Source organism: Mesorhizobium sp. WSM4849, assembly GCF_055811385.1.
In genome coordinates this window covers 1-54,684 of the sequence record NZ_JBVVPW010000017.1, presented here as the reverse complement: position 1 = coordinate 54,684, position 54,684 = coordinate 1, and the positions used below count along the sequence as shown (strand labels likewise).

General features: G+C 62.6%; 57 protein-coding genes, 1 tRNA gene and 5 pseudogenes (1 of these 63 only partly in view). 36 read left to right on the top strand and 27 right to left on the bottom strand.

Annotated elements, in window-relative coordinates; translation table 11 throughout:
* The 5 genes from dapE to dapD all read right to left on the bottom strand — a co-directional run.
* Positions 1-258, bottom strand: the 5' portion of a protein-coding gene (dapE, locus tag AC0L3L_RS20175) for a succinyl-diaminopimelate desuccinylase (RefSeq protein ID WP_473488424.1). It extends 942 nt beyond the left edge of the window; only the first 258 of its 1,200 coding nucleotides appear in the window; the start codon lies at positions 256-258; its stop codon lies beyond the left edge, outside the window.
* A gap of 232 nt (positions 259-490) precedes the next feature.
* On the bottom strand, positions 491-1,660 hold the full coding sequence (locus AC0L3L_RS20170) for a diguanylate cyclase domain-containing protein (RefSeq protein ID WP_473638867.1): 1,170 nt from the start codon (positions 1,658-1,660) through the stop codon (positions 491-493).
* 84 nt (positions 1,661-1,744) lie between these two features.
* Entirely contained in the window at positions 1,745-2,467 is a 723-nt protein-coding gene (locus tag AC0L3L_RS20165; protein ID WP_473527048.1) for a hypothetical protein, read from the bottom strand.
* Positions 2,468-2,488: 21 nt separating this feature from the next.
* Complete coding sequence (locus AC0L3L_RS20160) at positions 2,489-2,860, bottom strand: DUF805 domain-containing protein (protein WP_473488426.1); 372 nt, start codon at positions 2,858-2,860, stop codon at positions 2,489-2,491.
* Between the two features lie 27 nt (positions 2,861-2,887).
* Positions 2,888-3,742 (bottom strand): 2,3,4,5-tetrahydropyridine-2,6-dicarboxylate N-succinyltransferase, encoded by an 855-nt coding sequence (dapD, locus tag AC0L3L_RS20155; RefSeq protein WP_473638866.1) that lies wholly within the window; start codon positions 3,740-3,742, stop codon positions 2,888-2,890.
* Between the two features lie 159 nt (positions 3,743-3,901).
* Between dapD and AC0L3L_RS20150 the strand changes: the two genes are divergently transcribed.
* Complete coding sequence (locus tag AC0L3L_RS20150; protein WP_082982714.1) at positions 3,902-4,741, top strand: LOG family protein; 840 nt, start codon at positions 3,902-3,904, stop codon at positions 4,739-4,741.
* A 39-nt stretch (positions 4,742-4,780) separates the two neighbouring features.
* Here the strand turns inward: AC0L3L_RS20150 and AC0L3L_RS20145 are convergent, their stop codons facing one another.
* Positions 4,781-5,488, bottom strand: a complete 708-nt coding sequence (locus AC0L3L_RS20145) for a pyrimidine 5'-nucleotidase (RefSeq protein ID WP_473488428.1) — start codon at positions 5,486-5,488, stop codon at positions 4,781-4,783.
* Between the two features lie 161 nt (positions 5,489-5,649).
* Between AC0L3L_RS20145 and AC0L3L_RS20140 the strand changes: the two genes are divergently transcribed.
* A complete protein-coding gene (locus AC0L3L_RS20140; protein ID WP_473488429.1) occupies positions 5,650-6,411 on the top strand; it encodes a GGDEF domain-containing protein in 762 nt (253 codons plus the stop codon).
* Positions 6,412-6,658: 247 nt separating this feature from the next.
* Here the strand turns inward: AC0L3L_RS20140 and phhA are convergent, their stop codons facing one another.
* Positions 6,659-7,495, bottom strand: a complete 837-nt coding sequence (phhA, locus tag AC0L3L_RS20135; RefSeq protein WP_192364451.1) for a phenylalanine 4-monooxygenase — start codon at positions 7,493-7,495, stop codon at positions 6,659-6,661.
* Between the two features lie 135 nt (positions 7,496-7,630).
* Here phhA and AC0L3L_RS20130 point away from each other — a divergent pair, with 135 nt between their 5' ends.
* Together AC0L3L_RS20130 and bchE are read left to right on the top strand one after the other, a co-directional pair.
* Complete coding sequence (locus AC0L3L_RS20130) at positions 7,631-8,107, top strand: Lrp/AsnC family transcriptional regulator (RefSeq protein ID WP_029347288.1); 477 nt, start codon at positions 7,631-7,633, stop codon at positions 8,105-8,107.
* A 119-nt stretch (positions 8,108-8,226) separates the two neighbouring features.
* Positions 8,227-9,773: pseudogene (gene bchE, locus AC0L3L_RS20125) on the top strand (magnesium-protoporphyrin IX monomethyl ester anaerobic oxidative cyclase).
* Between the two features lie 34 nt (positions 9,774-9,807).
* On the opposite strand, the gene argB reads toward bchE, so the two are convergent.
* Complete coding sequence (argB, locus tag AC0L3L_RS20120; protein ID WP_095494100.1) at positions 9,808-10,701, bottom strand: acetylglutamate kinase; 894 nt, start codon at positions 10,699-10,701, stop codon at positions 9,808-9,810.
* Positions 10,702-10,801: 100 nt separating this feature from the next.
* A complete protein-coding gene (locus AC0L3L_RS20115; protein WP_473638865.1) occupies positions 10,802-12,298 on the bottom strand; it encodes an amidase in 1,497 nt (498 codons plus the stop codon).
* A gap of 183 nt (positions 12,299-12,481) precedes the next feature.
* On the opposite strand from AC0L3L_RS20115, the gene AC0L3L_RS20110 reads away from it, so the two are divergent.
* The 4 genes from AC0L3L_RS20110 (at position 12,482) to msrB (ending at position 15,209) form a co-directional block, all read left to right on the top strand.
* On the top strand, positions 12,482-13,021 hold the full coding sequence (locus tag AC0L3L_RS20110) for a sigma-70 family RNA polymerase sigma factor (RefSeq protein WP_473488433.1): 540 nt from the start codon (positions 12,482-12,484) through the stop codon (positions 13,019-13,021).
* Complete coding sequence (locus tag AC0L3L_RS20105) at positions 13,018-13,716, top strand: anti-sigma factor (RefSeq protein WP_473638927.1); 699 nt, start codon at positions 13,018-13,020, stop codon at positions 13,714-13,716. The genes AC0L3L_RS20110 and AC0L3L_RS20105 overlap by 4 nt, the downstream gene beginning before the upstream one ends.
* A gap of 219 nt (positions 13,717-13,935) precedes the next feature.
* Entirely contained in the window at positions 13,936-14,493 is a 558-nt protein-coding gene (locus tag AC0L3L_RS20100) for a fasciclin domain-containing protein (RefSeq protein WP_473638864.1), read from the top strand.
* A gap of 215 nt (positions 14,494-14,708) precedes the next feature.
* Entirely contained in the window at positions 14,709-15,209 is a 501-nt protein-coding gene (gene msrB, locus AC0L3L_RS20095) for a peptide-methionine (R)-S-oxide reductase MsrB (RefSeq protein WP_095494149.1), read from the top strand.
* Positions 15,210-15,353: 144 nt separating this feature from the next.
* On the opposite strand, the gene AC0L3L_RS20090 is transcribed toward msrB, so the two are convergent.
* Both AC0L3L_RS20090 and AC0L3L_RS20085 read right to left on the bottom strand, forming a co-directional pair.
* Positions 15,354-16,946, bottom strand: a complete 1,593-nt coding sequence (locus tag AC0L3L_RS20090) for a DHA2 family efflux MFS transporter permease subunit (protein WP_473638863.1) — start codon at positions 16,944-16,946, stop codon at positions 15,354-15,356.
* Positions 16,947-16,968: 22 nt separating this feature from the next.
* A complete protein-coding gene (locus AC0L3L_RS20085) occupies positions 16,969-18,150 on the bottom strand; it encodes an HlyD family secretion protein (protein ID WP_473638862.1) in 1,182 nt (393 codons plus the stop codon).
* Between the two features lie 144 nt (positions 18,151-18,294).
* Here AC0L3L_RS20085 and AC0L3L_RS20080 point away from each other — a divergent pair, with 144 nt between their 5' ends.
* Complete coding sequence (locus tag AC0L3L_RS20080; protein ID WP_292395926.1) at positions 18,295-19,026, top strand: TetR/AcrR family transcriptional regulator; 732 nt, start codon at positions 18,295-18,297, stop codon at positions 19,024-19,026.
* On the opposite strand, the gene yihA is transcribed toward AC0L3L_RS20080, so the two are convergent.
* The 5 genes from yihA to rpmH all read right to left on the bottom strand — a co-directional run bounded on the left by yihA (position 19,023) and on the right by rpmH (position 22,852).
* The gene (gene yihA, locus AC0L3L_RS20075) at positions 19,023-19,682 is read right to left on the bottom strand and encodes a ribosome biogenesis GTP-binding protein YihA/YsxC (RefSeq protein WP_473638861.1); all 660 of its coding nucleotides are present in this window, start codon (positions 19,680-19,682) and stop codon (positions 19,023-19,025) included. The two genes, AC0L3L_RS20080 and yihA, sit on opposite strands and share 4 nt — an antisense overlap.
* Positions 19,679-20,317, bottom strand: coding sequence for a CatB-related O-acetyltransferase (locus AC0L3L_RS20070; RefSeq protein ID WP_473638860.1), 639 nt, complete (start codon positions 20,315-20,317; stop codon positions 19,679-19,681). The genes yihA and AC0L3L_RS20070 overlap by 4 nt, the downstream gene beginning before the upstream one ends.
* 202 nt (positions 20,318-20,519) lie before the next feature.
* Positions 20,520-22,334 (bottom strand): membrane protein insertase YidC, encoded by a 1,815-nt coding sequence (gene yidC, locus AC0L3L_RS20065; protein WP_473638859.1) that lies wholly within the window; start codon positions 22,332-22,334, stop codon positions 20,520-20,522.
* Positions 22,335-22,347: 13 nt separating this feature from the next.
* Positions 22,348-22,701: a ribonuclease P protein component gene (gene rnpA / locus AC0L3L_RS20060; protein ID WP_473488441.1), complete on the bottom strand. Its 354-nt coding sequence runs from the start codon at positions 22,699-22,701 to the stop codon at positions 22,348-22,350.
* A gap of 16 nt (positions 22,702-22,717) precedes the next feature.
* The gene (gene rpmH, locus AC0L3L_RS20055; RefSeq protein ID WP_008833937.1) at positions 22,718-22,852 is read right to left on the bottom strand and encodes a 50S ribosomal protein L34; all 135 of its coding nucleotides are present in this window, start codon (positions 22,850-22,852) and stop codon (positions 22,718-22,720) included.
* Between the two features lie 112 nt (positions 22,853-22,964).
* Between rpmH and AC0L3L_RS20050 the strand changes: the two genes are divergently transcribed.
* From AC0L3L_RS20050 to AC0L3L_RS20025, 6 genes are all read left to right on the top strand, one after another.
* Entirely contained in the window at positions 22,965-23,162 is a 198-nt protein-coding gene (locus tag AC0L3L_RS20050) for a hypothetical protein (RefSeq protein ID WP_473638858.1), read from the top strand.
* On the top strand, positions 23,159-24,643 hold the full coding sequence (locus AC0L3L_RS20045) for an ATP-binding protein (RefSeq protein ID WP_473638857.1): 1,485 nt from the start codon (positions 23,159-23,161) through the stop codon (positions 24,641-24,643). Before AC0L3L_RS20050 ends, AC0L3L_RS20045 begins: the two co-directional genes overlap by 4 nt.
* Before the next feature lie 151 nt (positions 24,644-24,794).
* Positions 24,795-24,871: transfer RNA gene (locus tag AC0L3L_RS20040), tRNA-Arg, on the top strand.
* A gap of 424 nt (positions 24,872-25,295) precedes the next feature.
* A complete protein-coding gene (locus AC0L3L_RS20035) occupies positions 25,296-26,114 on the top strand; it encodes an oxidoreductase (RefSeq protein ID WP_473527053.1) in 819 nt (272 codons plus the stop codon).
* A gap of 240 nt (positions 26,115-26,354) precedes the next feature.
* Positions 26,355-26,945, top strand: a complete 591-nt coding sequence (locus AC0L3L_RS20030; RefSeq protein ID WP_473488484.1) for a TetR/AcrR family transcriptional regulator — start codon at positions 26,355-26,357, stop codon at positions 26,943-26,945.
* 66 nt (positions 26,946-27,011) lie between these two features.
* Positions 27,012-27,920: an alpha/beta hydrolase gene (locus tag AC0L3L_RS20025; RefSeq protein ID WP_473638856.1), complete on the top strand. Its 909-nt coding sequence runs from the start codon at positions 27,012-27,014 to the stop codon at positions 27,918-27,920.
* A 272-nt stretch (positions 27,921-28,192) separates the two neighbouring features.
* On the opposite strand, the pseudogene AC0L3L_RS20020 reads toward AC0L3L_RS20025, so the two are convergent.
* Positions 28,193-28,402 (bottom strand): annotated as a pseudogene (locus tag AC0L3L_RS20020) (redoxin domain-containing protein); the annotation flags it as partial.
* Positions 28,403-28,426: 24 nt separating this feature from the next.
* On the opposite strand from AC0L3L_RS20020, the gene AC0L3L_RS20015 reads away from it, so the two are divergent.
* Positions 28,427-28,810, top strand: a complete 384-nt coding sequence (locus AC0L3L_RS20015; protein ID WP_473613716.1) for a DUF1223 domain-containing protein — start codon at positions 28,427-28,429, stop codon at positions 28,808-28,810.
* 247 nt (positions 28,811-29,057) lie between these two features.
* Here the strand turns inward: AC0L3L_RS20015 and AC0L3L_RS20010 are convergent, their stop codons facing one another.
* Together AC0L3L_RS20010 and AC0L3L_RS20005 are read right to left on the bottom strand one after the other, a co-directional pair.
* The gene (locus AC0L3L_RS20010) at positions 29,058-29,933 is read right to left on the bottom strand and encodes a patatin-like phospholipase family protein (RefSeq protein ID WP_473488486.1); all 876 of its coding nucleotides are present in this window, start codon (positions 29,931-29,933) and stop codon (positions 29,058-29,060) included.
* Positions 29,934-29,946: 13 nt separating this feature from the next.
* A complete protein-coding gene (locus tag AC0L3L_RS20005) occupies positions 29,947-30,324 on the bottom strand; it encodes a GTP cyclohydrolase I (RefSeq protein ID WP_473638855.1) in 378 nt (125 codons plus the stop codon).
* 40 nt (positions 30,325-30,364) lie between these two features.
* Here AC0L3L_RS20005 and AC0L3L_RS20000 point away from each other — a divergent pair, with 40 nt between their 5' ends.
* The 11 genes and pseudogenes from AC0L3L_RS20000 (at position 30,365) to AC0L3L_RS19950 (ending at position 41,076) form a co-directional block, all read left to right on the top strand.
* Entirely contained in the window at positions 30,365-30,553 is a 189-nt protein-coding gene (locus AC0L3L_RS20000; RefSeq protein ID WP_473488488.1) for a hypothetical protein, read from the top strand.
* A gap of 70 nt (positions 30,554-30,623) precedes the next feature.
* Positions 30,624-31,823, top strand: a complete 1,200-nt coding sequence (locus tag AC0L3L_RS19995; RefSeq protein WP_473527057.1) for an MFS transporter — start codon at positions 30,624-30,626, stop codon at positions 31,821-31,823.
* Positions 31,739-32,484 (top strand): annotated as a pseudogene (locus AC0L3L_RS19990) (SDR family NAD(P)-dependent oxidoreductase); the annotation flags it as partial. The gene AC0L3L_RS19995 and the pseudogene AC0L3L_RS19990, both read left to right, overlap by 85 nt.
* A 73-nt stretch (positions 32,485-32,557) precedes the next feature.
* A pseudogene (locus AC0L3L_RS19985) lies at positions 32,558-32,812 on the top strand (SDR family oxidoreductase); the annotation flags it as partial.
* Positions 32,813-32,986: 174 nt separating this feature from the next.
* A pseudogene (locus AC0L3L_RS19980) lies at positions 32,987-34,088 on the top strand (patatin-like phospholipase family protein).
* Between the two features lie 106 nt (positions 34,089-34,194).
* Positions 34,195-35,529 carry an NAD(P)/FAD-dependent oxidoreductase gene (locus AC0L3L_RS19975; protein ID WP_473638926.1) on the top strand — a complete coding sequence of 445 codons (1,335 nt, stop codon included), beginning with the start codon at positions 34,195-34,197 and terminating at the stop codon, positions 35,527-35,529.
* Positions 35,530-35,546: 17 nt separating this feature from the next.
* Positions 35,547-36,920, top strand: coding sequence for a cytochrome ubiquinol oxidase subunit I (locus AC0L3L_RS19970; RefSeq protein WP_473488490.1), 1,374 nt, complete (start codon positions 35,547-35,549; stop codon positions 36,918-36,920).
* Positions 36,921-36,934: 14 nt separating this feature from the next.
* Positions 36,935-37,933: a cytochrome d ubiquinol oxidase subunit II gene (gene cydB / locus AC0L3L_RS19965; RefSeq protein WP_473638854.1), complete on the top strand. Its 999-nt coding sequence runs from the start codon at positions 36,935-36,937 to the stop codon at positions 37,931-37,933.
* Positions 37,934-37,947: 14 nt separating this feature from the next.
* The gene (locus tag AC0L3L_RS19960; protein WP_473638853.1) at positions 37,948-39,273 is read left to right on the top strand and encodes a dihydrolipoyl dehydrogenase family protein; all 1,326 of its coding nucleotides are present in this window, start codon (positions 37,948-37,950) and stop codon (positions 39,271-39,273) included.
* 138 nt (positions 39,274-39,411) lie between these two features.
* Positions 39,412-40,119: a peroxiredoxin-like family protein gene (locus AC0L3L_RS19955; protein ID WP_473638852.1), complete on the top strand. Its 708-nt coding sequence runs from the start codon at positions 39,412-39,414 to the stop codon at positions 40,117-40,119.
* A 75-nt stretch (positions 40,120-40,194) separates the two neighbouring features.
* Positions 40,195-41,076 carry a peroxiredoxin-like family protein gene (locus tag AC0L3L_RS19950; protein ID WP_473638851.1) on the top strand — a complete coding sequence of 294 codons (882 nt, stop codon included), beginning with the start codon at positions 40,195-40,197 and terminating at the stop codon, positions 41,074-41,076.
* Here the strand turns inward: AC0L3L_RS19950 and AC0L3L_RS19945 are convergent.
* Positions 41,018-41,926: a LysR family transcriptional regulator gene (locus AC0L3L_RS19945; protein WP_473488496.1), complete on the bottom strand. Its 909-nt coding sequence runs from the start codon at positions 41,924-41,926 to the stop codon at positions 41,018-41,020. The genes AC0L3L_RS19950 and AC0L3L_RS19945 overlap by 59 nt on opposite strands.
* 228 nt (positions 41,927-42,154) lie before the next feature.
* Here AC0L3L_RS19945 and AC0L3L_RS19940 point away from each other — a divergent pair, with 228 nt between their 5' ends.
* Together AC0L3L_RS19940 and AC0L3L_RS19935 are read left to right on the top strand one after the other, a co-directional pair.
* Positions 42,155-42,337 carry a hypothetical protein gene (locus tag AC0L3L_RS19940; protein WP_473638850.1) on the top strand — a complete coding sequence of 61 codons (183 nt, stop codon included), beginning with the start codon at positions 42,155-42,157 and terminating at the stop codon, positions 42,335-42,337.
* Between the two features lie 122 nt (positions 42,338-42,459).
* Positions 42,460-42,693 (top strand): hypothetical protein, encoded by a 234-nt coding sequence (locus AC0L3L_RS19935; protein WP_473527064.1) that lies wholly within the window; start codon positions 42,460-42,462, stop codon positions 42,691-42,693.
* Here the strand turns inward: AC0L3L_RS19935 and AC0L3L_RS19930 are convergent.
* Entirely contained in the window at positions 42,672-42,941 is a 270-nt protein-coding gene (locus tag AC0L3L_RS19930; RefSeq protein WP_473638849.1) for a hypothetical protein, read from the bottom strand. The two genes, AC0L3L_RS19935 and AC0L3L_RS19930, sit on opposite strands and share 22 nt — an antisense overlap.
* A gap of 128 nt (positions 42,942-43,069) precedes the next feature.
* Between AC0L3L_RS19930 and AC0L3L_RS19925 the strand changes: the two genes are divergently transcribed.
* The 3 genes from AC0L3L_RS19925 to AC0L3L_RS19915 all read left to right on the top strand — a co-directional run bounded on the left by AC0L3L_RS19925 (position 43,070) and on the right by AC0L3L_RS19915 (position 46,649).
* Entirely contained in the window at positions 43,070-44,941 is a 1,872-nt protein-coding gene (locus AC0L3L_RS19925; RefSeq protein ID WP_473638848.1) for a tetratricopeptide repeat protein, read from the top strand.
* A 114-nt stretch (positions 44,942-45,055) separates the two neighbouring features.
* Positions 45,056-45,958, top strand: coding sequence for a LysR family transcriptional regulator (locus AC0L3L_RS19920; protein WP_473638847.1), 903 nt, complete (start codon positions 45,056-45,058; stop codon positions 45,956-45,958).
* Positions 45,959-46,118: 160 nt separating this feature from the next.
* A complete protein-coding gene (locus AC0L3L_RS19915) occupies positions 46,119-46,649 on the top strand; it encodes a dihydrofolate reductase family protein (protein ID WP_473638846.1) in 531 nt (176 codons plus the stop codon).
* 500 nt (positions 46,650-47,149) lie between these two features.
* Here the strand turns inward: AC0L3L_RS19915 and AC0L3L_RS19910 are convergent, their stop codons facing one another.
* Positions 47,150-47,395: a DUF1127 domain-containing protein gene (locus tag AC0L3L_RS19910; RefSeq protein ID WP_473638845.1), complete on the bottom strand. Its 246-nt coding sequence runs from the start codon at positions 47,393-47,395 to the stop codon at positions 47,150-47,152.
* A 135-nt stretch (positions 47,396-47,530) separates the two neighbouring features.
* Here AC0L3L_RS19910 and AC0L3L_RS19905 point away from each other — a divergent pair, with 135 nt between their 5' ends.
* Positions 47,531-49,039 carry a winged helix-turn-helix domain-containing tetratricopeptide repeat protein gene (locus AC0L3L_RS19905; protein WP_473638844.1) on the top strand — a complete coding sequence of 503 codons (1,509 nt, stop codon included), beginning with the start codon at positions 47,531-47,533 and terminating at the stop codon, positions 49,037-49,039.
* A gap of 44 nt (positions 49,040-49,083) precedes the next feature.
* Here AC0L3L_RS19905 and AC0L3L_RS19900 read toward each other — a convergent pair whose 3' ends face one another.
* Positions 49,084-49,476: a GFA family protein gene (locus AC0L3L_RS19900; RefSeq protein ID WP_473638843.1), complete on the bottom strand. Its 393-nt coding sequence runs from the start codon at positions 49,474-49,476 to the stop codon at positions 49,084-49,086.
* Positions 49,477-49,713: 237 nt separating this feature from the next.
* Between AC0L3L_RS19900 and AC0L3L_RS19895 the strand changes: the two genes are divergently transcribed.
* Entirely contained in the window at positions 49,714-50,322 is a 609-nt protein-coding gene (locus tag AC0L3L_RS19895; RefSeq protein WP_473638842.1) for an ArsR/SmtB family transcription factor, read from the top strand.
* Positions 50,313-51,110: an SRPBCC family protein gene (locus AC0L3L_RS19890; protein WP_473638841.1), complete on the top strand. Its 798-nt coding sequence runs from the start codon at positions 50,313-50,315 to the stop codon at positions 51,108-51,110. The genes AC0L3L_RS19895 and AC0L3L_RS19890 overlap by 10 nt, the downstream gene beginning before the upstream one ends.
* Before the next feature lie 167 nt (positions 51,111-51,277).
* Here the strand turns inward: AC0L3L_RS19890 and AC0L3L_RS19885 are convergent, their stop codons facing one another.
* Complete coding sequence (locus AC0L3L_RS19885; protein ID WP_473638840.1) at positions 51,278-51,748, bottom strand: YbhB/YbcL family Raf kinase inhibitor-like protein; 471 nt, start codon at positions 51,746-51,748, stop codon at positions 51,278-51,280.
* 191 nt (positions 51,749-51,939) lie between these two features.
* Between AC0L3L_RS19885 and AC0L3L_RS19880 the strand changes: the two genes are divergently transcribed.
* Entirely contained in the window at positions 51,940-52,617 is a 678-nt protein-coding gene (locus AC0L3L_RS19880; protein ID WP_473638839.1) for a hypothetical protein, read from the top strand.
* Positions 52,618-52,793: 176 nt separating this feature from the next.
* Here the strand turns inward: AC0L3L_RS19880 and AC0L3L_RS19875 are convergent, their stop codons facing one another.
* From AC0L3L_RS19875 to AC0L3L_RS19865, 3 genes are read right to left on the bottom strand one after another with little or no spacing between them, the layout of a single operon-like run.
* Positions 52,794-53,636: a nucleoside phosphorylase gene (locus AC0L3L_RS19875; protein ID WP_473638838.1), complete on the bottom strand. Its 843-nt coding sequence runs from the start codon at positions 53,634-53,636 to the stop codon at positions 52,794-52,796.
* 22 nt (positions 53,637-53,658) lie between these two features.
* Positions 53,659-54,327 carry an ArsR/SmtB family transcription factor gene (locus AC0L3L_RS19870; RefSeq protein ID WP_473638837.1) on the bottom strand — a complete coding sequence of 223 codons (669 nt, stop codon included), beginning with the start codon at positions 54,325-54,327 and terminating at the stop codon, positions 53,659-53,661.
* A gap of 43 nt (positions 54,328-54,370) precedes the next feature.
* Positions 54,371-54,574 (bottom strand): hypothetical protein, encoded by a 204-nt coding sequence (locus AC0L3L_RS19865; RefSeq protein ID WP_473638836.1) that lies wholly within the window; start codon positions 54,572-54,574, stop codon positions 54,371-54,373.
* Positions 54,575-54,684 lie beyond the last annotated feature (110 nt).

Here is a 54,684-nt window from a genome sequence, read left to right as displayed (position 1 = left end):
CCATGAGGCCTCGTCGCCGACCGGCACCACGTCGGTATGCCCGGCGAACATCAGGTGCGGACCGTTGCCGGACCGCCGCGCATAGAGATTTTCGATATCGGGTGTGCCGTCCTCGGAAAATACCGGCCGCTCGACGGAAAAGCCGAGTGGTTTCAACATTGTTTCCAGTGTGCTCAGTGCCCCGCCCTCAATGGGCGTCACCGAGGGGCAGCGGATGAGGGCGGCGAGATTTCCAGCAGGATCGGTCGGCAACGTCATGGGCAAAAGCGATAGTCGAAAGCGCAAGGCCTGTCACGGCCAGACATAAGGGCCAGCCATCCCGCCGACATTATGGTTCTCATGGCGTATAGTCGAAGGCCTAACGCATGTCGCCCAAAAGCATGCGATCGGGCTTAAAGCGCGTCGCACGAATCGCTTCAGACCCAACGCGCTTTTAGGCTGGATATTGGATGGACGGAGGCGACAAAAGGCCCAATGCTCACTAGGATCGTCAGTTCGCGGCCCGCACATGCGCCCAGTAACGGCCCTTGCCGGTGCGCTTGGCTTCGTAGAGCGCGTGATCGGAACAGGTGAGGAGGAGTTCCGGCTCGCCGCCGTCGGCAGGCGCAAAGGCGCTTCCAATGCTCAACCCGATGGGTATTGCGGTGCCCACGCCAAGGTCGAAAGGCACCGAAATCTTCTCAATGGCCCGCTTTGCCAGGTAGGTGGCTTCAATCTCGGATGTGTCGGGCAGCAGGATGACGAATTCGTCACCGCCGATGCGAAAGACCACATCCCCCGCTCGGAAAGCGCGTTTCAATCGTTCGGCCACCTTGCGCAGCAGCATGTCGCCGACCGCGTGGCCGAAGCGGTCATTGACGTGTTTGAAGCCGTCGAGATCCATGCTGAGCACGGCAAACGGCCTGCCGCCGTTTGCGGCCGGCGCCGCAAGCTCGCTGCACATGCCGCGCAGTTTCTCCTGGAGGAAGATGCGGTTCGGCAGGCCGGTCAGGGCGTCCTTGATCGCCAGATCGCGATTGTCCAGTTCGGCGCGGATCATGCGGGCGTTAATCGCATGATTTTGAAGCAACACGATGATGACGCCGGCCACATAGAACGGCACTTGAAATCCGACGATAGACATTCCGGGCGCTGGAGAAAACAGCGCGCCAACCAGGAAAGGCAGGCCTACGGCCAGCATAACGAATATGGCGTAGCGCGGAGTCGCTGCGTTGCGCGACGACACCACGCCGACGACGCCTGCGACATTCAGGGCAGCCAAAACGGCGAGCGCCATATGCCCGCTGACGACGCAGCCATAGCAGCCGAGGCCGAAAATCACCGACCACGGGCCCCCGGCGGCCATGAGGCCTGCCAGCGGCCCCGTTCCCCCACGCTTGCGGGCCCGCTCACATTCCCGCATCAGCAGGAAGCGGACGGCGAACAGGATGAGGTCGGCCGCGATCCAGGCGTAAGGCCACCGGTCGCCGGTGACGACCGCGGCGATGACTGCCAGCACCAGGACGCTGATGGTGCCGAACAGGACAGCGAATTTGCGGTCGAAGGCGGTATCGAGAAGCCGCGCACGGACAGCTTCCGGTTCCGCTCTCATCGGCGAAGAAAACCAGGCGAACAGCCGCGCGCCGGCACTTCGCTTTCCGCGCGTTTTCGGGTTGGCCAAGGGTTCGTCGTGTGCCAGTCGAGCGCTCCGTGCCGGGCGACACAGTCTCCACGGGCATGCTGGACCAAGGTGATTAAGATTAGCTTAGGTACCTGGACGAGCCGACCGCAACGAACCGTCGATCAGGGTGATCTTTTGCCAGATCTTCCGCGACAGGTTGGAGCTCAGGGTTTCGATGTCGTTGACACCATCGACGACCACATTGTCGTTGACCGACTGGGCGAACAGCGCGGCGATCTTGCCGGTGATCGACAGCATTTCGGAGCAATAGTCGAGGTAGCGGGCGAGATCGGCACGGTCGGTTATGCGTGCCGGTGAATGCGATGTCGGCTTGAAATCGGTTGAAAGCGCTGCCGGATCTTTGGTCAGCTGATGCATGTCGATGACATGGATCAGCGATCGCAAGCCGTGAAGCTTGCGAAACACCTGCTTGCGCTTGATGCGCTCCTCGGTTCGGATCAGGGCCAGGAAGCCGAGCACCGCGAGGATGATCATGTTGATCAGGGATTCGATGCCTTGCACCGACTGGACGGCATCGTTGGTTCCCGAGATACGGCCGAGCGGCAGGATGGTGCCGACGAACAGGAACATCAGCGCGCCGGCGGCAATGGCGGCGATGACGACGCCGCGCAGCCACCAGATCGGCGCTTCCAGCGCCTTCGCCGCCTTGGCCAGATCACGCGACAGCGACACGAGTTCGATGGCGACGCCACGCAAGCCTGCATCGGGAAAACGCTCGGAGACGCGTTTTTCCAGTCGCTCGGCAGTTTCGATGATCAGTTTCGAATCAAGCGTGCGGTAGCGCATGGCTAGATACCCGACCGGCGCTCAGGATTCGGCCGGCGCATTGGTGCGTTTGCCGTAGCGATTGGGTCCGGGATCGCTTTTGAAGAAGGCCAAAATAATAAGGAGAATGGCGCCGACGATGAGAGAGATCAATGCGTAGTAGGTAGGCTTGCCGAAATCATGGAACCGCTTCGCCGTTAGCGCAAAGGTCGACCATGTCGAGACAACCACGGCGATCCACCAGGCGAGCGCCCAGTACTGACTTGCGGCAGTGCCTAGCGGCGTTCGCGAGAACTGGTAGAGCAGGAAAAGCTGAACCAGGAGCGGCAAAAGACCCGCCAAAACGTAGGCACTGGGGTTCACTCGCCCGGAAAGGCTGAAGAAAAGCCATAGAAATCGAGGTTTGTCGAGCAAGCGGGTGCGTCCGTTTTTTGCGAACGATCAATCGCGAAGCAGTTCGTTGATCGAGGTTTTGGAGCGGGTCCTGGCATCGACGCGCTTGACGATGACGGCGCAGTAGAGGCTCGGACCGGGCTCGCCATTGGGCAACGGCTTGCCGGGCATCGAGCCGGCGACGACGACGGAATTGGCCGGCACTTCGCCGTAGAAGACCTCACCGGTGGCGCGGTCGACGATCTTGGTCGACTGACCGATGAAGACGCCCATGCCGAGCACCGAGCCCTCGCGCACGATGCAGCCTTCGACCACCTCGGAGCGTGCGCCGATGAAGCAATTATCCTCGATGATGGTGGGGCCGGCCTGCATCGGCTCCAGCACGCCGCCGATGCCGACGCCGCCCGACAGATGCACATTCTTGCCGATCTGGGCGCAGGAGCCGACCGAGGCCCATGTGTCGACCATGGTGCCGCTGTCGACGTAGGCGCCGACATTGACGAAGGACGGCATCAGCACGGCACCTGGCGCGACATAGGCGGAGCGCCGCACGATCGACGACGGCACGGCGCGGAAACCTGCCTTCTCGAAATCGATGGCGCTCCAGCCGTCGAATTTCGACGGCACCTTGTCCCACCACACAGCCTGGCCGGGACCACCCTTGATGATCTCCATCGGGTTGAGCCGGAACGACAGCAGCACCGCTTTCTTCAGCCACTGGTTGACATGCCATTTGCCGTCGGCCTGCCGCTCGGCAACGCGGGCGATACCCCGATCGAGCAGGTCGAGCGCCGACTGGATGGCGTCGCGCGTCGCGCCGCGGGTTGCCGTCGAAATCGTCTCGCGTCCCTCGAAGGCTTCTTCGACTGTGTTTTCGAGACTCGCCAGTTCGGGCTTCGACATGAATTCGCTCCATTACCAAGCTGTTAAGGGGCCGCACCTTAACCTGTTTTGAAAGTCGCCGGACCCTATGTGAAGGCTTGGTGAGGGTCAATCGCGGCTGCGTCACGGGACGGCGCCAGTGAATAATTGGGCAAGTGAATAATTGGACGGGTAGGTAATATGACTCCTATGGAAAAGGCGGGGTGGACGCCGCTGCCGCATTCGGACGAGGATCTGGAGCGGTCGAAAAGCGTGCCGGACACGCCGCAGACGCGTGCCGAGACCTACCGGCTGGCCTGGAACGATCCCGACTTCATGACGCGGCGCGAATTGCGCGCGGTCAGACTGCAGCTCGAACTGTTGAAGCCGGAGATGATCCTGGCCGAACGCGGCATCCGCTCGACCGTCATCCTGTTCGGCGGGGCGCGCATCCCCGAGCCGGACGGTGAAGCCTGGGCAGCCAAAAACGAGACGCAGAAGAAGAACCTCGAGAAAAACAGTAAATATTACGAGGAAGCGCGAAAATTCGCCCGCCTCTGCTCGCAGCAGTCGGCCACCTCTTATTATCGCGAATTCGTCGTGGTGACAGGCGGCGGACCCGGGGTCATGGAAGCCGGCAATCGCGGCGCCGACGATGTCGGCGCACCGTCGATCGGCCTCAACATCGTGTTGCCGCACGAGCAGGCGCCGAATGCCTATGTGACGCCGGAGCTATGTTTCAACTTCCACTATTTCGCTGTCCGCAAGATGCACTTTGTCATGCGCGCCAAGGCTGTCGCGGTGTTTCCGGGCGGCTTCGGCACGATGGACGAATTCTTCGAGACGCTGACCCTGATCCAGACCGGCCGCATGGAGCGCGTGCCGGTGATCCTGTTCGGCAAGGCGTTCTGGAAACGGGCGATCGACCTCGATTTCCTCGCCGAGCAAGGCACGATCACCCCCGGCGACCAGGACATCATCGATTTCGTCGACACCGCCGACGAGGCCTGGGGGATCATCAGCCGCTTCTACAAGCTTTAGCCGTGGGCTGTATCGATCCGGCTGCACGAAGCAACTGCCTCAAGCGGTGACGTCGACGATCGCGGTGAGGAATTCGGCAAGGTCGTCGGTGACGAAATCCACATCGTCCTCGTTGGCCGGGTCACGTTCCCAGATCTCCGAGAAGGTCGGCTCGAAGTTGCGCGGCACGACCAGCACCGTGGTCATGCCCAGCGATTTCGGCACGGACAGGTTGCGGGCCAGATCCTCGAACATCACCGCATTGTGGCCGGTGACGGCGTGGAGTTCCGCAAACTTCTCGTAGGTGCGGCGCGCCGGCTTGGGGTTCAGCCCGGCAGCGACGATATCGAAGATGTCGTCGAAATGGTCAAGGATGCCGAGTTGGCGCGCGGTGCGTTCGGCATGCCTGCGGTCGCCATTGGTGAAGATGAACTTGCGGCCGGGAAGCTGGCGGATGGCGGTGCCGAGAACGGGATCGGGAACCAGCCAGGAATAGTCGATATCATGGACCTTCTCGAGAAAATCGTCGGGATCGATGCCGTGGCGCGCCATCAGACCGTTCAGCGTCGTGCCGTATTCCCGGTAGAGTTCCTTCTGCAGCTTGCGGGCATCGTCGCGTGGCAGCGTCAGCAGTTCTCCGACATAGGCGGTCATCTTCACGTCGATCTGCGAGAACAGGTTCGAATGGTGCGGATAGAGTGTGTTGTCGAGGTCGAACACCCAGTCGGAGACATGGGCAAAACGGGCGGGATCCGGGAGCGTGGTCATGCAATCCTTATGGCACGAAACAGTGCTTTTGGCAGAGGCTTTATCCACAACTTATGCGCGTTGCGAGTGGCGAAAATGGCGCCATGATTCAAATTTTAAGCATCGCCGAAAGGTGGCATTCAGGGCTTGCTGGCACAGAGTCGGTTCAGGGGGAACCAGCGATGAGCCGCATATTTCTGAAGTCTGCCGCCGTCGCTTTCGCCTCCGTCGCGGCCTCGCTTTTGTTGACGCTGATCATCGTCCCGGCAATCGGCTTCCCGTTCAACCGCACGATCTGGCTAACATCAACGGTCTGCCCGCTCGCGCTTGCCTGGATCGCTAGCGCCTACACCTTCTGGCAGGGTGAGAGGTTGAAAAGCGCCCATCGCGACCTCGCCCGCGCTCATGCACAGCTCGCCGCAGCGCATCGGCGCCTGTCGGAAAAGGCGAGCCGCGACGACATGACCGGCATGCTCAACCGCGAGAGCTTCTTTGCGGCGCTCGAGGCCTCCCGGCGTAAATCCGATCGCGGTGCGTTGCTGATCATCGATGCCGACCACTTCAAGATCATCAATGACAGCTACGGCCATCTGACCGGCGACGAGGCGCTGCTTCTGATTGCAAGCGCGATCGAGCGCGGCGTGCGCAGCGGCGACGTGATCGGCCGCATCGGCGGCGAGGAATTCGGTGCGTTTCTGGTCGGCGCCACCGAACAGGAAGCCAAACGCGTCGCCGAACGCATTCGCGGTGAAGTCGAGCTGATCCGCTTCCGTCCCGTCGATGAGCGGGTCATACCCCTCACCGTCAGCATCGGCGGTGTCACCTGCGGCGAGGATGCCGGCGTATCGGATCTGATGCGTGCCGCCGACCACCGCCTTTACCAGGCCAAGCATCGCGGCCGCAATCTGGCCATCTTGGACAGGGACATTTCCGAAGCGGCCTGAGCGGTCCCGCTCATTGAGAAATCCTAACGCTGTTTGGGCGCAGCCGGGCCGCTTACACGGCTTAAGCAAAGTGTGCAGCTAGGTCTTGGCACGGAATTGGCATTGGCCTGCCGGCTGGGCGACCACCTCGGCAAGGTGATCGGCGTGTAGAAGGCCGGCTCAGCCGGCCTGCCGAGGGATCGTGGCCACAGTGCGCCACCAATAACGCCGGCGCCGATCGGCTGGAGCGTCCGAGCCTGCCCAGCATCTAAAGTTTCGCCGGGTCGAGCGGCGGCTTGCCCTTGTGGCGTCCGATGATCGCTGCCATTTCGGCGACGTTTTGGAAGGCATCGCGCAAAACGTCGAAGGACGGCAACACGAAATAGGCGCGCTGGAACTTGTCGATCTCGTAGCTGGTGCGCATCACTGTTTCCAGATCGAAGGGGACATGGTGCGCGTCCTTGCTTTCAATCGCGAATTGAAGTTCCGCAAAGGACGACATCAGCCCGGCGCCGAAAGCCTTCAGCGGTTGGCCTGCTTCCTGTATCAGCCCGTATTCGACAGTGTACCAGTAGAGGCGGCTGATCATCTCGTCGCCGCCGAGCGCGATCAGATGCTCGGCCTTCTCGCCATACATCTGCATGAAATCGGCAAAGACCGGCTGCGTCAGCGCCGGCACATGGCCGAAGAAGTCGTGGAACATATCCGGCTCGACGATGTAGTCGAGCTCTTGTTTCGTCCGCAGCCAGTTGGTCACCGGGAAGCGGCGGTTGGCGAGGTGGACGAAGAAGGCTGGCGCGGGAATGAGGCCCGGCACGGCGACGATTTCCCAACCGGTAAGCTTGCGCAGCTTTTCGCTGACGACACCGAAATCCGGAATCTTGTCGAGCAGACCCAGCGTGGCGACGCCGTCGAGATAGGACCGGTGTGCCAACTTTTTAGTCAGCTTCGTCTGGCGGTCGCACAGTGTACGCCACACCGCCTGCTCGTCAGCAGTGTAGTTGTAGCTCTGCTCAACGGTGAAATCGGCACGGCAGACCGAATAGTCGCCGCGAAGGCCTTGTGCCGCGCATTCGCGGGCGTAATCGGCAACGCTCATCGTCATGGCTGTTCTCCCTGGAAATCACGATTAACATTATAAAAGTTTAGCCGGGTCCGGTGAGGCAAATCCGCTTTGATGATGGCCCGAACAGGCGATTTGAGGTAAAAGCCACCACAGAAAAGCTGCAGGAGAGTGAAAGTGCCTCAGTTTGACGATTTTGAGATCAAGATGCTCGATATCTTGCAGCGTGATGGGCGCAAGCCGGTGTCCGAACTGGCCCAGGAGATCGGCCTTTCGACGACGCCATGCGCGCGCCGCTTCGAGGCTCTTCAGAGCGCCGGCATCATCAAGGGCTTTGCCGCTGTGCTCAGCCGCCGCGCCATCGGCCTGATGGTCGAAGTGTTCATTCAGGTGCGCTTGGTAACCCACAGCGACGGTTCGCCCGAAACCTTCATCGCCGCCGTGCAGCGCATGGACGAGGTGTCGTCCTGCTGGACGATGACCGGCGACTACGATTTCCTGCTGCATGTGATGGTGCCGTCGGTCGATGAGCTCAACGCCTTTGTCATGCACCGGCTGATGCGGCTCGACGGCGTGCGCGATGTCCACACGCAGCTCGTGCTGCAGAACATCAAGGGGCCGGGCCACGTACCGCTTGGGCACCTCAGGCGATGAGTCTATATCTCGCCGTCTGCATTTCTGCGGAAAAGCTGCACGGAAACTGCTGAACCGGGCCAGCTGCAGGCCCAGATCGCCGACCAGGATGACCGGACCGCCATCGCAAAAGGTCCTTCATGAAAATCGTCCTGATCAATCCGCCGCATACCGCAATCGGCAGCCGCGTGCCGACGACCATTTGCCGCCGCTCGGCCTGCTGGCACTGGGCGGCCCCCTGATCGACGCCGGCCATGACGTGCGGCTCGTCGATGCCGAGTTCGGACCGATGCCGCTTGCCGCGGCTGTGCAAGATGCGTTGAGCGATCATCCCGATTGCATTCTGATCGGCCATTCCGGTTCGACCTCGGCGCACCCGACAGCCTTGGAGATTGCACGAATGGTCAAGCACCGCGGCCCGGCGACGATGGTGATCTATGGCGGTGTGTTCCCGACCTATCACTGGCGCGACATCCTTGCCGAAACGGATGTCTTCGACTTCATCGTGCGCGGCGAAGGCGAGGCGACCATCGTAGCCCTGGTCGAGGCGCTGGACAGGCGCCGGCCGCTGTCTGACGTGGCGGGCATCGCCTTTCGCGACGATTTGCGCCGTCCCTTTGCCACCAAGCCGGCAGGCACCATCGCCGACCTTGATGAATACCGCGTCGGCTGGGACCTGATCGATGTCAGTCGTTACAGTTATTGGGGCGGCAAGCGCGCGGTGGTCATGCAGTTTTCCCGAGGCTGCCCGCATCTGTGCAACTATTGCGGCCAGCGCGGCTTCTGGACGCGATGGCGGCATCGCGACCCCGTGAAATTCGCGCAGGAGATCGCCTGGCTGCACCGCGAGCACGGCGTCGAGCTGATCAACCTTGCCGACGAGAACCCGACCTCGTCCAAAAAAGCCTGGCGCGCCTTTCTCGATGCGATGATTGCGCAGAACGTGCCGGTGCTGATCGTCGGCTCAACCCGCGCCGACGACATCGTTCGCGATGCCGACAGCCTGTATCTCTACCGCAAGGCAGGGGTCATCCGTTGGCTGCTGGGCATGGAAAACACCGACGAGCTGACGCTTGCGTTGATCCGCAAGGGCGGCAGCACTTCATCCGACCGCGAGGCGATCCGGCTGCTGCGCCTCAATGGCATCCTGTCGATGGCGACCTGGGTGGCCGGTTTCGAGGACGAGCGTTTTCGCGATCTCTGGCGCGGTTTTCGCCAGCTCATCGCTTATGACCCGGATCAGATCCAGGCGCTCTATGTCACGCCGCACCGCTGGACGCCGTTCTTCCGGATCGCCAGAGACCGCAAGGTGGTCCAGTTGGACGCCCGCCTGTGGGACTACAAGCATCAGGTGCTGCAGATGACCCGGCTCAAGCCGTGGATGCTGTTCTTCAGCGTCAAACTGATCGAACTGGCGGTGCAGTCCCGGCCCAAGGCCCTGGCGCGCATCCTGTTCCACAAGGATCCAGAGCAACGGCATTCGATGCGCTGGTATACGAAAATCGGCCGCCGCGTCTGGTTCCGTGAAGTCTGGGGCTTTCTCGCGCGGGATCGCCGTCTTAAGGACGGGCCGACGCTGGCCGCGTTCTGGGGTGCACCGCAGGACGAGGAAGAGCAATCGATGACGTTCGTACATCAGGTCCGCAAGCCTGCCGAACCCGCCATCGGGATTTCGCCGAGCGCCTGAGCCCAACAATGCCCGGCAAGCTGTCAGCCTGCGCTCAAGGCACGATCAGCGTGCCGGCGCCGTGTTCGGTAAACAGTTCGAGCAGCACGGAATGCGGCGTCTTGCCGTTGAGGATGACGACGCCCTCGACGCCGCGCTCGATCGCCTCGATGCAGGTCTCGACCTTGGGGATCATGCCGCCCGACACCGTGCCGTCCTTGATCAAGGCCTTGGCCTCGGCCACGGTCAGCTCATCGATGAGCTTCTTGTTCTTGTCGAGCACGCCGGGCACGTCGGTGAGGAACAGAAGGCGTGTCGCCTGGCAGGCACCGGCAATCGCGCCGGCGAAGGTGTCGGCATTGATGTTGTAGGTGTGGCCGTCGCGGCCCGGCGCCACCGGCGCCAGCACCGGGATCATTTCGGACCGCGCCAGAAGGTCGAGCAGCGTGCGGTCGACCTCGATCGGCTCGCCGACGAAGCCGAGATCGAGCACGCGCTCGATATTGGAGTCCGGGTCGATCATGGTCTTGCGCGCCTTTTCGGCGAAAACCATATTGCCGTCCTTGCCGCACAGGCCGATCGCCCATTCGCCCTCGGCATTGATCAGCGCGACGATCTCCTTGTTGATCGAGCCGGCCAGCACCATCTCGACGATCTCGACCGTCTTCTGGTCGGTGACGCGCAGGCCGCCCTCGAACTTCGATTCGATGCCCATCTTGCTCAGCATGGCGCCGATCTGCGGCCCGCCGCCATGGACGACGATCGGGTTGACGCCGGATTGTTTCAGCAGCGCGATGTCGCGGGCGAAGGCCTTGCCGAGTGCAATGTCGCCCATGGCATGGCCGCCATATTTCACCACGACCGTCTTGTTTTCGTAGCGCTGCATATAGGGCAGCGCCCTCGAAAGCAGAGCGGCCTGCATTTCGGCGGTGGCGGCGAGGTCCGTCATCGGCATGGTTCCCAGCTTGGCATGAACGGCGGCGTCTTAGCGGGAATTGGAGCAGGGGGCAAACGGCTTTGCTGTCACATCAGGTGAAATCGGCCCGCTTTTATGCCGGCAACTGCAGCGGCGCCCGCCGCTCCTGCCATCCCGAAATCTTTTCCATTTGCGCGGCGAAGGACAACAAGGTCTCCTCGTCGCCGGGTCGGCCGGCGGCCTGGATGCCGAGCGGCAGGCCGGCATCGGTGACATGGACAGGCAGCGCGATCGACGGCTGGCCGCTGACGTTCTGGATCGCCGGCCAGTGGGTGAACCATAGGCTCTTGTCCATCAACTGGCCGAACAGCGGCTTGAATTTCAGCAGACGGGCAAGCCGCAGCCTGTCGAGCACGTCCTCTATGAACGCATCGGCGCCCTTCGGGTCCATGGCGCCGCAGGCGAGCGGCGGATGGGCGATAACAGGCATCAGCACGGCATCGTACGGCGCGGTCTCGGTGATCAGGCGGCGCGACGTGGCGTGCAGCCGCTGCAGGCCGGCGTAGATCTCGCCGGCCGAGACGATCTCGCCGAAGCGGCTCATCAGACGCGTGGCGCGCTCGACGTCGCCCGAAACGGAGCGGCCGACGCGCAAGACTTCAATGCGCATCGCGCCGGCGACTGCCGCAGCCACCGTCCTGGCGAAGTCGGCGATGAAGTCGCGGCCGATATAGGACAGATCGATCTCCTCGATCGTGTGGCCGCCTTCGCGCGCCAATGCCACAGCCGTGTCCAGCGCCGTCAGCGTCTCGGCCGATATCGGCAGGCCGAGCGGCGATTTCCGATAGACGGCCAGTTTCAGCTTGCCGGGGTCGCGCGCCGCCGCGGCGGCAAAAGTTCCCCTCGGCGGCGGCGCCGCATACGGTGACAGCGGATCGGGTCCATGCGTCAGGTCGAGCAGCAAGGCCGAATCCCGGACCGAGCGGGCAATGGCGTGGTCGACGACCAGACCGTACCAGCTTTCGGTGACGAGCGGCGACAGCGGCACACGGCCGCGCGAGGTTTTCAGCCCGACCAGCCCGGTGCAGGCGGCGGGAACACGGATCGAGCCACCGCCATCCGAAGCATGTGCCACCGGCACGACGCCGGCCGCGACCAGCGCCGCCGCACCCCCGGACGAGCCGCCGCTGGTATGGGCCGTATTCCACGGATTGCGGGTGATGCCGAAAGCGGTGGATTCGGTCATCAGCCTCAGCCCATGTTCGGGCGAGGTGCTGGTGGCGATCGGGACAAGGCCGGCGGCCAGATGGCGTTCGGTCATCACCGAGTCGAAATCGGCAACGAAAGCCGGAATGCGGCTGCCGCCGTGCGTCGGCACGCCTTTCATGGCGATGCCGAGATCCTTCAGGGCAAAGGGCACACCGGCCAGTGGCAGCTTGCGGTCGATGGTTTTCGCCCGCGTCCGCGCCGCCTCGTAAAGCGGCTCGGCGATGGCATTGATGTCCGGGCGAGTGGCCTCGGCCCGCGCGATCGCCGCATCGATGAGCTCCTGCGGCGAGATTTCTCCCTTGCGCACCAGGCCGGCCAGGCCGATTGCGTCATGTTCCCACAAGGCCTGTTCGACGGACATTCTTGCTTCCCCCAAATATTGGCAAGCTAGAGCATCGGACCCAAAAGTGGAAACCGGTTTTGAGAAAATCCGATGCTCAAACAAAATCGGCTCTTTTCTTGGCAATCGAAGTTCACGACGCTCTCGCTGCCCAGAACGCTTCCGCCGTTGCAAATAGATTGCAATCGCCTAATTTGACAGCCGATGACGCCGCAGGATATCAGCAATCTGATTGTCCGGACTTCGATGAAGGACCGGGCTGCGTTCGATCTGCTCTACCGGCAGACCAGCGCGAAACTTTTTGGCGTCTGCCTTCGTGTATTGAAGGACCGGGGAGAGGCAGAAGAGGCGCTGCAAGAGGTCTTCGTCAAGATATGGACGAAGGCGGATCGTTTCGCCGTCTCGGATCTAAGCCCGATTTCCTGGCTGGTGGCCATTGCGCGCAATCATGCGATCGACCGGATAAGGGCGCGGCGAGAGCCTGCCGCCTACATCGATGCCGCGCTGGACGTGGCCGATCCGGCGCCGGGACCGGAGGCTGCGGCTGTTGCGGGCGGTGAATCCGAGCGCATCTATCGTTGTCTCGATGAATTGGAAAAGGACCGGGCGGCGGCCGTCCGGGGCGCCTATCTGGACGGCGAAAGCTATGCCGAACTGGCCGCACGCCACGGCGTGCCGCTGAACACGATGCGGACCTGGCTGCGGCGCAGCCTGTTGAAGCTCAGAGAGTGTCTGGAAAGATGACGCCGGCAGAGGATAGCGGACCGGAACCTGGGGGCGACGACCTGTTCGCCGCCGAATACGCTCTTGGCGTGCTTGACGCGGACGAACGCGAGATCGCGTCACGCCGCATCGACGCGGACGCCGCTTTCGCGCGCCTTGTCGATGCCTGGGAGGCGCATCTTTCGCCGATGGCCGCCGCCTATCCGGAGACAGAGCCCCCGATCAGGGTCAAGGAGGCATTGGATCGCCGGCTGTTCGTTGCAGGGCCTCGCGCCGGTCTGTGGTCGAGCCTTGCCTTCTGGCGCGGCCTTGCCGCCGCTGCTGTCGCGGCGCTGGCGATCTATGTCGCCGTGCCGTACTTCAATCCGCCGGTCGAGCAGCCGCGGCTCATCGCCTCGTTGGCTGCCGACGGCAGCGAAGTCAAATACCTTGCCGTCTATGACGCCGCCCATCGCGAGGTTGGCTTGTCGCATGTCTCCGGCGAGCGCGCCGCCGGCAAGGATTTCGAGCTGTGGATGATCGAGGGCAAGAACGCGCCGGTCTCGATGGGCGTCATCCCGGCCGGTCAGACCGCGCGTATGACCATCTCCCCGGCCGTGCAGGAAAAACTTGCGCAGGGCGCCGTTCTTGCGGTCAGCCTTGAACCGGCCGGCGGTTCGCCGACCGGCCAGCCGACCGGCCCTGTGGTCGCTGCGGGCGATCTGAAGAGCATCTGATCGCCTCTGTCTGCCGACTTTTCGAGAAGATTTTAAATCTATCGCCTGTGGTGACGTTAGCTTGGAAGCATGCAGGCTGTAAGGTTCCTGCCCTGAAAATCATGCTCGCCGTTATAAAAAATAAAATTTTCTCCTGAACGGGCGAAACTCGGGCATTTATCCCCCGTATCTCCTTGCGCCCCAAAAGAGGGGAAGAAATAAACTGAGGAGATAGAAATAATGCGTAAGTTCGCCACCCTTTTGCTTGCCGGAACGGTCGCCGTCTCCGCGCTCGCCACCGCGGCCTATGCCGAAAATCCGATGGTCGGCGGCGCCGCCATGTATGCCACCAAGAACATCGTCGAGAACGCCGTCAATTCGAAGGATCACACGACGCTGGTCGCGGCCGTCAAGGCCGGCGGTCTCGTCGACACGCTGCAAAGTGCCGGTCCCTTCACCGTGTTCGCGCCGACCAACGAGGCCTTTGCAGCACTTCCGGCCGGCACCGTCGACACGCTGCTCAAGCCCGAAAACAAGGACAAGCTGGTCAAGATCCTGACCTGCCACGTCATCGGTGCCAAGGCGATGGCCGCCGACGTCGCCAAGATGGCCATGGACGATGGTGGCGCGCACAAGGTCAAGACGGTTGGCGGCTGCGAGCTGACGCTCAAGGCCGACGACGGCAAGGTCACCGCGACCGACGAGAACGGCAATGTCGCCAATGTGACGGTCGCCGATGTCGAGCAGTCGAACGGCGTCATCCACGTCATCGACAAGGTTCTCCTGCCGAAGATGTAACGAAGGGGTCGTCGCCAGCGAAGATATGGCTGAGGCACGATGCCGAGTGCGCGGGTTCCGCTTGCGTGACCCGCGCAATCGGCAACCGTACACTCCGCGCCGTCCGCTGTAGGCGTGGGGCAGGTGCGGAGTGCCCGTTGTCGGGAGCTGGCCGTCACCAGCTTTTGATTTCCATGTGACGGCCGAATTTGGCAAAGGACATAGGAGGAATGGTGATGATCCGGCGCGATTTTCTTTGGAGCGGTGCCGCTGTGGCATTGTTGGCAGGCACGGCAGCAGCGCTGCGCATGGGCCGGCCGCAGGACGCACACGCGACCGAAACCTTCGAGGTCACCAAGACCGAGGCCGAGTGGCGCGCGATCCTGTCCGATGCGGCTTTCAATGTGCTGCGCAAGGAAGGCACCGAATATCCCGGCACCAGCCCGCTGCTCAACGAACACCGCAAGGGCATCTTCGCCTGCGCCGGCTGCGACCTGCCGCTCTATTCCTCCGAGACGAAGTTCGATTCCGGCACCGGCTGGCCGAGCTTCTGGCAGGAGATTCCCAACGCCGTCGGCATGACCGTGGACAGGTCCCTCGGCATGACCCGTACCGAGGTGCATTGCCGCCGCTGCGGCGGTCATCTCGGGCATGTCTTCGACGACGGCCCGCCGCCGACCGGCTTGCGTCATTGCATCAACGGCGTCGCCTTGACCTTCAAGCCGGCCACCGCCTGACCTAAAGCGCTCGCGTTTGACCGGCCTCACGCGACGCGCTTTAGGCTGTTGTCTTATGCATGTCGTTATCGCAAAACCGCTGTGCACTTTTGCGCGACATGCATTAGAGCGCCGCGCGTCCTTTGGACGCGCAAAGTTGCGCTATCAGTGTCCGCCACCTCCGCCCGCCGGTTCTGCCGGTTTGCGGATGACCATGGTGAAGATCGCCAGCGTGGCGAACAGCGCCGTCAAGAGATAGAACACGTCCATGAAGGACAGCAGCGAAGCCTGCTGCTGGACCATAGCAGACAGTTTGGAGATCGCCGCCTTGGACGCGTCCAGGCCGGCATTCTGCTGGAAGTCGAGCGTCATGTTCTGCAGCTTGGTCTGCGCCTCGGCACTGCCCCATTGCACATGCTCGGCCAGCCTTGCGTAGTGGAAGGCGTTGCGATCGATCAGCACGGTGTTGATGACGGCAAGGCCAACCGCGCCGCCGAGATTGCGGGTCAGGTTGAACAGGCCCGACGCGTTCTTCAGGCGCTCGGGCGGCAAGGTTCCGAGCGCGATGTTGTTGATCGGCACCATGCACAGCATCATCGAACAGCCGCGCAGGATCTGCGGAATAAGCAGTTCATAAAAATCCCAGTCGGCGGTGAGGTGCGTCATCCACCAGGTCCCGGTGGCGAAGCCGAAGAAGCCGATCATCATCATCAGACGCGGATCCATCTTGTTCGACAGGATGCCGGAAATGGGGGCGGTGAAGAACATGGCCAAGCCGCTGACGAACAGCGCCTCGCCGATCATCATCGAATCGTAGCCGCGGATGCGCCCTAGGAACACGGGATAAAGATAGGTCAGGCCGTAGAGGCCGATGCCGACGACGAAGGAGAACAGCGAGCCGAAGGCGAAATTGATGTTGCTGAATGCCTTGAGATCGACGATCGGTTCCTCGGCGGTGAAGACGCGCCAGAAGAACAGCACCGCGCCGACGGTCATGATGATGGCGCAGATGAACACCGCCTGATCCTGCAGCCAGTCATTGTTGGGACCTTCCTCCAGCACATATTCCATGCAGCCCAAGAAGGCCGCCATGCCGGCAAGGCCCCACCAGTCGAACTTGCTGAACAGCTTGAGATTGGGCTTGTCGAAGTCGATCAGCGACCAGGCCGCGGTCGTCACCAGAATGCCGGGCACGACGTTGACGAGGAACAGCCAATGCCAGGACATGGCGTGACTGATGTAGCCGCCGACAGTCGGTCCGATGGTCGGCGCCAGCGTCGCCACCAGGCCGATCATCGGCGAGACGATGGCGCGGCGCGACGGGGGGAAGATGGTGAAGGCGGCTGCGAAGACGCTCGGGATCATGCCGCCACCGATGAAACCCTGCACGGCGCGGTAGACGATCATCTGGTCGATATTGGTTGCGGTCGCCGCCAGCGCGCTGGCCGCTGTAAAGCCTGCCGCCGAGATCGTGAACAGCACCCGCGTCGACAGCATTCGGCTGAGAAAACCCGACAGCGGGATCATGACCACCTCGGCGATCAGATAGGCGGTCTGCACCCACGGGATTTCGTCGGAGCTGGCGCTCAAGCCCGCCTGGATCTCGGCCAGCGAGGCCGAGACGATCTGGATGTCCAGGATCGCCATGAACATGCCGAACACCATCGCCAGGAAAGCGATGACGCGCCGTGTGGAAACGGCGTCAGGCGTAGCCGGCCTCGCCGGCGGCGATCCTGCCGTCACGGTTGCGGTTGCCATGGCATTACTCCCAAGCGGCCGCTCAGTTCGATGCGGCCGGCGCTGTGCGGCTGTCGACGGCGGCGACGACGCTGAGGCCGGCGCGCAGCTTACCTGTCTTCAGCACATCCGCCGGCACGTCGATGCGAACCGGGACACGCTGCACGACCTTGGTGAAGTTGCCGGTGGCGTTTTCCGGCGGCAGCAGCGAGAACACCGCACCGGAGGCCGGTGCCAGCGACGACACCGTGCCTTCAAAGTCATGACCGTCGATAGCGTCGACCGAAATCCTGACCTTTTCGCCAGGCACCAGCCGGGCAAGCTGGGTTTCCTTGAAATTGGCGACGATATAGAGCTTGTCCATCGGCACGATGACGGCGAGCTTCTGTCCGGGGCTGATCAGGTCGCCTTGCTCGACCGAGCGGTTGCCGACCACACCGTCATAGGGCGCGCGCAGCACGGTGAAGGACAGGTCCCGCGCAGCCTTGTCCCGGGCAAGCTGCAGCGACGCCAGCGTGCTTGCCGTCTCCGCGCGCTGCGCCTGGAGCACACCGATATTGGCCTGCGCCGCCGCGATCTGGGCGTCGGCGCCTACAAGGGCGGCGTTGGCCTGCTCGACCGCGGTCTGGGCATCATCCAGTTGAGCTTGGGTGCCGACATGTGTCTTGAGCAATTGGGCCGCGCGCACTTGAGCTCGCGCCGCATTGTCGGCTGCTGCCCGGTCGGCGGTCTTCTGCGCCCGCGCCTGCTCGAGCGATGCGCGCGCCGCCTCGGTCTGGGCGTCGATACGGTCGAGCGTCTTGCTCAAGGTGGCGATCTGCGCCTCGGCCTGGGCAACCGCTATTTTGTAGTCGCCATTGTCGACGACCAGCAGCGGGTCGCCGGCCTTGACCTTCTGGTTCTCGGTCACCTTGACCTGATCGACATAGCCGGAAATTTTTGGCGAGATGAATGCCATGTCGGCCTGGACATAGGCATCGTCGGTTGAGATCATGAAACGCCCGTCGGTCCAGTAATCGTAGCCGTACCAGACGCCGGCGCCGAGCAGCCCGAGCCCGATGATGGGCAGCAGAAGCGAGCGCACCGAACGCTTCTTCTTTGCCGGCGTCTCGGCCGGAGGGCTGATTGCGGGCTGGACAGGCACTTCCGGCGCTTCGGTGGCCGGAGCGACCTTGGCATTGGGGAATGGGCGGACTTCGGCGGTGACGGGCGCGTTAGACGACATGATATCTCTCTATCGAGTCTATGCAGAAAACCTATTACACTGAACCGTTCGGTTCGATACGGCTGTTGACTTAGCGCTAAAACGAGCCCATATCAAGGGCAATCGAACCGGTTGGTTCGAATTATTTTGCGAGGTGTGACTTTTATGGGCGAAACACGATCCGACGCCGGCGAGGACCAGTGCGACGTGCTGGACGGCCTGCGTCGCGGCCGCCCAGCGGCCGGGCAGGATCCGATCAAACGCAGTCAGATCATCGATGGCGCCCGTCGTGTCTTCATCGACAAGGGCTTCGAAGCGGCCTCGATGAACGACATCACCCGCGAGGCCGGCGTTTCCAAGGGCACGATCTATGTCTATTTCGCCAACAAGGAAGAGCTGTTCGAGGCGCTGATCGAGGAAGAGCGCGGCACGATCTTCAAGAACATGTACGATATGCTCGACCGAGCCGACGACCTTCGCGAGACGCTGGTGAAGTTCGGCAAGGTACTATCGCTCAAGATCACCTCGGCCAAGGTCATCCAGGCACAGCGCACCGTGATCGGCGCGTCCGACAGGATACCCGACATGGGCGCGCGTTTTTACGAACGCGGCCCCAAACGCGGCCATGACAAGGTCGTGGAATTTCTCAACGCCGCTATCGAGCGCGGCCTGCTGCAGATCGAAGATGTCGATCTTGCTGCCTATCAGTTCACCGAACTGTGCCTGGCTGGCCTTTTCCGCCAGTGCATATTCGCCTATCGCACCAAAGCCCCGAGCCAGGATGAAATCGACCACATCGTCAGGTCGGGCGTCGGCATGTTCCTGAAGGCTTACGGCACCGAAAGGCTTGCGACGGAAGAAAGCACCCAGACGATTGCACTAGAGGCAAAGTCCTAGCCACCATTGGCTGCCAGCACGATCGCCGCGCGCAATTCCTCGAGGCCCTCGGCCTTTTCCGACGATGTGGCGAGAACGAACGGAAACGCGGCCGGCCGCTTCTTGATTTTTGCAAGTGTCTCTTCGATCAATCGCGGCACGCCGGCCGCCTTGATCTTGTCGGTCTTGGTCAGCACGATCTGGTAGGACACCGCCGCCTTGTCGAGCAGCGACAGCACTTCGTCGTCCTTGGCCTTGATGCCGTGGCGGGCGTCGATCAGCACGTAGACGCGCTTCAGCGTGACGCGGCCCTTGAGATAATCGAAGACGAGTTTCGTCCAGTCGTCGACCTTTTCCTTGGGCGCGGTGGCGTAGCCGTAGCCCGGCATGTCGACCAGCGCCATCGGCGGCAGATCGGCGCCTTCGCCGGAAAATCCTCCCGGAACGAAATAGTTGAGTTCCTGTGTCCGCCCCGGCGTGTTGGATGTGCGCGCCAGCCCTTTCTGGTTGACCAGCGCGTTGATCAACGACGATTTGCCGACATTCGAGCGGCCGGCAAAGGCGATCTCCGGCGGTCCTTCCGGCGGCAGGAATTTCATTGCCGGCACACCGCGGATGAAGATCCATGGCCGCGTGAACAGCTCGGTGCCGACCACGGTCTTGTTCAACGCGTTCAAACCGCTGCCTCCAGAAGAGAAATATCGGCGCCACGAATGGCATTGAGGTTGCGGCTGATCTTTTCCACCGGCCAATCCCACCACGCCGCCGCCAAAAGCCGCCAGATGGTCCTGTCGTCGAAGCGCATCTTCACCACCTTGGCCGCATTGCCGGCGACGATCGCATAGGGTGGCACGTCATGCGTCACCACCGATTTTGCCGCAACGATGGCGCCATGGCCAATCGTCACGCCGGGCAGGATCACCGCTTCCATGCCGATCCATACATCATTGCCGAGCACTGTGTCGCCGCGCAATTCCTTCGACCAGGTCGCCGGGTCGAAACCCTCTTCCCAGCCATGACCGAAGATGTTGAACGGATAGGTCGAAAAGCCGGACATGGCATGATTGGCGCCGTTCATGATGAAGCGCGCGCCCTCGGCGATGGCGCAGAACTTGCCAATGATCAGCCGGTCGCCGATGAATGGATAATGATGCAGCACGCACCGCCCGGCGAATTTGTCCGGCCCGTCCGGATCGTCATAATAGGTGAAGTCGCCGATCTCGATATTCGGCGCCGTGACCAGTCCCTTCAGGAAGCCGACGCGGGTATGCATCGGGATCGGGTGCTTGATGTTGGGGTTGGGTCCTATCATAGATGGCTCCATCGACGAAAAAACAGGCAGGTCAAAAATAGCGCGATCCGCCCGGCAGCACCAACCGCGTGCGCAGCGGATCATCCGCGGCGGCGTCTACCGCCGGGCCGACTGGTTTCGCCGTTCGCCGGCGGCTCGGCTTGTGCGAAAAAAGCCCCGTTCGAACCGGGGCTTTCCTGGATTCGCAAAAAGGGAGCGCCGGCTATTCCGCCGGTGACGGTTTCTTCCGGAACAGCGCGACCAGATTGTCCCACAACTCGATCTTGGCGCCCTGTCGCTTCATGATCACGCCTTGCTGGATGATCGAAAGCAAATTGTTCCAGGCCCAATAGATGACCAGGCCGGCCGGGAAGCCGGCCATCATGAAGGTGAAGATGACAGGCATCCAGGTAAAGATCATAGCCTGCGTCGGGTCCGGCGGCGTCGGGTTCATGCGCATCTGCAGGAACATGGTGATCCCCATGACCAGCGGCCAAACGCCAATCATCAACATATGCGGCAGGGTGATCGGGATGAGGCCGAACAGGTTGAAGATCGAGGTCGGGTCTGGCGCCGCCAGATCCTGGATCCAGCCGAAGAACGGTGCGTGCCGCATTTCGATGGTAATGTAGAGCACCTTGTAGAGCGCGAAAAAGACCGGGATTTGCAGCGCCACCGGCCAGCAGCCGGCGAGCGGATTGATCTTCTCGGTCTTGTAGAGCTCCATCATCGCCTGTTGCTGCTTCATCTTGTCGTCCGCGTATTTCTCGCGGATCTCGAGCATCTTGGGCTGCACCTTCTTCATGTTCGCCATCGACGCGTAGGACTTGTTGGCGAGCGGGAAGAAGAGGGCCTTGACGATGACGGTGGTGGCCAGGATGGCCAGGCCGAAATTGCCGAAGAATTTGTAGAGCGTGTCGATAAGATAGAACATCGGCTTGGTGATCCAGATGAACCATCCCCAGTCGATCAAACGGTCGAACAGCCTGATATGGCGATCTTGCGCATAGGCGTTGACCTTGGCGACTTCCTTGGCGCCGGCGAAGATCTCGGTCTCTACCGTCGCCGATTGGCCGGCATCAACATTGATCGGGTCGGTGAGGAAGTCGGCCTGGTAGCGGGGGCGGCCATCCTCGAAATAGGCGTAGCGCGGCTGGAACGGCTGCTTCTCGGTCGGCACCAGCGTCACCGCCCAATATTTGTCGGTGATGCCCAGCCAGCCATCGGTCGACTTGCCCGGCGTGAACTGCTTGTCCTTCTCGACGGCCGCGTATTTGTGTTCCTGCAGCCCTTCCGTTCCGGTGACGCCGATCAGCCCCTCATGCAGCACGTAGATGCTGGCAACGGCAGGCTTGTCGAAGCGGGTGACACGGCCGTAATTCGACAGGGTAACGGCGGTCGAACTCGAATTCTGCACCGTGTCCGAGACCGTGAACATGTAGTCGCTGTCGACGGAGAAGGTGCGCTTGAAGGTCAGGCCCTTGTCGTTGGTGAAGGTCAGCGTGACCGGCGTCGCCGGCGTCAGCGTCGCATTGCCGTCGACCGTCCACGTCGTTTCCGGGCCCGGCACCGCGCCGGTCTTGTCGCTGCCGACAAAGCCGATCTCGGCATAGTAGCCAGTAGGCAGCGCCGCCGGGTTGAGCAGCTCGATCTCGGGCGAGTTCTTGTCGACCGTCGTCGTGTAGTGCTTGAGCTTGAGGTCGTCGAGACGGGCACCGGTGAGATTGATCGAGCCCTCCAGGCTGGGTGTGTCGATCTTGACGCGCTTGGTCGACGCCAGCGCCTGCTCGCGGCCGGCCGGCGTCGTGCCTTCGGTTCCCGGTGCACTAGGAATGGCACCTTGCTTCGGCACCGGCGTTTCGCTGCCACCCGGACTGGTGCCTTGGGCCGCCTTCTTCTGCTCCGCTAGCCGCTGCTCTTCGATACGGGCCGCCTCGCGTTGCGCCTCGCTGTGCGGCAGCACGTAAAAATACTGCCAAAGCGACAGGATCAGCACCGACAGCGCGATGGTGATGAAGAAGTTCCGGTTGTTTTCCATCGAAAGCCTTGGCCTATCGTGTTCCGCGCAGTCGGCGGGAGAGTTCGGCCTTCAACTGGCCGAACGGAATGGTAAGCACATCTTCGCGCCCGACGATGACATAGTCATTGCCAGGCTTCATGTCACCCGCGGCATGCGTGCGCACGGCTTCTCTCAGTCGCCGCCGGATGCGGTTGCGGGCGACTGCGTTGCCGACTTTCTTGGTGACCGTGTAGCCGACGCGAGGCGCCTCTGCGTCGCTGCGGTCCAGAACCTCGACGAGAAAAAGCCGCCCGCGGCGCTTTTCGCCACGCCGGACGGCCAGGAATTCCGCGCGCTTCAGAAGCCGCTTGGGATGTGCTCCCACTGGCTTGCCGGTTGCGGGCAACGATCTCGTCTTCCGTTCAGGCGCTGAGCCGCTTGCGACCGCGGTTGCGGCGGGCTGCGACGACGCCACGACCACCCTTGGTGGCCATGCGGGCACGGAAACCGTGCCGGCGTTTGCGGACGAGTTTGGACGGTTGGTAGGTACGCTTCATTTGTTTTAATACCGCGGGGTGCGGCCCTTCTTGATTCTGTCACTCTGTAACAGGAGCTTTGCCCGGCCGGTTTTGGCGCGATCGAAACCGCGCCGGGACGAATGGCCCGAGCGTGAGCGGGCTTATAGAAAGAAGGGTTTTGGAAGTCAATCCGGCGCCGACATCCGGCACCGTCAATCCGATGGCTGAAGTGATGGCCGAAGTCCGGGCGGCCTTATCCCGTATTGGGACGAAGGATGAAATTGGCAAAAAAGCCGAAAATAGCCTAATCTCGCTCGATCAAGTGATCGTGAAGAAAAAAGCAGCATGAGTGAAATCCTATCCGATGAAAGGACCGATCGGGCGACGACCGCCGCCCGGAGGGTGCCGTTGTCGCGAGGATTGTCGACCAAGCTCCTGCTGCTCACCATCGGCTTCGTGCTCCTGGCCGAAATCCTTATCTTTCTGCCCTGGATCGCCAGCTACCGGATGAGTTGGCTGAAGGAAAGGCTGAGCACCGCTGCGGCCGTCTCGATCGTGCTGGTGCAGGGAGAGCCCGCCTCGCTGTCCCGCGCCGCCCAGAACGATGTGCTGATGGCGATCGGCGCCAAGGCGATCGCCGTGCGCGACGGGGGTGTCTCGCGGCTTCTGGTCGTGGCTGAGATGCCGCCGCAGGTCGACGAGCATATCGACATCGCCAACGTCGGCCTGGTCGAGGGCATGACCGGCGCTTTGGACACGCTGTTTTTCGGCGGCGAGCGGATGCTGCGCGTTTTCGGCCCGGTCGGCGATAGCGACAAGGAATTCGAGCTGATCATGCCCGACTACAGCCTGCGCAATGCCATGCTCATCTATTCGCGCAACGTCGCCTTCGTCTCGCTGCTGATCTCGCTGTTCACCGCCATGCTGGTCTATGCCGCCATAGACCTGATCATGATCGGCCCGATCCGGACGATGACGCGCTCGATGCTGGCCTTCTCCGAGGCGCCGGACGACCCCGGACGGATCATCCACCCTGCCGCCCGCGCCGACGAGATCGGCGTTGCAGAGCGTGAGCTCTCGCAGATGCAGGAGCGGCTGCAAAAGATGCTCTCCGAGCAGAAGCATCTCGCCGACCTTGGCCTCGCCGTGTCGAAGATCAACCACGACATGCGCAATATCCTGGCGTCGGCGCAGCTGATGTCGGACCGCTTGCGCCAGGTCAAGGACCCGACCGTGCAGGCCTTCGCGCCGAAGTTGCTGCGGGCGCTCGATCGCGCCGTATCCTATTCGGAAGGTGTGCTCGCCTATGGCCGCACCCAGGAGCCGCCGCCCTCGCGCCGCAGGCTCAGGCTGCGCCAGCTGGTCGACGACGTCCACGGCCTGCTCGACACCGAAGGCGGCATCGAATTCGTCAACGCCGTCGATCTGGCTTTCGAGGTGGATGCCGATTCCGATCAGCTTTTTCGCGTGCTCACCAATCTTTGCCGCAACGCCGTGCAGGCGATGGCGGCGGACGCGGAAAGTGCGGTGGTACGCCGGCTGGAGGTGTCGGCCGAGCGCGTCGGCAGCGTCAGCCGCATCACGGTCACCGACACCGGCCCCGGCCTGCCGCCGAAGGCGCGCGAGAACCTGTTCGCGGCGTTTCGCGGCTCGGCCCGCAGCGGCGGCACCGGCCTTGGCCTGGCGATCGCCTATGAATTGATCCGCGCCCATGGCGGCACGGTGGAGCTTGTCGAAAGCAGAGGCGGCCGCACCACATTCGCGGTTACCATTCCCGACCAGCCGGTCCGGCTCGACCAGGCCCGCAACGGCCTGCGCCGCCCGGCCTGATCCTTGCCCCGCCCGATCCTCGTCAAGGCACAACAGCAAAACTTTTGCCGGATCGGCTTGCTTTTCGGAAATTCAGTCGCTAGGGAACACGTCACATCGCGGCCGGTCGTCAAGGATCGGATCGCGGGCCATGCAAAGCATGGCCTGTTGCGCGCCCGTAGCTCAGCTGGATAGAGCACCAGACTACGAATCTGGGGGTCAGGAGTTCGAATCTCTTCGGGCGCGCCAATAATCTCAAAAGCTTAGCCAAGTTGCACCGTTTCAAATCAGCAAACTGAAACGGTTTTTGAAACGGTTTTGTAGTTTCGGATAGTGCAGCGCGCGATTGAGCGGGCGCAGCGAAAGATCGGCAACGCCTCTGTGTGAACAGTTCACGTCCTGACCGCTCAGGGGCCGAAAGCTGCCTGCCTGCGGCCATCGACGATCAGCGTCGCCAGATAGCCCTCTAGGACCTCGACCACGGTCGCTGGATCGCAGATGCAATCCACTTCGAGCTCGAAGGCCGGCCCATGCGAGACCGCTTACCGTTACCGCCCGGCCCCCTGTGGTCCTCGTCTCGCCCTCCATGAGAGTACGAACATAATTTAATCCTTGCCTTGCGACCGCCCAACGGCTATTGTCGTATGAACGTAATTCAAAACTTCAGGAGCTTATGATGACAACAACTCCGCAGGTTGCGCTCGTAACAGGCGCCACCTCAGGCATCGGCAAGGCCACAGCGATCGCCTTGGCCGCCGCAGGTTTCCAGGTGATCGGAACCGGCCGCAACACCGCAAAACACACCGCGCCCGCCGGGGTGAGCTACCTGGACCTCGACGTGACCCGCGACGAATCGGTCGCCTTAGCGGTCAAGCAGGTGATCGACCGGTTCGGGCACATCGACGTCCTGGTCAACAACGCCGGCGTTGGCACAACCGGCGCAGCCGAGGAGTTCTCGATCACCCAGACGCAGGACATCTTCGACATTAACGTCTACGGCGTCATGCGGACGACCAAGGCGGTCCTGCCGCACATGCGCGTCCAAGGCCGCGGACGCATCATCAATGTCTCCTCCCTCAGCGGGTTCGTCCCCAGCCCGTTCATGGCCCTCTACGTCTCGACCAAGCACGCGGTCGAGGGCTACTCCCAGTCGCTGGACCACGAGGTTCGCGATTACGGCGTCCGGGTCCTGCTCGTCGAGCCCGGCCCGATCAACACTCCGTTCGCAGGCCACAGCGTGGAGGCCGATACCGCCATGCCGCTCTACGCGGCGGGACGGCGCAACTACGACGAGCTGCTGGAGAAGAACCTCAGCAGCGGCGACGACCCCGCCGTCGTCGCCAAGGTGATCGTCGCGGCGGCCACCGACCGGAACCCGAAACTACGGCGCACCGCCGGTACGACCGCCCGGATCATCAACGCGGTGCACCGCGTCGCCCCGGCGCGGATCTTCGACCGCGTCATCCGCAGATTCAACCGGATGCCGAGCTGATCGCTGCCGAGATCCACTAACCAGTCATTCGCAGGTCTACCGAGGAGAGTCATGCAGCAGCAGAGCCAGCAGACGGCCCGCCACCACGCACCGTACATCACCAACGGCGGGCTCCCCGAGCCCCACGACTCGAAAGTGCAGACCGCGAGGATCAACGTCCCGGCTCTCCTTGCCAACGCTGCACACTGACCTGGCCATAGTAGTATCCGGAGCGCAAGCCCGGCTGAGATAGAGGAACGCATGGTGCGTTACACGAAAGAACACAAGCAGGAGACAAGGCAGCGGATCATTGCGACGGCCGGTCGACGGCTCAAGCGGGACGGTATCGACGGCTCCGGAGTCGCGACGCTCATGAAGGACGCGGACCTGACCAACGGCGCCTTCTACGCCCACTTCGAATCCAAGGACAGCCTCGTCGCGGAGGCGGTCACCGACCAACTGCACACACTGCACGCGAACATCGTCGAGCTGGCGGAGCCCGGCCCGGCCGGGCTCGAACAGCTCGTGCGCTGGTACCTGTCGGCCCACCACCGGGACAATCCCGGCGACGGCTGCCCCAACGCCGCCCTGCTCGACGAGATCGGGCGCAGCGCGGACGCAATCAGGCAGGCGTACACCGACGGCGTGCTGGTCGTCATCGACGGCCTCGCCGCCCGCATGGCACCCGAAGATCCGCCCTCGGCCCGCGTGAAGGCGCTCAGCCTCCTCGGCCTGATGGCCGGGACGCTACAACTCTCCCGCGCCCTGACCGACCGACAGCTCTCCGACGACCTCCTCGAGCAGGGCCTCCGCAACGCCCTGGCCCTGGTGGACGCCGAGCTCCGACCATGACCTTCATTTCTGCGATTACCCCCCCGGCACTCCCGGCGACGTCGCCCTCCATCAGATAGGAACACGATGACCGAGCAACCCTTCAACCCACAGCTGCGAGCCGCGCGGTTCCTTCCCCGCACCATCATCAACGCCCGAACGCTTCCCGCGCTCCGTGTCCTCACCAAGCTCACCGGGATCACTCGGCGGCCGGACGCGCAGGTCGTATCCGTGAACGCCGATGTGTCAGTACACGTCTTCCGCCCGGCTTCGGCCCGGCCTCGGACTCCGGCACTGTTGTGGATCCACGGCGGCGGAATGGTGCTCGGCGACGCGGCGCAGGACAGCGGCTTCTGCCGCCGGATCGCCGATCAGCTCAACATCGTCGTCGTTTCGGTGGAGTACCGGCTCGCGCCCGAGCACCCGTTTCCGGCGCCGCTGGAAGACTGCTACACCGCGCTGCAATGGCTCGCCCGCCAACCCGACATCGACCCCGCACGCATCGCCATCGGTGGCGCCAGCGCCGGCGGTGGTCTGGCCGCCGCGTTGGCGCTGCTGGCGAAGGAACGCGGCGAGATCCGTCCGGTTCTGCAACTGCTGTCCTACCCAATGCTGGATGACCGGACCACCACCCGCACCGACATCGACCCGCGGCGGCTCCGCCTCTGGAGCCCCGCAAGCAACCGGTTCGGCTGGCGCGCCTACCTCGGCCCCGCCACCGCGGACGGTAACGTGCCCCCGCTGGCCGCGCCGGCCCGCTACGACGACCTCTCCGGCCTGCCGCCCGCATGGATCGGCGTCGGCACCAACGACCTGTTCCACGACGAGGACGTCACCTACGCCCGGCGGCTGCAGCAGGCGGGCGTCGCCAGCACCCTGCACGTAGTGCCCGGCGCCTACCACAACTTCGACGCCATCGAAGCGAAAGCCGCCATCTCCCGGGCCTTCGTCAAGGCCCAGACGACGGCACTGGACGAAGCACTCAACGGCGGCTGAACGGACATACACGACAGGTCAGCCTCGCGCGCCTACCTCGCGCGGCTGAAGGAACGCACGACGGGGCGCGACATGCCGGCCAGCCCGGGGACGTACCGCGCGAGCCGACCGCCCTGCGCCGCTGGGGCCTGCAGGCGCCCGCCGAGTGGTCGTCGGCGGTCGGCCCAGGTGCTCATCGTCCACGGCGACAGCGACCGGCTGGTGCCGCCCGCGAACGCCAGAATCGGGGCCCCTCGGCGACGTTGGCACATACTGGTGCGGCTAAGCCCGTAGAGGTGGCGCAAGCCGAAAGCACGGTGCGAGGCCCGCTTCGGGTCGGATGCGGCGAGAAGAGCGGGGGCCGGGTGGTAACGGAAATAGAGCTGCGCCCGCTCGACCGGCGTGATGACCACCGCCAGGCATTCAACGCCTTTCTCACGCAGGGCCGGCTTGAGTTGCGCCATCGCCGCGACATGGCTCCGGCAGAACGGACAGTGTAGGCCTCAACCGCTGCACGGCGTAGCCCTATCCGCTCCGGGCGGATCAGCATTGTCGGCAATCGCCTCTCCGAGGTAGAGGGTCTGCTCGGGGACGCGCGCTCCAACGAAGGGCCGGACGTGAGATTGGCTGATGGCTACGTGACGATCGGGCGCGGGAAAGCCCCTGCAGGCAGCACAGACGTATGGTTGGTTCGCTACGACCCGAAGGTGATCGAGGTGCCGGTCGCACGTGGCGAGAACAAGGGTCACAGACTGCCCCATTCTCACGTCGTCCGCGATCTGGTGAAGCTGGGCCAGTGGAGCGGGGGAGAGGCCACGCTGGCGGTGCCGACTCGCGCCGGCTCGCTGCGCACGGCGATATTGGTGCAGGAGAAGAACGGCGGCCCTATCATCGCAGCCAGTACCGACTGACGTTCTGTGAAATTGTCGCAATGATTGACAGGGCAGATAGTTAAATAAAAGCAGATAGTTATCGGGGGAATGATCTCGTGTCAAAGCCACACAGGGAGGCTGTCCCCCTCGTCGATTTCCGTTCCCGCGATGGGCGGCCTCAAGATCTCTTGAGGCGCCCTTTTGCCGACGGCATTGGCGGGTCTATGCCACGACCCATCCACTAGCCGCGCATCATCTACTGCTGTGAAATGTCGGCAACGGCGAGCTAACTCGTGTGCTTGTGGGACATCAATTGATGCGCAATGATGCGCGGACGATCGAGGCCTCCATCGGCGAGCCAAGCGTCGGTGCTTGCTGCAGCTTCCTCGATCAACTCGTTCGTATGAGAGAAATCATAGGGCGATCCGACCAGCGGACACAGTGGTGGCACGACAAAATAATCAATGCGGTCGTCAAGCCCTTGCAATTCGGTCATCAACTGCCGTGCAATCAGCAAGGTCAGTGCATGCAGCGCGTTTGCAACCGCCCCGACGGGGGGCTTGTCGAGCGCGCAGGCAAAACCGGTGGGCATGACGATCAGGCGCTGCGCGCCGTGATCGACTGCTACCTTGATCGGCGTGTTGCTCGATACCGCGCCGTCGGCAAGATAGAGATCATTGAATTGCACCGGTGCGAAGGCCGCCGGTATTGCGACACTCGCCATGATGGCTTGCGCGGCTGAACCTTTCGACAGCACGACGGTTCCGCCCGACAGTATGTCGGTCGCGACGACGTAGGCCGGGATGCTTGCGTCCTCGAGGTTGCGGTAGGGGAGATGACGGTCGACGAGCCCCTGAAGCGCGTCCGACGCGACGAGGAAATCCCGCCGACGCAAGAATCCGACCATCGTCCGCCATGTCAGCGGAAACACGTCGTTCCGACGCAATCCGCGCCAGATCGTCTCCAACTGCCGGACTCCTTCAATCGTTGGGTTGCCCGCGTAGTAGGCGCCGTTCAGCGCGCCGACGCTTGAGCCGACAACCATATCCGCTGAAATGTCGAGGCGCGCGAGCGAACGCAACATACCGACTTGAATGGCGCCAAAGCTGCCCCCGCCTGCAAGGACAAACGCCGTTTTGCGTCGAGCGCCATCGCTGGGCATGGGTACGGCCCCCTTAGCCTATGCGCGAGCTATGCGCACGGACCCCGCGTAACGTCATCCAGCCATGCTCGGCCTCGATGAAGACAGCGATTCTGTCTGGCTGCACGGCGTCGTCGATTGCGAGAGCGGTATCGTACATCAGGCGCTCCTGTATCTGCAAGCGCCGCGCGCAGCGGGGCAATCGAGTGAAGTCGCGCGTGGAATTCAGTCGCCAGCTCCTTGGGCGCCGCCGTCTTACAAGGTCGCGTTGACGACCAAGGATGGGGCGCAGAGGGAGCTGATGTAAGTCGCCAAGCAACCTGTTTTGCCTGCATACGATAGGTTTTTGGTATGGAAACGAAAGACACAGAGCATTTCTCTTTGTGCGCCTGGCCAGTGACACTCCCGTCATACCCCGCCCCATACGTTGGGCCCACGGAGGAGAACTGGACATGGCCTATGAAGTGATTGCGTCCCACACCTGGCTTGAGCCATTGCTCCTCGCCCTTGTCCTGCTCGGCTCCACTGCAGCGTTCGCCGAATTCGGTCTGCTCGCCCGTTGGCAGAACAACGGCAAGGTGCCGGCCATCCTTTACTCGACCGATATCCTGCCGGCTGCCATGGACGAGCACACGACGTGAACCGGCGGCCTTTCGCGCCGCCACCAGTCCGCTCAGGTACGGAACGTCGAATCGTTCCCGGAGAATATGAATGACCAGCGTCGAACAGACTGCCCCTACCACGCTACGCATGGTCGCCGCTGACAGTTGGCGATTCGGACTCATAGCTCTCATCGCTTTCCTTACGCTTGTCGATCTCTTCGCCACGCAGGCGATATTGCCGTCGCTGGTGATAAAGTTCGGGGTAAGCCGCGCGACGATGGGCTTTGCGGTCAACGCGAGCACGTTCGGCATGGCCATTGCCGGCATCGTCGTTGCGCTGTTCGGCCGCAACGTCGATCGGCGCAACGGGATCTGGATAAGCCTTGCGGTGCTCGCCATTCCGACGACGCTGCTTTCGATGACCGACGACATCACGACATTTGCCCTGCTGCGGGTCGCGCAAGGGCTCTGTATGTCGACCGCCTTCACGCTGACCGTGGCCTATCTCGCCGAGCATTTTTCGCCAGCGCAGGCGACCGGCGCGCTCGCCGCATACGTCACCGGAAATGTCGCCAGCAATTTCTTCGGCCGTATCATGTCGGCGGCGGTCGCCGATACGTTCGGCATCTCGACCAACTTCCTGACCTTCGCGGCTCTCAACATTGCGGGCGCATTGCTTGTCGCGCTGACGCTTAGGAAGACGGAACGGATGATGGCGACCGGCGGCGCGATGCCTGGTATGCACGCTTGGACCACGCATTTCAGAGATCGCCAGCTGCTCCATTCTTTCGCGATCGGCTTCCTCATCCTGTTCGTTTTCATCGGCACGTTCACCTATGTCAACTTCCAGCTCACCGCCCAGCCGATCAGCCTGTCGCCGATGGCGCTCGGCCTCGTCTATTTCGTGTTCCTGCCATCGATGATCACGACGCCGCTGGCCGGCCGCGTCGCCAGGCGCTTCGGCCCGAAGAGCGGCATAGCGCTGACGCTTGCCCTGGCGATCGCAGGGCTTGCCGCGCTGCTGTCGACCAGCCTGTCCGTCGTGCTTGCTGGCATGGCGCTGGTCGCGGTCGGCACGTTCCTCGCCCAGGCGATTGCAACAGGCCATGTCGGCCGCACTGCCAAGCGCGACAAGGCAGCGGCAAGCGGGATCTACCTCGCCTCCTACTATGCTGGTGGTCTCGTCGGCGGTTTTGTCCTCGGCCAGGTCTTCGACCGGTTGGGATGGACTGCGTGCGTGGCGGTTCTCGTCGCAGCCCTGATCGCCGCGATGGCACTCGCACGCGTGCTGACGGCCCCGAACAACTAGTCAGCGGGATCGCCTGCGGCGGCGATCGACAGCGGCCTTTGTTCCGCGGTTCGGCCGTAACCTTGCTGCCCAGAGGCCACGTTGCGAGATCGCTATCATTTCAATGTCCAAACGGCATTTCCGATCCTTTGGCAGGCCGGCCACACTGCTTTTCTGAAACGAGCTACCGGAAGGAACCGGCTGCAGTTGCCTGGAGAGCCAGGAGAACCATGATGCTTCGAGGAAAAACAGCACTTGTGACGGGTTCGACCAGCGGCATAGGCCAAGGCATTGCAGAGGCATTCGCGGCCAAAGGCTGCAATATCGTCCTTAATGGCTTCGGCGACACCAAGGAAATCGAGAAACTGCGGGATGGCATCGCAAGCGAACACCACGTGACAGTCCGTTACGACGGCGCCGACATGAGCAAGGGAGACGCCATCACGGCCATGATGGACAAGGCGATCGCCGAGTTCGGGGCGGTCGACATCCTGGTCAACAATGCCAGCATGTTGCGCCGATCGATGAATTCCCCGTCGAGAGATGGGAAGCCGTTGTCGCAATCGACATGATGGCGTCGTTCTACACGATCCGACGCGCGCTCAGTGGAATGAAGGAACGCAAATGGGGCCGCGTCATCAATGTCGCATCCGCGCATGCGCTGGTCGCCTCGCCCTTCAAGTCGGCTTACGTTGCTGCCAAGCACGGCGTCGCCGGCCTGACCAAGACGGTCGCACTGGAGGGTTGCCGAGCAAGGGATCACCGTCAACGCAGTGTGCCCTGGCTACGTGCTGACGCCGCTCGTCGAAAAGCAGATCCCCGAAACCTCCAAGGCGCGCGGCATCACCGAAGAGCAAGTGGTGAAAGACGTATTGCTCGCTGCGCAGCCGACCAAGAAATTCGTCACCGTAGAGCAGGTCGCTGCGCTTTGCTTGTTCCTGGCATCGGAGGAAGCAGCGTCGATCACGGGCGCGATCCTGCCGATCGAGGGCGGCTGGACTGCACATTGAGGCGCCCCTGCGCGTTCCTCGGACGCGCAGCAAGACGCCCCAGCAAATTGAATCTGCACTCGATCTTGCCGGCAGAGCGATCCGCTCTTCGGGATCGTACGCAAGCAAGCAAGGACAGCAGCGATGAACAAGATGACCCGAAATCTCCCCGAGGCGAAGGTCACCGTGCTGCCGATGGCCGACCACGCGGCGAAGCCGCAGACGGTCTTGGTGCTGCAAGGCGGCGGCGCGCTCGGCGCCTATCAGGCCGGCGTCTACCAGGCTCTGGTCGAGGGCGGCATCAATCCGGACTGGGTGATCGGCACCTCGATCGGCGCCATCAACGCCGTGCTGATTGCAGGCAACAAGCCCGAAGATCGTCTGCCGCGGCTGCAGGAATTCTGGGATCAGGTCGGCAAGGGCAGTCCGCTCGACCTGATGTGGTCGGCGCCTTTCTTTGGCAACGCCTTTGCCAACATGAATACCATCGTACGCGGCATTCCGGGCTTCTTTGAGCCCAATCCGACCGCGCTGTTCGGCGTCAACCACGCGGCGGGTGTCGAGCGCGCGTCCTACTACACGACCGATCCGCTCAAGAAGACCCTGACCCGGCTGGTCGACTTCGACTACCTCAACGAGAAGCACACACGGCTGACCGTCGGCGCCGTCAACGTCAACACCAGCCCGCTTAAATACTTCGACACGCGCGAAATGGACCTCGGTCCGGCGCACGTCATGGCGTCGGGGGCGCTGCCCCCGGCCTTCCCGGCGGTCTGCATCGATGGCGAGCCTTATTGTGATGGCGGCGTCTATTCGAACACGCCCATCGAAGTCGTGCTCGACGAGTGGCCGCGCCAGCGACTCGCTCATCTTCGCCGTCAACATGTGGCAGCCCTCCGGCTCCGAGCCGCAGACCATCTGGCAGGTGATGGGCCGCCTGAAGGACCTGCCATATGCCAGCCGCGGCAAGAGCCACGTCGCCCGCCAGGAACAACTACATCGGCTGCGCCACGTCGTGCGCGAGCTAGTCAAGCACATTCCCGAATCCGAGCGCGACGATCCGATGGTCAAGGAACTCGCCTCCTATGGATGCAGCACAATCATGCACCTAGTGCGGCTCTTGTCGCCGCGGCTCGACGGCGAGGATCACACCAAGGACATCGACTTCACCCGCTCCGGCATCCGTTCGCGCTGGCAAGCCGGCTACGCGCATGCCGAGCGCGTGCTGTCAGAAAAACCGTGGGAGTGCGACGTCGACATGCTGCAGGGCGTCGTGATCCACGAATCGAACGAATGAAAACCATCCGGTTTCCCGATCCCCGCGAGGAGCTATTGCAATGCATGCCGTGACATCGATGACGCCACCAATCGCAGTCGTGCCAGGCACGGCGCCGGAGAAGGACATGTTCGCCGGCATCCCGGAAACGCCGTCCCACAAGGATGCCTCGCTGCATCGGGTGTTGATCGTCGGCGGCGGCGCGGCCGGATTGGAGCTTGCCACGCGGCTCGGCCAGAAATTTGGCAAACGACGGCGTGCCTCGATCACGCTTGTTGACCGCAACCGCACCCATATCTGGAAGCCGTTGCTGCATGAGGTCGCATCAGGCTCGCTCAATGCGACAAGCGATTCAGTGGAATACATCGCCCATGCGCATGGCCATCACTATCGCTATCGCATCGGCGAGGTAGTCGGTATCGACCGCAGTAAGCGCCAGGTGCTTGTCGCGCCCAGCCTCGATGAGGACGGCAGGCAGGTCATTCCGCCGCGAGTGCTCGGCTACGATACGCTGGTGATGGCGGTGGGCAGCGTCTGCAATGATTTCGGAACCCCCGGCGCCGCCATGAATGCGATCGCGCTCGACAGCGCCGAGCAGGCGGCCCGCTTCAACCGCCGCATGATCGACGCGTGCCTTCGCGCCAATGCGCAATACGAGCCGCTGTCGCCGGGTCAGCTGCACTGCGCCATCATCGGCGCCGGGGCGACCGGCGTCGAGCTTGCCGCCGAGCTGCACAAGTCGATGCGGGAAATCGCGTCGCACAACCTCGACAACATCGATTTCGAGAAACTGATCCGGATCACCGTGATCGAAGCGGCACCACGCATCCTCCCGGCTTTGCCGGAGCACCTGTCGCGCGACTCCGCACAGCTGCTTGTCAACCTTGGGATTCAGATACGCTGCGGTGTGCGAGTAACCGAAGTGACGCCGGACGGAGTGAAGCTTGGCGACAAGCTGTTTCTCCCGGCCGAGCTCGTTGTCTGGTCAGCCGGCATCAAGGCACCGGACTTCCTGAAAAATCTCGACGGCCTCGAACCCGATCGCATAAACCGCCTGGTCGTGCACGAGACGCTGCAGGTGAAGGGCGACGAGAATCTCTTTGCTATCGGCGATTGCGCGAATTGCGTCCTACCCGGTGAGGAAACGCCGCTACCACCACGCGCACAGACCGCCCACCAGCAGGCCGATCACCTCGTCAAGGTTGTCGCCGCGCGGCTGAACGGACGACCGCTGCCGGCCTTCCACTACCGCGACTTCGGCTCGCTGGTCTCACTCGCCGACTACCGTACCTTCGGCAATGTCGTTGGTGGGCTCAAGATCGAGGGGCTGATCGCCAGGCTGATGTACCGGGCGCTCTACAAGATGCATCTGCAGGCGATCCACGGCACCTTCAAAACCGGACTCGACACCATCGCTGCGATCGTGGCTGGCCGTACCAAGCCACGCGTCAAACTGCACTGAGCCGACGGGAGCGCGACATGGAATTTGATGCCGTCCTGCTCTCTCGTCTGCAATTCGCGTTCACGATCGCGTTTCACATCCTGTTCCCGACGCTGACGATCGGACTTGGGGCTTTCCTCGTCCTGATCGAGGGCCTGTGGCTCAAGACCGGCGATCGAATCTACGAACTGCTCTACAAATTCTGGACGAGAGTGTTCGCGCTGACCTTCGGCATGGGCGTGGTCACCGGCGTCGTGCTCTCCTATGAGGTTGGGACGAACTGGAGCCGATTCGCCGACGTCACCGGCAACGTTCTCGGACCGTTGTTCATCTACGAGGTGCTTTCGGCGTTCTTCCTCGAGGCCGGGTTCGTCGGCATCATGCTGTTCGGCTGGAACCGGGTCGGTCCGCGCATGCATTTCTTTGCGACGGCCATGGTGTCGTTCGGTACGCTCGTTTCCGCATTCTGGATCATCGCAGCGAACTCGTTCATGCAGACCCCGGCTGGCTTCCACATCGAAGGCGGCCGGCTGTTCGTCGACAGCTGGTTCGACGTCGTCTTCAACCCATCACTGCCGACCCGGTTCCTCCATATGGTGCTGGCATCCTATGTGACGGCGATGTTCGTCGTGGCCGGCATCTCGGCGCTGCACCTCCTCATGGACCGGCCACCGAAGGTGGCGCGCCGCGCTCATTCGATTGCAGTCGCCGCGCTCGCGATCCTCGTTCCCTTGCAAATCTTCGTCGGCGACGCCAGCGGTCTGGTCGCGGAGAAGCATCAGCCGGCCAAGATTGCGGCGTTCGAGGGCCGCTGGGAGACGATGGCCGGCGCACCTCTGCTACTGTTTGCCTGGCCGGACCAAGGCGCAGAAGCCAACCATTTCGAAATCGGCATCCCCAGGCTCGCGAGCCTCATCCTGACGCACAGCCTCGACGGCGAGGTTCGCGGCCTCAAGGAGTTCGCCCCGCAGGACCGGCCGCACGTCCTCACGGCATTCTGGGCTTTCCGGGTGATGGTTGGCATCGGGGTGCTAATGCTCGCCGTCGCCGGCTGGAACCTGTTGTGGTGGTGGAAAGGCCGGCTTCACGAGAGCGGGCTCTTGCTCACCGTTCATGTGGCGATGATCCCGCTCGGCTTTGTGGCGACGCTGGCCGGATGGACCGCAGCCGAAGTCGGGCGCCAGCCCTGGGTTGTCTACGGCGTGCTTCGAACGCTCGACGCGGCTTCGCGGCTGCCGGTCGCATCGGTAGCGACGTCGCTGGTGCTGTTCTTCGTGGTCTACAACGTGCTGCTTGCCGCCTACGCCTATTTCCTCACCCGGCTCGTCTGGCATGGCCCGGACGACCGGGTCGAGCTGCCGTCCGCAACCGAGCCGACTATCGCCAAGCGCGCCATGATGCCGGCTGAGTAGGGAGGGACGTTCAAATGGATCCCGCATTCATATCGGCATCGGTCGTCGTCTTCGCGCTGTTCATGTACGTGCTGCTCGACGGTTTCGATCTCGGCGTCGGCATCCTGTTCTTCCTCGATCCAGAAGGCGAGAACCGCGACCACATGATGGGCTCGCTGACACCGTTCTGGGACGGCAACGAGACGTGGCTGGTGTTCGGCGGCGTTGCACTATTCGGCGCGTTTCCCGTCGCCTATGCGATACTGCTGCCGGCCCTTTATCTGCCTGCGATGCTGATGCTGTTTGCACTGGTCTTTCGTGGCGTCGCTTTCGAGTATCGCTTCAAGTCCGGCACTTCGCGGCGCTGGTGGGATCTATCCTTCAACGCCGGTGCAGCACTTGCGGCATTCGTGCAGGGCGTGATGCTCGGCACTGTCGTCGGCGGATTCGAAGTTGACGGACGCGTTTTTGCCGGCGGCGCTTTCGACTGGCTGTCGCCTTTCACGCTGATGTGCGGATTGGGCCTTGTCGTGGGCTATGCGCTCTACGGCGCGACATGGCTCATCATGAAGACGGAGGGACCAGTGCAGGCGCGGGCACGGCGCAATGCACTCCATTTGCTGCCGGTCTTCATTGCCTTTCTGGTGCTCGTCAGCATCTGGACGCCCTTCATGCATCCAATGGTCGCCGCACGCTGGTTCACTTTGCCGAACCTTTTCTATCTGGTGCCGGTGCCGCTGCTGACGGCGATGGCGCTGCTTCAACTGTGGCGCGGGCTGGTGACCGGCGCGGAGCGAACCCCGTTCCTGTGCATGGTCGCCATCTTCAGCCTGAGCTTCGTCGGCCTAGGCACAAGCCTCTACCCACACATCGTGCCGTACAGCATGACCATCTGGGAAGCCGCCGCCGCGCCTCGCTCACAAATGTTCCTGCTGGCTGGAATCGCTGTCATGCTGCCGATCGTGCTGGTCTACACCGGCTACAATTACTGGGTGTTCCGCGGCAAGCTCGGCAAATCGGTCGCCTATCATTGAGCCCGGGGGACCTGATGAAGACCGAAAAATACGATGTCGTGATCCTTGGCGGCGGCAATGCCGGCATGGGCGTCACGGTGGCGACACGGGCAGCCGGGCTCTCGGTGGCGATGGTCGAAGCGCGGGATCTCGGCGGCACCTGTCCCAATCGCGGCTGCAGCCACGCGCTGCACGAGATCGAGAGGGCGTGCGAGCACCGGATCACGGTTGCCGCCCCGCGCCTCGACTGGGCCGCATTGATCGATCGCGAGCAGGCGATGGTCCGCGACATTCCCGATCGCCTGGCCGGCGTGATGGCGATGCGCGGCGTCGACGTCATCCACGGCGAGGCGGCATTCGTCGGCAGCAATGCCGTCCGGGTCGGCGAGCGCCAGCTTGACGCCGCCAGCATCGTGATTGCCACCGGCTCAAGGCCAAGGGAGCTGTGCTTTCCCGGCGCTGAATTGATGACGACCTCAGATGACGTGCTGAGCGACCGTGCGTTGCCAAGCGATGTCGTGTTCATCGGCGGCGGCGTCATCGCCTTCGATCTCGGCCACGTCTACGCCCGCGCCGGCGTCAGGGTCACTATCCTCGAGGCGCTGCCGCAAATGCTCGGCGGTTTCGACCCCGACGCGGTGGACCAGATCCGCGGCGAAAGCGAGCGCATCGGCATGCGCTTGCTAACGCTCGCCCTAGTGAAACGGATCGACCGAGTCGGCGAACGCCTGCGCGTGCTGTTCGCCAACGACAACTCCGAGCATACCATCGAAGCCGATCGCGTCGTCAATTGCGCAGGGCGAATCGCCAACACTGACGGTCTTGATCTCGGCGCGGGGCACGTCGCACACCGTGACGGCCGTATCGAAATCGACGCGTTCCTGCGCTCGCGCTCGAACCCTGCCGTTCATGTCTGCGGGCATGCCGTGTGGAACTCACCCCAGCTTTCGCCGATCGCTACCTATGAGGGCCGGATTGTCGGCCGCAACATCGTCGAGGGCGCGAAGCACCAGCCTGACTACAGCCATATTCCATCCTCGGTCTACACCGTGCCGGCGGTGGCCAGTGTCGGCCTTACCGAGGCCAAGGCCGCCGAGGGCGGACTGAGAATCAAGGTGCAGGTCAATGACATGCGCGGCTGGCTGTCGGCCAGGACTTATGCCGAGACCGTGGCGTGGTCGAAGATCATCGTTGGGGTTGAGAGCGACCATATCCTCGGCGCCCACGTTGTCGGACATGCCGGCGAGGAGTTGATCCACATCTTTGCACTCGCCAAGCGGCACGGCATCACCGCGACCGATCTCGCCGACAATCTCTACGGTTTCCCAACATTCTCGTCGGACATCAAGAACGTGATGTGAGCCAGTCCACGGTGGACATCGCCAGCTGCGACCGCGAAGGAACGGAATGCGTTTGGATCATGATTATCATGCGAAAATGGGTTGTTCGACAGAGCGTCCTCGGGGCTATTCGGCACCGAGAAATGCGGAACTTTGCATATGGCTGCAGTTGAACAAGTCATGACATTCGAACAGGCGGTGCAGGCGGCGATCGATCTCGACGCGCCGCTCAGCGAACGGCTTGTGGTGATCGCTGCGGCAATGCGAAGGCTCGACGCCAGCTACGCAGACGCGGCCGACCGCATGGTGATGCGGCTGCAGGACAAGGGGGCAGGCGCCACGGCGCCTAGGCCCGGCGATGCCATGCCGGCCTTTCTGCTCCCTGACGAGGACGGCAGATTGGTAAGCCTGGCCGACGTCCTCGCGAATGGGCCGGTGGCGATCACTTTCCTGCGTGGGCATTGGTGCCCCTTCTGCCGGTTGAACGCGATCGGCATCGTCGAGGTGCAGCAGGAGATCGCTGCCATGGGCGGCCAGGTCGTGGCGATCACGCCGGAGCGGCGAAAGTTCTCAACGGCGGTGAAGAACCGGGTCGGGGCTGAGTTCCCGTTTCTGACCGACATGGACAATGGCTATGCACTTTCGCTCGATCTGGCGATCGGGATCGGCGTGGAAATGCAGCAACTGCTTGGCGCCGGCGGTGACGACTTGCCGAGTTACCAGGACAACGCCGCCTGGCTTCTGCCGATCCCCGCCACTTTCATTGTCGGCGCTGATGGCATCATCACAGCGCGTTATGTCGATCCCGACTACCAGCAGCGCATGGAGATCGAGGACCTGGTGTCCGCGCTCGAGCGCGCTCGCTGACTGCGAGAGGCCGACCGAACGTTGACCAAGTCGAGCGTCGTCCTGGGCGGGGTGGCGGCGATTTCTGGCATCTGAGTGACCCGCATTACTTTGACTCATCGTTTCCATGCGAAAAAGGCATCGTCTCGCGAACCTTTCATGAATCTACGGCATGGACGTTGGCTGGCAGTAGGCTACACTGCGCAGAACTGCGAATTTGGAGTTGCCGTCATGGCTGCCAATGAATTGGTCGTGAAGCTCGAAGAGGCCGTCCAGGCTGCGATCGCGCTTGATGCGCCGCTGAACGAGCGGATGGCGGTGATCGCCAATGCAGTGCGCTCGCTCAGCACCACCTTCGCTGAAGCGGTCGACCGGATGGTGCAGCGCCTGCAGGACCAGCGTGCGGGCGCGATGGCACCGGCGCCCGGCGATGTAATGCCGCCGTTTCTGCTCCCCGACGAGAACGGCAGGCTGGTCGGCTTAGCCGAAATCCTGCAAAAAGGACCCGCCGCGATTTCTTTCCAGCGCGGACACTGGTGCCCCTATTGCCGGTTGAATGCGATCGGCATGGCTGAAGTCGAGAGGGAAATCACTGAATTAGGCGGCCAGTTCGTGGCGATTGTGCCCGAGCGGCGCAAATTCACGACGACGTTGAAAGAGGAGGCGGCTGCATCCTTTCCCTTCCTCACCGACATGGACAATGGCTATGCGCTGTCGCTGAACCTGGCGATCTGGGTCGGGACGGAAATGGAAACGCTGATCGGGGGCGCCGGCTGGGATGTGCCCAGCTATCAGGGCAATGCCGCCTGGTTCCTGCCGATTCCGGCAACCTTCATTGTCGGCACCGACGGCATCATCACAGCGCGCTACCTTGATCCCGACTATCGCCAGCGAATGGAAATTGACGACCTGCTTGCGGCTATCGAGCAGGCTCGCGAACCCCAAAGGTTGACCAGTCGGTTGCGCGCAACAGGTTGAGCAGCGTCGTGGCGACAGGCGCACGCTGCCGGCCCGCTACGCTATAGGCGGCCACGGTTCGGGAAATATCGATATCGCGCAATTTGAGCCTGCGAACGTTGGGTGAGCGTGGCGCAGTCATCGAAACAAAGCCTACCCCAGCGTTGGCCTCCAGCAGCGCCAACAGGTCATGGTCCGTTTCGACTTCATGTGCCGCTTCATGCGCCAACCCATTGGCCTTCAAGGTGCGGGACAGGTCTTCGCTCGTCTCCCAATCGACCCGGCTCAGTATCGGCTCACCAACTAATTGACTCAGCGCGACATCGGCTTCGTTGCGTCTGCCGAGCGGGTGCTCTGAATTGACCACCAACTCGATCTCCTCATCGAACAACGGCCACGTGTCGATCCTGTCCCAGGCCTGCCCGAGCGGGCCGGCGATCGCCAGCTCGGCGTCGCCATTTTTGAGCGCCTCGACCACGATCGTCGGAGCGCCGCGGCTGATCTTGAGGTGAACACCTGGGTAGGCACGAAAGAGCTCGCTAAATGGCGATATCATCAGCGCTATGTTGATGCTGTTGGAGATCGTAACGTTAAGTGGCGCAACATCGCTGCTTTTGACAGCCTTGGCGAGTGACTTCGCAGAACTCGCCGCGTCGTAGCATTGCTGCAGGAATGGCAGCATGCGGCGACCGAGCTCGGTCAGATGCGAATGCTGACGCTCACGTCGGATGAGCTCGCCACCAAGCTCATCTTCCAAATTCTTGATGGCGCGCGTCAGCGCCGGCTGAGTGACGTTGCACTCCTCAGCAGCCCGCGTAAAATTGAGCGTGCTGGAGAGCGCCAGGAAATAGCGAACCTGCTGCATTTCCATTCGTGGTGACCCTTAACGCGACGTGAGGTTGGTCACGTATTAAGACGTATTCTCGAGTCGATCAATGGACGCGCGGTTCGAAGGACGGTTAGCACGGCGTTGTGCCCAAAAGCGGTAGGGAGAGAGAACATCTGACACCGCTACAGATGAGGAGCTTGAAGCTGTGGCAAATGACGTGGTGGCTCACGGCGGGATGCGTAGACTCTGGAGCTAGGCCGGGTGGTGGGTATGCTGATCAGACCATTCTCTGACAAGGACGCGTCTGCGGTGCGAGACCTCTTTGTCACTGTCAACAGACTGCTCGCGCCGCAGCATTTGGCTGCGCAATTCGAAACCTACATCGCCCTATCCTTGCGCGAGGAAATCGAACGCATCTGCCAATATTACGATGAGCGAGAGGGAGGCTTCTGAGTCGCCGAACATAGCGGCGCGGTCATCGGCATGTTTGGCCTGGAAACCGCTGTAACGGGAGTAATGGAACTGCGACGAATGTATGTTGCCCCCATTTCCGTAGACGCGGAATTGCCCGAGCGATGCTGAAATATGCCGAAGAAGAATGCCGAAGACGCAGTGCCGTCAAAATCGTGTTGAGCACCTCAGAACTGCAGTCAGCGGCGCTGAATCTCTACCTTGTGAATGACTATCGGCTCACGGACGAAAGGGTCGCCGCGACCCCGAGTAGCAAGACGATTGGCGGTGGGATTCGACGATATCATCTCACGAAGTGTCTGTCGGCGACGGGCCATCAAACTGATGACAACCGGTAGCCCCGGCGGCTCCGCGCGGGAATTCCGGCGGCGGCTTGGATAATAGAGATGATAGCCTGGAAAGGGCGGCACCAGTCCTCAAGCACCTGCTGAAGCCGTCCTTCAGCAAGGAAGGGGCGCAGCGCGTGGTCGGGCAGGCAGGCAAGACCCAGGCCGTTCAATGCGGCGTCGCCCTCCGCCAGTGCGGCGACGGACGGCTCCGGACGAAACAGATGATGGCTGACGAAGGTCAGAACGGTATAGGCCACAATCGTCACGCATTTGTGAGCTGTGTTGATAAGCCTATCCGGGATTATGGGTCTAATCTTGGGTCGTGCGTTGCCTAAGTGTCAGTAGTAATAGTCCGTGCATGGCCCGCCGCTCAGGAATAATGCTGATGGAACGCAAGCTCGCGGCAATCATGGCCGCCGATATCGTCGGCTACAGCCTGCTGATGGCTGAAAACGAGGCTTCCACCTACGCGAAGCTGCGCGCTGTTTTTGATGAGCTCATTGCCCCGACCACTGCCCGCCATGGCGGGCGCATCGTCAAGACGGCGGGAGACGGCTTTCTCGCCATGTTTCCCAGCGTCAACGAAGCCGTTGATGCGGCGCTGGCCATCCAGGAAGGCTTCGACAAGGGCCCGTTCGAGCTGCGCATCGGCATCAATCTTGGCGATGTCATCGAAGATGACGGCGACGTATACGGCGACGGCGTCAATGTGGCCGCCCGTCTTGAGGCCATGTGCGATCCAGGGCAGATATTCGTCAGCGGCGCCGTGGTGATGGCGGCCGAACGCAACAGCGCGGACAGGTTCGTCCGCATCGGCCGCAGGCGGGCCAAGAACATTCCCGAACTTCTCAACGTCTACCGCGTAAGGCGCGCGGGCTCTCCGTGGTCGCCATGGCGGCAGGTGCCGCAGGTGCTGCGCAGCACCGCCGCCCGCTGGTCTTATGGCGCGGCCGCCATAGCCCTCATCCTCATAGGCACCCAAATCCAGCCGCTCCCCCTGGCAGCCATGGTTAGCCGCATCCCGGCGGTCTTGTCGATGGACCAGAGCCGCGCCGACCCCCGGCCGTCAGTGGCGGTCATGCCTTTTGCCGCGATGAGCGGCAGCGGCGAGCAATCGTATTTCGCGGACGGACTGACCGAAGATGTGACGACAGCCCTTGCCCGCAATTCAGAGTTGCAGGTAATCGCGCGCGATTCCACCTACGCCGTGCACGGGCAGGACACGGACGTGCGCAAGCTCGGGGCGAAGCTCGGCGTTGATTATGTGGTTGAAGGCAGCGCCCGCCGTGAAGGCGACCAGCTTCGCGTGTCGGCGCAGCTGATCGACGTAAAGACAGGCGCGCATCTGTGGTCGCGCAGTTTTGACCGGCAGGTCGCCGACGTGTTCACCGTCCAGAGCGAGCTGACCACTGAAATCGTCGCGCAGATCGCGCCCTATATCGGCAGGAGCGAGGCGGCGGCGGCAGCGGAGCGCCCGACTGACAATCTGCAGGCCTATGACCTCGTGCTGCAGGCCCGCAACCGCTACCGGCACGGCGCCGATGACCCGCAGGACATTCTGGAGGCGCGGGGCCTCTACCAGCGCGCCCTTGAAATGGACCCGTCCTATGCGGCCGCCCGCGCAGGCCTCGCGCTGACCTTTATCGCCAGCGTGGCGCAGAGCGGTGACGGCCGGGCAAACGCGCCGGAGCTCCATCTTGGGCTTAGCGAAGCCCGGCAGGCGGTCCGTCTCGATCCCAATCTTGGCCTTGGCTATCAGGTCATCAGCTTCGGGCTTGCCCTGCAGGGCGACTATTCAGGCGCCTTGCAGGCCGCACGGCGCGCTGTGGAGCTCAACCCTAACGATCCCGACAGCATGATGGCGCTTGCAAAGGCGCAGGTTCGCTTCGGGGAATATGATGATGCCGTCGCCAACGCAGAGCGGGCCCGCCGCCTTCATCCTATGGCGCCCGAGTACTATGCCTATGTGCACGGGCAGGCGCTCTACGCGGCTGACCGCCGCGATGAGGCTTCCGCCGTCATAGAGGAATGCCTGATCCGGGCGCCGCGCGATGCAAACTGCCTTCTGATTCAGGCCGCTTTGCAGGGCGGGGGCGGAGAGGTCGAGGCAGCCCAGCAGACGATGGCAAAGCTGGTCGAGGCGCATCCGGCATTCTCGCTGGAAGCAGAGCGCGCTTACCGCCGGTTCGGTGACAGGCCGCTGATGGAAGAGTTCCTGCAGGACCTCGCACAGGCCAAGGCTCCTGAAACCGGCTGAGAGTTTTTACAGAGCGACTTCAATCACATAGCGGTGCCCAGTTTCATCCTCTCCGGGCGCGCCCGCGCGCATTAGCCGTTGAAATCGGCATGAGATGATGCAAAATCCCCATCAATGCCCCAGCCGTCGCTCAACGATCTCACCGCCTTCGTGGCCGTTGCCACACACCGCAGCTTCCGCCGCGCAGCGGACGAGATCGGCATGGCACCTTCGACATTGAGCCATGCGATGCGTGGGCTCGAGGAACGCATGGGCGTGCGCCTTTTGAACCGCACCACACGCAGCGTCTCGCCGACAGAAGCCGGGTTCCGGTTGCTCGATCGCCTTCAGCCGGCGCTCGCCTCGCTGGACGAGGCGCTCGACAGCGTCGCGGGGTTCCGGGGCAATGTCGCGGGCACGGTCCGCATCAACGCACCGCGATTGGTGGCCGGGCTTCTCGTTCGCTGGGTTCTTCCGCAGATGGCGGAGCGCCATCCGGACGTGATCGTGGACATCGTCGTCGAGGGGCGGCTCATCGATATCGTGTCCAGCGGGTTCGATGCCGGCGTGCGCCTCCTCGGATCTGTCCCCAAGGACATGATCGCCGTGCCGTTTGCACGCCCGTTGACGTTCATCTGTGTCGCCTCGCACGCCTATCTCGATCGCTTCGGCGACCCGGGAACGCCCGAGGAATTGCAACGCCACCATAGCATCGGCCATCGTATGCCCAGCGGCAAATTCTATCGATGGGAGTTCGAACGCGCCGGCCAGGAACTCGTGATCGAGGCAAACGGCTCCATCGTCCTCGATGACGAGGAACTGATGGTCGAAGCCGCAATAGGGGGTCTGGGCATCGCCTATGTGGCGGATTGGGCCGCCGAAGCGGCCATATCCGATGGCCGGCTGCGTAAGGTCCTGACCGCATGGATGCCCGCTCCGGAAGGGGTCGCGGTCTACTATCCCGGACATCGAGCCGTGCCGCCGGCACTGCGGGCTTTTCTCGATGTCGTAAAGGACTTGCGAAAGAAAGAACCTTGACTGGATCAAAGAAGCAGCAATCCGTGCAATCGTAGTGCAGAAGGAGGTCCGGCATGATTTCTCGCTTCTGTCGATCGGCCATCAGTCGATCTAGCTTACAACCGATTGCATAACGCAATCAGGGCCGCGCGGATGTGCCGGGTAAGGAAAGGAGGTGGGTATGGCTAAGCTCGTGTTCGGAATGAACCAGTCCCTGGACGGCTACGTCGATCATATGGCGTTTGCGCCAAGCCCCACGCTCTTCCGCCACTTCATCGAGGAGGCTCAAAGGCAGGCGGGCAGTGTGTACGGTCGCCAAATGTATGAGGTCATGCGTTACTGGGACGACGATCATCCTGAATGGGATGCAGAGCGACACGCCTTCGCGGCGGCGTGGCGGAACCAGCCGAAATGGGTCGTCTCGCGCTCGTTGAAGTCGGTTGGCCCCAACGCCACGCTTGTTGGGGATGATCTTGAAGGCGCGATCCGCGAGCTGAAGTCCGAGCGCGGCGGGGAGATCGAAGTTGCTGGTCCGGACTTGGCGCGAAGCCTCACCGAACTTGGCCTGATCGATGAGTATCGAATCTACCTGCACCCCGTCGTGCTTGGCCACGGCAAGCCATATTTCGCCGGCCCCCGGCCGCCACTCCGCCTTATGACCAATGATCGGATTGGCGAGGACGTGATCAGGTTGACCTACGTCCCTGCTTGATCTCGCGACTCGCCGGATGGAATCGCCGCTGAAGCGTGGTCTTGGGTTGGGCCTAAAGCGACGGGAACTGCGTGGATCTCTCCTGTGTTCGCTTGATGAACTCCATCATGAGGGAGAGCGCTGGTTCGGTGTGCTCTAAAGCAGGAAATGCCCGCCGTCGAAAACATGAGCTGGGAAACCCATGCAGGAGGGCAAAGCGGGGTTGGATGGATCGCCCGCAGTGACGTAGGCGAGCTCGGTTCCACCGGAAAGACGCATTCGGCGTTGGGCGGGCAGGCTCATGTCAAGATTCCATTTTGCTGTCTGGAATGGAGCTCAACTCAAACGAGCGGCGCGAGTTCCGGATGTTGCCGAAGGCTGTGGCCGGTTTTCCTAATGGTCGGGCGATTTGTCAGTGTCCACGCGACGACCGGCGCGAGCGAGTACTGTTCCGAGATGCTTTTGGCGCACCAAGGACGAGGAAGACGGTATCGGCCTTCGCGAGCTCGCGGCGACGAGGATTATCGTCGCCAGAAGGGCTTGGCGATCTCTGCCTCGACCTGCCGTCTCGTCAGACCGATATCGTCGATCAAATGGGGATTGTCCTTCGACATTTGCTCAAGTTCCCAGCGAAAGCGTTTCCGCTCGTCCCAGGCCGCGATAATGCTTCGCAGGGTCGTCAGGTGCCGACGCGACATTTCCGCCGGCCGCACGGGCGTTCCCGGCCGCGCTGCCTGATGCGAGGCTGATGCAAGGATATCGTTCATAGCAACCTCCATAGGTTTGAAGGTCCGGGGACCCTCGACCTGAAAGAGGCTGAATTCTGCAGGATACAAACCGCGTCGTAATTAAGCTCTCCCAAATAGTTCTCAAAACTTCCAAACGGGCTATAGATACGCCGCATGCAGGGATCGCGCTTTGCCTTCGGTCCGTTCGTGCTTGATTCCGGTGCGGGAACGCTGCTTCGCAACGATGTCCCCGTTGCCGTTGGCTACCGCGGGATAAAGCTGCTTGCTGCGCTCGTTGGACGGCCCGGCGAAATCCTTGAGAAGGCCGAGTTGATGGACGCGGCGTGGCCGGGCACGGCCGTCGAGGAAGGCAACCTCACGGTCCAGATCGCGCTGCTGCGGAAGCTGCTTGGCCCGGCTGCCGACGGCGGCGAATGGATCGCCACGGTTCCGCGCGTCGGTTACCGCTTCACGGGGGCCGTCGAACAGCTAGGTGGCGCGAAACGAAAACCTTTGCCGCTGCCCGGCAAGCCATCGATAGCCGTGCTGCCCTTCGTCAATGTCAGCAACGATCCCGAGCAGGAATCCTTCGCGGATGGGTTGACCGAAGACCTGATCACCGACCTCTCCAGGATCTCCGGCCTGTTCGTCATCGCACGCAATTCGGCTTTTGCCCATAAAGGAAAGGCGATGGACGTGCGCGATATCGCACAAGACCTTGGCGTGCACTACCTGCTGGAGGGGAGCGCACGACGCGCTGCGGGGCGCGTGCGCATCAACGTACAGCTGGTCGACACGGTGAGTGGCGACCATCTGTGGGCGGAACGCTTCGATCGCAGCCTGGAAGATATCTTTGCCGTTCAGGACGAGGTCACCGGCAAGATCGTGGAGGCGTTGCTCGGCAGGCTGCGCGCATCGCCGCCGCGCAATCGGCCCAAAAATCTCGAGGCTTACGATCTCTGCGTGCGGGCGCGCAAGCTGATGGATGATTCGCCGCAGACGGCGCGCGAAGCGCATCTGATGCTCACCCGCGCGATTTCGCTCGATCCGGAATATGCCGAAGCCTACCGCTGGCTCGCCATGAACCACTGGATGGGATGGGTGCATTCCGGCGGACCAACCGAAACGTCCCGTAGCGTTGCTTTGGAACTGGCGCGCAAAGCCGTGGCGATCGACCCCGACGATGCCGGCTGCCGTTGGGTTTTGGCTTACCTGCTTGCCTATGAGCGTAGCTTCGCCGAGGCGGATGCGGAATTCGCCAAGGCGATCGAGCTCGACCCGAACGAGGCCGATGCCTGGGCGGCATTATCCGACATCGCGGTCCTGGCCGGACGGGTCGAGGAGGGCCTTGAGCACATTCGCAAGGCGTTCCGGCTGAACCCGTTTCCGGCAAGTTGGTACTATCTGGCGCTCGGCCAGGCGCAATATGCGGCCGGCGAATACGAAGCCGCTGTCGAGACACTGCGCAGGGACGAGACTTATCGTACGAGCTCACGCCGTTTCCTGGCGGCAAGCCTTGCCCAATTGGGCCGGCTCGACGAGGCGCGCGCAGAGGCTGAACTGTTCCTCGTCGGCAACCCGCATTTCACCACCCGCCACTGGGCCACGACGGAGCCATTCCGCGACGCTGCGACGCTCGAGCATTTCGTTGATGGCTTCCGCAAGGCCGGTCTTCCGGAGTGACATCGCCGGCGTGACCTCCCAACGCTTTCGCACCGTTCGTACGACTATTCCTCAAAGCGACTCGTTGCGTCACGATCGCGCTCGTATCGTCTCGTGAGCGGAAACGGCGGCAACCAGGACTCGCGACGGATGATCCAGCTTTCGTAGGTTGGCATCAGTTGGTCAGGGGCGTCCAGGGATCCCAGGTTCACTTCGATTTCGTCTGCGGTGCGTCCGAAAACGGTCGAGCCGCAGCGGGGACAGAAAAACCGCCCGGCGTAGTCGCGCGTCTCGCCTTCGATCGTCACCGCATCTTGGGGGAACACTGCGGAAGCGTGAAAAAGCGCGCCATGATGCTTGCGGCAGTCAAGACAGTGACAAATGCCGACCCGGTATGGGAGTCCCGACGCCACAATTCGGACGTTGCCGCACAGGCAACCGCCAGTGAATCGGTCCATGCTGCATCTCCTCGAAAAATCAAGCGGTCGGAATGGCTACAACGAAGGGCACTGTGATTGCAATTGCCCGGCTGCGGGCGGGGGGATGCGTCGTCTTCGGTAGTGGGAGATAGGTCGCTCGCTGCAGCCGCATGCCGTTTGGGAGCGTCGGCTTTTCGGGACGAAGTGATCCTTTCGCTCTTGACAAATATACTCGTCAACGGCATTGACAGGAAAGCTTGTCAATGTGAGGGCTGCATGCTCGATATCGAAGTCATAGATCGGCCAAGCGCGGCCGCCGCCGCGTTGGAGCCCGTGCGGAGTCAACTCCTCTCAGAACTGCGGGAGCCCGCCTCGGCCGCCACCCTCGCCACACGCCTCGGTCTCAAGCGGCAGAAGATCAATTACCACCTGCATGCTCTGGAGGAGCACGGGCTTGTCCAAGTTGCAGATACGCGGAAGTGGGGTGGCCTGACGGAGCGGCTCATGGTGGCGAGCGCCACAAGCTATGTCGTCTCGACGAGCGCACTGGGTCCGGTCGGCGCCGATCCGGATCGCACCCCGGACCGCCTGTCGGCAAGCTACCTCATCGCGCTCGGCGCTCGGCTGGTGCGGGAGATCGGGGCCCTTCAGCGCGCCGCCTCGGATGCCGGCAAGCGCCTGGCGACCTTGGCGATCGACACCGAAATCCGCTTCCGCTCCGCCGCCGACCGCGCCTCGTTCACGCGTGAACTGACCGAGGCCATCACCACGCTGGCGGCACGCTATCACGACGAAACCGCGTCGCAGGGACGGTCCCATCGCCTTGTCGTGACGGCACATCCTTCACCAGCCAATCCGCAAGGAAAGGACGTTCAATGCCAGTAAAAAAAGACACGGCCGGCAATCGCTCGGTCGAGGCCGAAGTGGATGTCCCCGGTACTCCGGAGGACGTCTGGAATGCGATCGCAACGGGACCTGGAATATCTCAATGGTTCGTGCCGAGCGAACTGGAAGGCCGCATCGGAGGAACCGCCGTTTCGCATTTCGCCGCCGATGGAAGCATGGATGCGGTCGCCACCATCACAGCTTGGGAGCCGCCCAGGCGGTTTGTCGCAGAAGCACCGGGTGAGCCGGGAACGGTAGCGACGGAATGGATTGTCGAGGCAAAGTCCGGCGGGCTTTGCACCGTTCGCGTTGTCCATCGCTGGTTCGCGACTTCCGATGATTGGGATGATCAGTTCGAGGCCCACAGCTACGGATGGATCTCCTTCTTCCGCCTGCTCCGCCTCTACCTCACGCATTTTCCCGGGCAGCACAGCTCGGCTTTTCAGCTCTTGGTCCCGTCCTCTGAACCTTTAGCTGATGCATGGCGAAAGCTGGTTGAACCCTTGGGACTGGCGAATGCGACTGAACAACGGCGCGTGGCTTCGGACGCGCAGGCATTCGAGGGCGTTGTCGAACGAACAGGGCCGCAAGACCATCCCGAGCTGGTGGTGCGGCTGGACCAGCCCGCGCCGGGTTTAGCGCACCTCTTCGCCTTGGCGATGGGCGGGATGACTTACCTGTCTGTGCGGTTTTTCCTGTTTGGCGACGATGCAGCGAGCATTGCAAAACGGGAGGAGCCAAGGTGGCGAACTTGGCTCGAAAAACATTTCCCAACTTCCGCGGAGTAGGAGCCGGTTACGCAACCGTCTGGTCTACGCGCAATATAGGAGCGCGCGGTCTCAATCTCCCGTGCTCTCAATCTCTATTGCGGGGCGTTTTGCCTCGGGCAAGGGCTGAGCCTCGTGCTCGACCGCGGTTGCTCCCTGTAGTCGTCGAACTGACGCCGCCGCCAGCATCATCCCGGTCGCTCGTAGCGGGCATGGAGCTCCGTCTGGTCCAGCACGTGCCCTTTGATCGCGCGCTCGAACGTCTTCCAGTCGAGTCCAGGCTCCAGATCCATGGCGCGGTCAAGCGCGAAAAGCCGAATGCGGTAGCGATAGGTGCGGCCAACGGTGCCCGATGGCCCGTCATAGCCGATATTGCCCAGTCCGTTGCTGCCTTGCAGCACGTGCATCGGCTCCTCTGGCTCGCGTGCATGCTTGAAACCGCTGGGCAGATCTTCGGCGTCCGCCGGAATCTTATAGACGAGCCAATGGACCCACGGCTCGTGCGTGGCTGGCGTCACCCCCTCAAAAAGGAGCGCGAGCTCGCGCGTACCGTCCGGGAGACCACCCCAGCTGAAGGGTGGCGAGATATTGTAGCCGTCCTTGGTGAATTTCACCGGAACGGCCTCGTTCTCACCGAAGGCATCGCTCCATAGCCGCATGGTGGCAGCCTCCACTGTCTCCGGGTTTTCCGGTCCAACGCATTCTCAGCCACGCAAGTTCCGGTCTTCACCTCGCGCGCTGGCTTGTGTGCGGCGGGTGCTGCAGGTTCTTGTCCGAGCCGGGAGCTCGGAACCGCCATCGGCGACGGGCGTTTCGCCTGGAAAAGGCGGAGCTGCGCGGAACCTCGAACATGGCGCGAAAACCGGCAAGAGAGCAGATCGTGGCAGCGTTGCTCGACCGCTCGGGCCGCACTTACTGCTCGGAACTGGGAATCGATATCCAGAAAAACACGCCTTCACCGCTCTTCCGCTGGCTCTGCGCATCGCTTCTCTTCAGCGCCCGCATCAGCGTGAACCTTGCACTCAAGGCGGCGAAAGCTCTGTCCGATCAGGGCTGGACCACCCCGCGCAAAATGGCGGCGGCGACCTGGGCCGATCGGACGCGCGTGCTGAACCATGCAGGGTACGCCCGCTACGACGAGAGCACGTCGCGGATGCTAGGCGACACCGCGCACCTGCTTCTGAGCAAATACGGCGGCGACCTTCGGGCGTTGCGCGGGCTCGCGCGAAACGATCCGGCGACGGAGCAACAACTGCTGAAGGAATTCAAAGGCATCGGCGATGTTGGGGCCGACATCTTCTGCCGCGAGGTACAGGTCGCATGGCCCGAGCTTTATCCTTTTGCCGACACGAAGGCGCTTGCTGCAGCGGTGCAACTGGGATTGGGAAACGATGCTCGCGCTCTGGCGGGGCTGGTCGATCGGCGTGACTTCCCGCGTCTCTTGGCGGCACTGATCAGGACAAGCCTCGGCAGGGATTACGAGGGAGTGATCGAGGCCGCCTTGGCACGGCCGACGGCAGGGGTATGACCATGCCGACCGGGACCTGCGGATAGATGTTTGGTCAGGGCGTATACGCCTCAGAAGGGTGGTCGCTAGAGCAATTCCAGGAAAAGTGCGTAGCGGTTTTCCGTCCGGAATTGCGTAAAAACAAATACTTAGAGCGGTTCGGCGGTTCTATCAAAAGCTGAACCGCCCTAGACTCGCTATATCCCGCTTGCTCCTGCGTGCTGTTCGGCTTCGATGGAGGACAGCCAAACCCGTGCAACTGCGGCGATGACCGTGAGCGTCGCTTTTGTTCCGTTCGCCTCGCCCTTCTCAAAATCTCCCTCGGTTTGCGCCATGGCATTCGTCACATGCGCAAAGCACACGACGGGGTGGTGTGTTGCAGCGGCAAACGCGTACAAAGCCGCGGCTTCCATCTCGACGGCGAGGGCGCCCAGATCCCGCGCAGATGCGATCGCGGTCTCGGTTTCGCGATAAGGAGCATCGGTCGTCCAGGTTGAGCCCCGGCGGGCGACAATGCCGGAAAGCCGCGACAAAGCGTCTTCAATGCGAGCGATAAGCCTCGCGTCTGGCGCCTCGGCGAAGGTTGCCGGCGGCAGATAATGATAACTCGTCCCCTCGTCCCGGAGAGCGCGGTCGATCAGAACAAAGTATGGGGTGAGTCCGTTGTCGGTGATCTGGCCTGCGGAAGTGATGCTGACGAGCAGCCGGCAGCCGGCCGCAAAAAGCTGCTCGGCAACGAGCACCGCAAAGGAGGCGCCCACCGCGCAGCCGATGATGCCGACCTCTCCGACGCCGTTGAGATCGAAGGCAAGAAGCTCGGTGTGGTAACACGCCCACCCCTCGTGTGCGCGGCTCTGTCCTGCAAGTTTGAGGTGCCGCACCACGTCGCCGTCGGGATCGAGGACACACACCGGAGGGACGGCGGCGAGCGGCAGTTGCTTCTGCCGGCGCGCCTCGCGCAACAGCGCCTCCGGCCGGAACACGGAAGGAGAAGCATGATCCTTGTGGTTCACGATCAGCCATGCGGCCTTCTGATCCATCGGATTCCCCCAGTGTTCTGCTTCAGGCGGCCGTTTCGACAGGCAGGCCGGCGGCTTTCCATTCGGGATAGCCGTCCTCGAGCCGACGGACGAGATAGCCCCGCTCTCGCAAGGCGGCGACCGCTTCGAACGACAGGACGCAATAGGGGCCGCGGCAATAGGCGATCACTTCCCGATCCGCAGGTAGCTCGCCCAAGCGACGCTCCAGCTCGGCCAGCGGGATGTTGAGTGCGCCTGGAAGATGTCCGACCGCAAACTCGTCCTCTGGCCGCACGTCGAGAACCGTGACCATGCCGTCATGCAGCCTCGAGACGAGGTCGTCTCGCGACACCGGTTCCATCGCATCGCGAGCGCGGAAGTAGTCGGCCATGACGCGGCCGATTTCGGCCATATTTCGCTCGCCGACGCGGCCGAGCGCCTTGATCAGCGCCACCACCTCGACATCGCCGGCGAGGCTATAGAGCACGTGCTTGCCGCGGCGCTCCGTCTCGACGAGGCGCGCCCGCCGCAGGATCTGCAGGTGGCGCGACGTGTTGGCGAAACTCAGATGGGCTCGCGCGGAGAGGTCCTCGACACTGCGCACCCCTTGCGCCAGGTGCTCCAGAAGCTCGAGCCGATGCGAATGGCCAAGTGCCTGAGCCACTTCGGCAAGGCTCGCGTAGATCGCCTGTTTCGGTCCGGTGCTTGACACGGCTTCTCCTCAGTGAAACATTCAGCGGAATGATTGAATGTTTCTAGCCCTTTGCAACGAGGAGCGCAAGACCATGATCCTTCGCCAGTTCCTTCACACCGATCCGGTCGGCGTCTCCTACCTGTTCGGTTGCGGCGGCAAAGCAGCCGCCGCCGTCGTCGATCCGGCCGGCGACATCGAGTTCTACCTGAGTGCCGCCGAAGACGCTGGCATGCGCATCCATTTCGTCGTCGACACGCATGTTCATGCCGACCATCTCTCTGCCGGTCGCGGGGGGGGGGGGGGGGGGGGGGCCGCCCCCCCGGCGGGGGGGGGGGGGGGGGGGGGGGGGGGGGGGGGGGGGGGGGGGGGGGGGGG

Bases quoted from the DNA above. Each gene is read 5' to 3' on its own strand.
- AC0L3L_RS19995 (WP_473527057.1), top strand. From the start codon at position 30,624: ATGACCAGCGTCGAACAGACTGCCCCTACCACGCTACGCATGGTCGCC.
- AC0L3L_RS20005 (WP_473638855.1), bottom strand. From the start codon at position 30,324: ATGACGGGAGTGTCACTGGCCAGGCGCACAAAGAGAAATGCTCTGTGT.
- AC0L3L_RS19970 (WP_473488490.1), top strand. From the start codon at position 35,547: ATGGAATTTGATGCCGTCCTGCTCTCTCGTCTGCAATTCGCGTTCACG.
- AC0L3L_RS20165 (WP_473527048.1), bottom strand. From the start codon at position 2,467: ATGCGCTACCGCACGCTTGATTCGAAACTGATCATCGAAACTGCCGAG.
- yidC (WP_473638859.1), bottom strand. From the start codon at position 22,334: ATGGAAAACAACCGGAACTTCTTCATCACCATCGCGCTGTCGGTGCTG.
- AC0L3L_RS19915 (WP_473638846.1), top strand. From the start codon at position 46,119: ATGGCTAAGCTCGTGTTCGGAATGAACCAGTCCCTGGACGGCTACGTC.
- AC0L3L_RS20010 (WP_473488486.1), bottom strand. From the start codon at position 29,933: ATGCCCAGCGATGGCGCTCGACGCAAAACGGCGTTTGTCCTTGCAGGC.
- AC0L3L_RS19945 (WP_473488496.1), bottom strand. From the start codon at position 41,926: ATGGAAATGCAGCAGGTTCGCTATTTCCTGGCGCTCTCCAGCACGCTC.
- phhA (WP_192364451.1), bottom strand. From the start codon at position 7,495: ATGACGATGAGCGTTGCCGATTACGCCCGCGAATGCGCGGCACAAGGC.
- rpmH (WP_008833937.1), bottom strand. From the start codon at position 22,852: ATGAAGCGTACCTACCAACCGTCCAAACTCGTCCGCAAACGCCGGCAC.
- AC0L3L_RS20085 (WP_473638862.1), bottom strand. From the start codon at position 18,150: ATGTCGTCTAACGCGCCCGTCACCGCCGAAGTCCGCCCATTCCCCAAT.
- AC0L3L_RS19895 (WP_473638842.1), top strand. From the start codon at position 49,714: ATGCTCGATATCGAAGTCATAGATCGGCCAAGCGCGGCCGCCGCCGCG.
- AC0L3L_RS19925 (WP_473638848.1), top strand. From the start codon at position 43,070: ATGGAACGCAAGCTCGCGGCAATCATGGCCGCCGATATCGTCGGCTAC.
- AC0L3L_RS20145 (WP_473488428.1), bottom strand. From the start codon at position 5,488: ATGACCACGCTCCCGGATCCCGCCCGTTTTGCCCATGTCTCCGACTGG.
- AC0L3L_RS20045 (WP_473638857.1), top strand. From the start codon at position 23,159: ATGAGTGAAATCCTATCCGATGAAAGGACCGATCGGGCGACGACCGCC.
- AC0L3L_RS20115 (WP_473638865.1), bottom strand. From the start codon at position 12,298: ATGTCCGTCGAACAGGCCTTGTGGGAACATGACGCAATCGGCCTGGCC.
- AC0L3L_RS19875 (WP_473638838.1), bottom strand. From the start codon at position 53,636: ATGGATCAGAAGGCCGCATGGCTGATCGTGAACCACAAGGATCATGCT.
- AC0L3L_RS19920 (WP_473638847.1), top strand. From the start codon at position 45,056: ATGCCCCAGCCGTCGCTCAACGATCTCACCGCCTTCGTGGCCGTTGCC.
- cydB (WP_473638854.1), top strand. From the start codon at position 36,935: ATGGATCCCGCATTCATATCGGCATCGGTCGTCGTCTTCGCGCTGTTC.
- AC0L3L_RS20030 (WP_473488484.1), top strand. From the start codon at position 26,355: ATGGTGCGTTACACGAAAGAACACAAGCAGGAGACAAGGCAGCGGATC.
- AC0L3L_RS20090 (WP_473638863.1), bottom strand. From the start codon at position 16,946: ATGGCAACCGCAACCGTGACGGCAGGATCGCCGCCGGCGAGGCCGGCT.
- AC0L3L_RS20070 (WP_473638860.1), bottom strand. From the start codon at position 20,317: ATGATAGGACCCAACCCCAACATCAAGCACCCGATCCCGATGCATACC.
- AC0L3L_RS20000 (WP_473488488.1), top strand. From the start codon at position 30,365: ATGGCCTATGAAGTGATTGCGTCCCACACCTGGCTTGAGCCATTGCTC.
- AC0L3L_RS20150 (WP_082982714.1), top strand. From the start codon at position 3,902: ATGACTCCTATGGAAAAGGCGGGGTGGACGCCGCTGCCGCATTCGGAC.
- AC0L3L_RS20100 (WP_473638864.1), top strand. From the start codon at position 13,936: ATGCGTAAGTTCGCCACCCTTTTGCTTGCCGGAACGGTCGCCGTCTCC.
- msrB (WP_095494149.1), top strand. From the start codon at position 14,709: ATGATCCGGCGCGATTTTCTTTGGAGCGGTGCCGCTGTGGCATTGTTG.
- AC0L3L_RS20140 (WP_473488429.1), top strand. From the start codon at position 5,650: ATGAGCCGCATATTTCTGAAGTCTGCCGCCGTCGCTTTCGCCTCCGTC.
- AC0L3L_RS19935 (WP_473527064.1), top strand. From the start codon at position 42,460: ATGCTGAAATATGCCGAAGAAGAATGCCGAAGACGCAGTGCCGTCAAA.
- AC0L3L_RS20080 (WP_292395926.1), top strand. From the start codon at position 18,295: ATGGGCGAAACACGATCCGACGCCGGCGAGGACCAGTGCGACGTGCTG.
- dapD (WP_473638866.1), bottom strand. From the start codon at position 3,742: ATGTCGAAGCCCGAACTGGCGAGTCTCGAAAACACAGTCGAAGAAGCC.
- AC0L3L_RS20105 (WP_473638927.1), top strand. From the start codon at position 13,018: ATGACGCCGGCAGAGGATAGCGGACCGGAACCTGGGGGCGACGACCTG.
- AC0L3L_RS20025 (WP_473638856.1), top strand. From the start codon at position 27,012: ATGACCGAGCAACCCTTCAACCCACAGCTGCGAGCCGCGCGGTTCCTT.
- argB (WP_095494100.1), bottom strand. From the start codon at position 10,701: ATGACGGACCTCGCCGCCACCGCCGAAATGCAGGCCGCTCTGCTTTCG.
- AC0L3L_RS19865 (WP_473638836.1), bottom strand. From the start codon at position 54,574: ATGAACATGCGTGTCGACGACGAAATGGATGCGCATGCCAGCGTCTTC.
- AC0L3L_RS20110 (WP_473488433.1), top strand. From the start codon at position 12,482: ATGACGCCGCAGGATATCAGCAATCTGATTGTCCGGACTTCGATGAAG.
- AC0L3L_RS19940 (WP_473638850.1), top strand. From the start codon at position 42,155: ATGCTGATCAGACCATTCTCTGACAAGGACGCGTCTGCGGTGCGAGAC.
- AC0L3L_RS19905 (WP_473638844.1), top strand. From the start codon at position 47,531: ATGCAGGGATCGCGCTTTGCCTTCGGTCCGTTCGTGCTTGATTCCGGT.
- AC0L3L_RS19880 (WP_473638839.1), top strand. From the start codon at position 51,940: ATGGCGCGAAAACCGGCAAGAGAGCAGATCGTGGCAGCGTTGCTCGAC.
- AC0L3L_RS20035 (WP_473527053.1), top strand. From the start codon at position 25,296: ATGATGACAACAACTCCGCAGGTTGCGCTCGTAACAGGCGCCACCTCA.
- AC0L3L_RS19975 (WP_473638926.1), top strand. From the start codon at position 34,195: ATGTTCGCCGGCATCCCGGAAACGCCGTCCCACAAGGATGCCTCGCTG.
- AC0L3L_RS19890 (WP_473638841.1), top strand. From the start codon at position 50,313: ATGCCAGTAAAAAAAGACACGGCCGGCAATCGCTCGGTCGAGGCCGAA.
- AC0L3L_RS19910 (WP_473638845.1), bottom strand. From the start codon at position 47,395: ATGAACGATATCCTTGCATCAGCCTCGCATCAGGCAGCGCGGCCGGGA.
- AC0L3L_RS19960 (WP_473638853.1), top strand. From the start codon at position 37,948: ATGAAGACCGAAAAATACGATGTCGTGATCCTTGGCGGCGGCAATGCC.
- AC0L3L_RS19955 (WP_473638852.1), top strand. From the start codon at position 39,412: ATGGCTGCAGTTGAACAAGTCATGACATTCGAACAGGCGGTGCAGGCG.
- AC0L3L_RS19900 (WP_473638843.1), bottom strand. From the start codon at position 49,476: ATGGACCGATTCACTGGCGGTTGCCTGTGCGGCAACGTCCGAATTGTG.
- AC0L3L_RS19885 (WP_473638840.1), bottom strand. From the start codon at position 51,748: ATGCGGCTATGGAGCGATGCCTTCGGTGAGAACGAGGCCGTTCCGGTG.